The 56,359-nt window shown below is 67.9% G+C and carries 48 protein-coding genes, 2 tRNA genes and 1 pseudogene (2 of these 51 only partly in view); 24 read left to right on the top strand and 27 right to left on the bottom strand.

Annotation, left to right across the window (positions count from 1 at the left end; all coding sequences use genetic code 11):
* Together hsdR and BLU08_RS13225 are read left to right on the top strand one after the other, a co-directional pair.
* Nucleotides 1-844, top strand: a pseudogene (gene hsdR, locus BLU08_RS13230) (EcoAI/FtnUII family type I restriction enzme subunit R) (it extends 1,617 nt beyond the left edge of the window).
* 3 nt (nt 845-847) lie between these two features.
* Nucleotides 848-1,489 (top strand): N-6 DNA methylase, encoded by a 642-nt coding sequence (locus BLU08_RS13225; RefSeq protein ID WP_233995991.1) that lies wholly within the window; start codon nt 848-850, stop codon nt 1,487-1,489.
* A 130-nt stretch (nt 1,490-1,619) separates the two neighbouring features.
* On the opposite strand, the gene BLU08_RS13220 is transcribed toward BLU08_RS13225, so the two are convergent.
* A complete protein-coding gene (locus tag BLU08_RS13220; RefSeq protein ID WP_090193770.1) occupies nt 1,620-2,990 on the bottom strand; it encodes an IS1380 family transposase in 1,371 nt (456 codons plus the stop codon).
* A gap of 120 nt (nt 2,991-3,110) precedes the next feature.
* Here BLU08_RS13220 and BLU08_RS13215 point away from each other — a divergent pair, with 120 nt between their 5' ends.
* From BLU08_RS13215 to BLU08_RS13185, 7 genes are all read left to right on the top strand, one after another.
* On the top strand, nt 3,111-3,968 hold the full coding sequence (locus BLU08_RS13215) for an N-6 DNA methylase (RefSeq protein WP_304456030.1): 858 nt from the start codon (nt 3,111-3,113) through the stop codon (nt 3,966-3,968).
* Entirely contained in the window at nt 3,965-5,641 is a 1,677-nt protein-coding gene (locus BLU08_RS13210; RefSeq protein ID WP_090200167.1) for a restriction endonuclease subunit S, read from the top strand. Before BLU08_RS13215 ends, BLU08_RS13210 begins: the two co-directional genes overlap by 4 nt.
* Nucleotides 5,638-6,828 carry a phospholipase D family protein gene (locus tag BLU08_RS13205; RefSeq protein ID WP_157674561.1) on the top strand — a complete coding sequence of 397 codons (1,191 nt, stop codon included), beginning with the start codon at nt 5,638-5,640 and terminating at the stop codon, nt 6,826-6,828. Before BLU08_RS13210 ends, BLU08_RS13205 begins: the two co-directional genes overlap by 4 nt.
* Before the next feature lie 2 nt (nt 6,829-6,830).
* Nucleotides 6,831-7,736: an HNH endonuclease gene (locus BLU08_RS13200; protein ID WP_197676869.1), complete on the top strand. Its 906-nt coding sequence runs from the start codon at nt 6,831-6,833 to the stop codon at nt 7,734-7,736.
* Between the two features lie 24 nt (nt 7,737-7,760).
* Complete coding sequence (locus BLU08_RS13195) at nt 7,761-9,131, top strand: IS1380 family transposase (protein WP_090193798.1); 1,371 nt, start codon at nt 7,761-7,763, stop codon at nt 9,129-9,131.
* Nucleotides 9,132-9,417: 286 nt separating this feature from the next.
* Nucleotides 9,418-10,287 carry a hypothetical protein gene (locus BLU08_RS13190; protein ID WP_197676868.1) on the top strand — a complete coding sequence of 290 codons (870 nt, stop codon included), beginning with the start codon at nt 9,418-9,420 and terminating at the stop codon, nt 10,285-10,287.
* Nucleotides 10,288-10,292: 5 nt separating this feature from the next.
* Nucleotides 10,293-11,867 carry a recombinase family protein gene (locus BLU08_RS13185; protein ID WP_090200160.1) on the top strand — a complete coding sequence of 525 codons (1,575 nt, stop codon included), beginning with the start codon at nt 10,293-10,295 and terminating at the stop codon, nt 11,865-11,867.
* On the opposite strand, the gene BLU08_RS13180 is transcribed toward BLU08_RS13185, so the two are convergent.
* Nucleotides 11,856-11,931: transfer RNA gene (locus BLU08_RS13180), tRNA-Trp, on the bottom strand. The genes BLU08_RS13185 and BLU08_RS13180 overlap by 12 nt on opposite strands.
* A gap of 159 nt (nt 11,932-12,090) precedes the next feature.
* Between BLU08_RS13180 and aat the strand changes: the two genes are divergently transcribed.
* Nucleotides 12,091-12,831, top strand: a complete 741-nt coding sequence (aat, locus tag BLU08_RS13175) for a leucyl/phenylalanyl-tRNA--protein transferase (protein ID WP_090200158.1) — start codon at nt 12,091-12,093, stop codon at nt 12,829-12,831.
* Here the strand turns inward: aat and BLU08_RS13170 are convergent.
* The 4 genes from BLU08_RS13170 to BLU08_RS13155 are packed head-to-tail and all read right to left on the bottom strand — an operon-like array spanning nt 12,741 to nt 15,010.
* Nucleotides 12,741-13,289, bottom strand: coding sequence for a DUF2155 domain-containing protein (locus tag BLU08_RS13170; RefSeq protein ID WP_090200156.1), 549 nt, complete (start codon nt 13,287-13,289; stop codon nt 12,741-12,743). The genes aat and BLU08_RS13170 overlap by 91 nt on opposite strands.
* Before the next feature lie 11 nt (nt 13,290-13,300).
* Nucleotides 13,301-13,726, bottom strand: a complete 426-nt coding sequence (locus BLU08_RS13165; RefSeq protein WP_090200154.1) for an NADH:ubiquinone oxidoreductase subunit NDUFA12 — start codon at nt 13,724-13,726, stop codon at nt 13,301-13,303.
* A gap of 58 nt (nt 13,727-13,784) precedes the next feature.
* On the bottom strand, nt 13,785-14,324 hold the full coding sequence (locus BLU08_RS13160) for a DUF192 domain-containing protein (RefSeq protein WP_090200152.1): 540 nt from the start codon (nt 14,322-14,324) through the stop codon (nt 13,785-13,787).
* Nucleotides 14,321-15,010 carry a regulatory protein RecX gene (locus tag BLU08_RS13155; RefSeq protein WP_090200149.1) on the bottom strand — a complete coding sequence of 230 codons (690 nt, stop codon included), beginning with the start codon at nt 15,008-15,010 and terminating at the stop codon, nt 14,321-14,323. Before BLU08_RS13155 ends, BLU08_RS13160 begins: the two co-directional genes overlap by 4 nt.
* Nucleotides 15,011-15,142: 132 nt before the next feature.
* Between BLU08_RS13155 and BLU08_RS13150 the strand changes: the two genes are divergently transcribed.
* The 4 genes from BLU08_RS13150 to BLU08_RS13135 all read left to right on the top strand — a co-directional run bounded on the left by BLU08_RS13150 (nt 15,143) and on the right by BLU08_RS13135 (nt 19,582).
* Nucleotides 15,143-16,891 carry a fatty acyl-AMP ligase gene (locus tag BLU08_RS13150; protein WP_090200147.1) on the top strand — a complete coding sequence of 583 codons (1,749 nt, stop codon included), beginning with the start codon at nt 15,143-15,145 and terminating at the stop codon, nt 16,889-16,891.
* 336 nt (nt 16,892-17,227) lie between these two features.
* Nucleotides 17,228-18,460 carry a toxic anion resistance protein gene (locus BLU08_RS13145; RefSeq protein ID WP_090200145.1) on the top strand — a complete coding sequence of 411 codons (1,233 nt, stop codon included), beginning with the start codon at nt 17,228-17,230 and terminating at the stop codon, nt 18,458-18,460.
* Nucleotides 18,460-19,275: a hypothetical protein gene (locus tag BLU08_RS13140; protein ID WP_090200143.1), complete on the top strand. Its 816-nt coding sequence runs from the start codon at nt 18,460-18,462 to the stop codon at nt 19,273-19,275. The genes BLU08_RS13145 and BLU08_RS13140 overlap by 1 nt, the downstream gene beginning before the upstream one ends.
* A gap of 10 nt (nt 19,276-19,285) precedes the next feature.
* Nucleotides 19,286-19,582, top strand: a complete 297-nt coding sequence (locus BLU08_RS13135) for a polyhydroxyalkanoic acid system family protein (RefSeq protein ID WP_090200141.1) — start codon at nt 19,286-19,288, stop codon at nt 19,580-19,582.
* A gap of 4 nt (nt 19,583-19,586) precedes the next feature.
* Here the strand turns inward: BLU08_RS13135 and BLU08_RS13130 are convergent, their stop codons facing one another.
* The 3 genes from BLU08_RS13130 to BLU08_RS13120 form a co-directional block, all read right to left on the bottom strand.
* On the bottom strand, nt 19,587-20,390 hold the full coding sequence (locus BLU08_RS13130; RefSeq protein WP_090200138.1) for a class I mannose-6-phosphate isomerase: 804 nt from the start codon (nt 20,388-20,390) through the stop codon (nt 19,587-19,589).
* Nucleotides 20,391-20,392: 2 nt separating this feature from the next.
* Nucleotides 20,393-21,457, bottom strand: coding sequence for a mannose-1-phosphate guanylyltransferase (locus BLU08_RS13125; RefSeq protein ID WP_090201416.1), 1,065 nt, complete (start codon nt 21,455-21,457; stop codon nt 20,393-20,395).
* A 96-nt stretch (nt 21,458-21,553) separates the two neighbouring features.
* Nucleotides 21,554-22,279, bottom strand: coding sequence for a TonB family protein (locus BLU08_RS13120; RefSeq protein WP_090200136.1), 726 nt, complete (start codon nt 22,277-22,279; stop codon nt 21,554-21,556).
* A gap of 156 nt (nt 22,280-22,435) precedes the next feature.
* Between BLU08_RS13120 and BLU08_RS13115 the strand changes: the two genes are divergently transcribed.
* Entirely contained in the window at nt 22,436-25,348 is a 2,913-nt protein-coding gene (locus BLU08_RS13115; protein WP_172801037.1) for an ATP-binding protein, read from the top strand.
* Between the two features lie 171 nt (nt 25,349-25,519).
* Here the strand turns inward: BLU08_RS13115 and BLU08_RS13110 are convergent, their stop codons facing one another.
* Nucleotides 25,520-28,951, bottom strand: a complete 3,432-nt coding sequence (locus tag BLU08_RS13110; RefSeq protein WP_090200132.1) for a TonB-dependent receptor — start codon at nt 28,949-28,951, stop codon at nt 25,520-25,522.
* Between the two features lie 356 nt (nt 28,952-29,307).
* A complete protein-coding gene (locus tag BLU08_RS13105; protein ID WP_090201414.1) occupies nt 29,308-30,255 on the bottom strand; it encodes an isopenicillin N synthase family oxygenase in 948 nt (315 codons plus the stop codon).
* Between the two features lie 302 nt (nt 30,256-30,557).
* On the opposite strand from BLU08_RS13105, the gene BLU08_RS13100 reads away from it, so the two are divergent.
* Entirely contained in the window at nt 30,558-31,928 is a 1,371-nt protein-coding gene (locus BLU08_RS13100) for an IS1380 family transposase (RefSeq protein WP_090193770.1), read from the top strand.
* Between the two features lie 180 nt (nt 31,929-32,108).
* Here BLU08_RS13100 and BLU08_RS13095 read toward each other — a convergent pair whose 3' ends face one another.
* The gene (locus BLU08_RS13095; RefSeq protein WP_090200130.1) at nt 32,109-33,605 is read right to left on the bottom strand and encodes a NupC/NupG family nucleoside CNT transporter; all 1,497 of its coding nucleotides are present in this window, start codon (nt 33,603-33,605) and stop codon (nt 32,109-32,111) included.
* Between the two features lie 246 nt (nt 33,606-33,851).
* On the opposite strand from BLU08_RS13095, the gene BLU08_RS13090 reads away from it, so the two are divergent.
* A complete protein-coding gene (locus tag BLU08_RS13090) occupies nt 33,852-34,568 on the top strand; it encodes a queuosine precursor transporter (protein ID WP_090200128.1) in 717 nt (238 codons plus the stop codon).
* Between the two features lie 63 nt (nt 34,569-34,631).
* Here BLU08_RS13090 and BLU08_RS13085 read toward each other — a convergent pair.
* The 4 genes from BLU08_RS13085 to BLU08_RS13070 form a co-directional block, all read right to left on the bottom strand.
* Nucleotides 34,632-34,707, bottom strand: a tRNA-Lys gene (locus BLU08_RS13085).
* A gap of 40 nt (nt 34,708-34,747) precedes the next feature.
* Complete coding sequence (folK, locus tag BLU08_RS13080) at nt 34,748-35,236, bottom strand: 2-amino-4-hydroxy-6-hydroxymethyldihydropteridine diphosphokinase (RefSeq protein ID WP_090200126.1); 489 nt, start codon at nt 35,234-35,236, stop codon at nt 34,748-34,750.
* Nucleotides 35,233-36,111 carry an N-carbamoylputrescine amidase gene (gene aguB, locus BLU08_RS13075; RefSeq protein WP_090200124.1) on the bottom strand — a complete coding sequence of 293 codons (879 nt, stop codon included), beginning with the start codon at nt 36,109-36,111 and terminating at the stop codon, nt 35,233-35,235. The genes folK and aguB overlap by 4 nt, the downstream gene beginning before the upstream one ends.
* 32 nt (nt 36,112-36,143) lie before the next feature.
* A complete protein-coding gene (locus tag BLU08_RS13070; protein WP_090200122.1) occupies nt 36,144-36,983 on the bottom strand; it encodes a class I SAM-dependent methyltransferase in 840 nt (279 codons plus the stop codon).
* Between the two features lie 127 nt (nt 36,984-37,110).
* Here BLU08_RS13070 and msrA point away from each other — a divergent pair, with 127 nt between their 5' ends.
* Nucleotides 37,111-37,674: a peptide-methionine (S)-S-oxide reductase MsrA gene (gene msrA, locus BLU08_RS13065; RefSeq protein ID WP_090200120.1), complete on the top strand. Its 564-nt coding sequence runs from the start codon at nt 37,111-37,113 to the stop codon at nt 37,672-37,674.
* Between the two features lie 6 nt (nt 37,675-37,680).
* Here the strand turns inward: msrA and BLU08_RS13060 are convergent, their stop codons facing one another.
* Entirely contained in the window at nt 37,681-38,931 is a 1,251-nt protein-coding gene (locus BLU08_RS13060) for an RsmB/NOP family class I SAM-dependent RNA methyltransferase (RefSeq protein WP_090200118.1), read from the bottom strand.
* Between the two features lie 57 nt (nt 38,932-38,988).
* Here BLU08_RS13060 and BLU08_RS13055 point away from each other — a divergent pair, with 57 nt between their 5' ends.
* Nucleotides 38,989-39,159 carry a DUF1674 domain-containing protein gene (locus tag BLU08_RS13055; protein WP_090200116.1) on the top strand — a complete coding sequence of 57 codons (171 nt, stop codon included), beginning with the start codon at nt 38,989-38,991 and terminating at the stop codon, nt 39,157-39,159.
* A 117-nt stretch (nt 39,160-39,276) separates the two neighbouring features.
* Here BLU08_RS13055 and BLU08_RS13050 read toward each other — a convergent pair whose 3' ends face one another.
* From BLU08_RS13050 to BLU08_RS13035, 4 genes are all read right to left on the bottom strand, one after another.
* A complete protein-coding gene (locus BLU08_RS13050; protein ID WP_090200113.1) occupies nt 39,277-40,683 on the bottom strand; it encodes a cytochrome P450 in 1,407 nt (468 codons plus the stop codon).
* Between the two features lie 68 nt (nt 40,684-40,751).
* Nucleotides 40,752-41,801, bottom strand: a complete 1,050-nt coding sequence (gene hemH, locus BLU08_RS13045) for a ferrochelatase (RefSeq protein ID WP_090200111.1) — start codon at nt 41,799-41,801, stop codon at nt 40,752-40,754.
* A 106-nt stretch (nt 41,802-41,907) separates the two neighbouring features.
* Nucleotides 41,908-44,217, bottom strand: a complete 2,310-nt coding sequence (locus BLU08_RS13040) for a molybdopterin cofactor-binding domain-containing protein (RefSeq protein WP_090200109.1) — start codon at nt 44,215-44,217, stop codon at nt 41,908-41,910.
* Nucleotides 44,218-44,221: 4 nt separating this feature from the next.
* Nucleotides 44,222-45,205, bottom strand: a complete 984-nt coding sequence (locus tag BLU08_RS13035; protein WP_090200107.1) for a P-loop NTPase — start codon at nt 45,203-45,205, stop codon at nt 44,222-44,224.
* 137 nt (nt 45,206-45,342) lie between these two features.
* Here BLU08_RS13035 and hflK point away from each other — a divergent pair, with 137 nt between their 5' ends.
* The 3 genes from hflK to BLU08_RS13020 all read left to right on the top strand — a co-directional run bounded on the left by hflK (nt 45,343) and on the right by BLU08_RS13020 (nt 49,099).
* On the top strand, nt 45,343-46,503 hold the full coding sequence (hflK, locus tag BLU08_RS13030) for a protease modulator HflK (RefSeq protein WP_233995990.1): 1,161 nt from the start codon (nt 45,343-45,345) through the stop codon (nt 46,501-46,503).
* Nucleotides 46,504-46,526: 23 nt separating this feature from the next.
* On the top strand, nt 46,527-47,363 hold the full coding sequence (gene hflC, locus BLU08_RS13025) for a protease modulator HflC (protein ID WP_090200103.1): 837 nt from the start codon (nt 46,527-46,529) through the stop codon (nt 47,361-47,363).
* A gap of 203 nt (nt 47,364-47,566) precedes the next feature.
* Complete coding sequence (locus BLU08_RS13020; RefSeq protein ID WP_090200101.1) at nt 47,567-49,099, top strand: Do family serine endopeptidase; 1,533 nt, start codon at nt 47,567-47,569, stop codon at nt 49,097-49,099.
* 99 nt (nt 49,100-49,198) lie between these two features.
* On the opposite strand, the gene BLU08_RS13015 is transcribed toward BLU08_RS13020, so the two are convergent.
* The 4 genes from BLU08_RS13015 to BLU08_RS13000 all read right to left on the bottom strand — a co-directional run bounded on the left by BLU08_RS13015 (nt 49,199) and on the right by BLU08_RS13000 (nt 53,332).
* Nucleotides 49,199-51,478, bottom strand: a complete 2,280-nt coding sequence (locus tag BLU08_RS13015) for a transglycosylase domain-containing protein (RefSeq protein ID WP_090200098.1) — start codon at nt 51,476-51,478, stop codon at nt 49,199-49,201.
* 146 nt (nt 51,479-51,624) lie between these two features.
* A complete protein-coding gene (gene msrB / locus BLU08_RS13010) occupies nt 51,625-52,041 on the bottom strand; it encodes a peptide-methionine (R)-S-oxide reductase MsrB (protein ID WP_090200095.1) in 417 nt (138 codons plus the stop codon).
* A 105-nt stretch (nt 52,042-52,146) separates the two neighbouring features.
* Nucleotides 52,147-52,818: a glutathione S-transferase family protein gene (locus tag BLU08_RS13005; RefSeq protein WP_090200093.1), complete on the bottom strand. Its 672-nt coding sequence runs from the start codon at nt 52,816-52,818 to the stop codon at nt 52,147-52,149.
* Between the two features lie 124 nt (nt 52,819-52,942).
* Complete coding sequence (locus BLU08_RS13000) at nt 52,943-53,332, bottom strand: hypothetical protein (protein WP_090200090.1); 390 nt, start codon at nt 53,330-53,332, stop codon at nt 52,943-52,945.
* A 130-nt stretch (nt 53,333-53,462) separates the two neighbouring features.
* On the opposite strand from BLU08_RS13000, the gene BLU08_RS12995 reads away from it, so the two are divergent.
* A complete protein-coding gene (locus BLU08_RS12995; protein ID WP_090200088.1) occupies nt 53,463-53,855 on the top strand; it encodes a VOC family protein in 393 nt (130 codons plus the stop codon).
* Between the two features lie 16 nt (nt 53,856-53,871).
* Here the strand turns inward: BLU08_RS12995 and metW are convergent, their stop codons facing one another.
* Nucleotides 53,872-54,483 (bottom strand): methionine biosynthesis protein MetW, encoded by a 612-nt coding sequence (gene metW, locus BLU08_RS12990; RefSeq protein ID WP_090200086.1) that lies wholly within the window; start codon nt 54,481-54,483, stop codon nt 53,872-53,874.
* Nucleotides 54,476-55,594, bottom strand: coding sequence for a homoserine O-acetyltransferase (locus tag BLU08_RS12985; protein WP_090200084.1), 1,119 nt, complete (start codon nt 55,592-55,594; stop codon nt 54,476-54,478). The genes metW and BLU08_RS12985 overlap by 8 nt, the downstream gene beginning before the upstream one ends.
* Nucleotides 55,595-55,703: 109 nt before the next feature.
* On the opposite strand from BLU08_RS12985, the gene hisC reads away from it, so the two are divergent.
* Nucleotides 55,704-56,359 carry the 5' portion of a histidinol-phosphate transaminase gene (gene hisC, locus BLU08_RS12980; protein ID WP_090200082.1) on the top strand. Its footprint extends 445 nt past the window's final position, so the window shows 656 of its 1,101 coding nt (coding positions 1-656); its start codon is at nt 55,704-55,706; the stop codon falls past the right edge of the window.

Here is a 56,359-nt window from a genome sequence, read left to right as displayed (position 1 = left end):
GTTCAAGCAGATCGTCGGACGCGGAACCCGCGTGCACGAGGACACCAGGAAGTTCTATTTCACGCTGATCGATTTCCGTGGCGCGACCGCGCATTTTGCGGACCCGGATTTCGACGGCGACCCGGTGCAGATTTACGCGCCAGGCGCGGATGACCCGATGACGCCGCCCGACGAGGAACCAGCAACGCCCGAGGGCGAGGACGCGATTCCGCCGACGCCGGATGAGGACAAGACCATCGTCGATCAGCCCGGCCTGCCGCTGCCGACGGGCGATCCCGTGCGCAAGATCTACGTCGATGGCGTCGGCGCCCGCATCATCGCCGAGCGGGTGGAATATCTCGACGAGAACGGCAAGCTTGTCACCGAATCCCTGCGCGATTTCACCAAGAACGCCCTGAGGAAACGCTTCGCCAGCCTCGACGAGTTTCTGAAACGCTGGAACGCCGCCGAGCGCAAGCAGGCCATCGTCGAGGAACTGGAGGCCGAAGGTTTAGCCCTCGATGCCATCGCTGACGAGCTTGGAAAAAATCTCGATCCGTTCGACCTGATCTGCCATGTCGCCTTCGACGCCAAGCCCCTCACGCGCCGCGAACGGGCCGAGAACGTGAAGAAGCGCGACGTGTTCACCAAATACGGGCCGCAAGCTCGTGCCGTCCTTGATGCGCTGCTGGAGAAGTACCGCGACGAGGGCGTCCTCAATCTCGACGACGCTAACGTGCTGAAGGTTACTCCCTTCACCGACATGGGCAGCGTCGTTCAACTCATCAACGCGTTCGGCGGCAAGGCGGGCTTCGAAAAGGCCGTCCATGAATTGCAGGACGCGCTCTACCAGGAGACCGCCTGAACCATGATCGTCCGCACCACCGTAAAATCCATTCAGGACATCATGCGCCAGGACGTGGGCGTCGATGGCGATGCCCAGCGCATCAGCCAGCTCACATGGCTGTTCTTCCTCAAAATCATCGACGATCAGGATCAGGAACTCGAAATCACGCGGGACGATTACCGCTCGCCCATCCCCGAGCGTTTCCAGTGGCGGAACTGGGCGGCAGATCCCGAAGGGATCACGGGACAGGCCATGCTCGATTTTGTCAACGACGAGCTGTTTCCGGCCCTAAAGGGCCTCCAGGTCTCGGCTAAGCCGGGCGACCGCCGCCGCGTCGTGCGCGATGTGTTCGAGGATGCCTACAACTACATGAAATCCGGCCAGCTGCTTCGGCAGGTTGTCAACAAGATCAATCAGGTTGATTTCAACAATCTCGACGAACGCCGCCACTTCGGCGAGTTCTACGAGCAGCTGCTCAACGACCTGCAGTCGGCGGGCAATGCGGGGGAATACTATACGCCGCGCGCCGTCACCTCCTTCATGGTCCAGATGATAGACCCGCATCCGGGCGAGACGCTGTTCGACCCCGCCTGCGGCACCGGCGGCTTCCTAACCTCTCTTATTCACGGCGATGCGGTTGGGCGCCTCTCGGCGCGAGCTTGACGCCACTGCTGCGTGCGGCGGCGTAGAGCGGGCGTGCGGCACCGCTGGCGTCTGTTTCACCGCGCTGTGATCGATGGGCTTTTCTGGTTGAAGGACTTGGCTCGGGGTTTCTGCGGCACTGCCGCGCCCGCTACGTCGGCGCAGGCTTGAGCGCGAGAACGATGGCACGCATCAGATCGGCATCGGGGCACGCAGAGGCGAACGCTACGCGGATTCGGGTGGCGCTTTCCATGACGCGGGCAGCAACCTTGAGCAGCCGCAGGCGCAGGGTCGTAAACTCGGCTTTTGCCAGAGCGGTGGTCTTTGGGATCGCCTGCTGAACGCGCCACAGCAGCCAGTAGGCAGCGGTGTGCAGGATCAGGCGCATCTGGTTGGCGTTCGCCGACCGGCACGAGGTGCGGTCACTGGCCAGCTGGGTCTTGTGCAGCTTGATCAAGTTCTCGGCCTGCCCGCGCGCACAGTAGAGCGTGTCATAGATGTATTCAGCCGAGCCTTGGGTTAGCGATGTGACGACATAGCGGATATCCATGCCCAGCGTGCTGGCCTCGATCCTGGCGACGACGCGGCGCTGGCGGTTCCAGCTCTTCGCGCCGTAGCGGGTCTCGGCATAGCTGCGCAGGACCGGGAGTTGGCACTCGGCGCGGCGGACCGCGCAGGCATCGGCGGCAGTGACGATAACCGGATCAGCGCGCAGCGCGGCGTTGGTCGGCAGACCGAACACGTAATCGACATGGGCCGCCTCGCAGAAGGCCATGACCTCGGGCCGTCCATAATGCCCGTCACCGCGGATGGTGATGTGGGTATCAGGCCAGTGGCGGCGAAGATGGCGCACCAGACGCCGGATATGCCCTGCCGCCTCCTTGCCAGAAGGCGTCTTGCCCGTGCGCAGCAGCATCGCCACCGGCCGGCCCGTTGCCGTGTCGTAGACATGGATCGGCAGGAAGCAGCGCTCCCCATGATGTCCGTTCCAGAAGGAGAGTTGCTGATAGCCGTGCACGACGTCGCAGGTGTCATCGATATCCAGCGTCACCGCCGCCGGCGGAGTGGGGTAGCTGGCGCAGTAGATGTCGATCATGATCCCCAGCATCTTTGCCAGCTCGCGCGTGCTCGGCGCATTCTCCCAGCGGCTCATCGTCGGTTGGCTGGCCAACCCCGCACCCGATCCCGGCAGCTTGCCCAGCGCAAGGCGGAAGCCCGGATCATCGCGCAGAGCGTCGAGATCATCGGCATCCTCATAGCCGCAGGCGATCGCGAACATCCGCGCGCGCAGGATATCTTCAAGCCGATGAACCACCCGAGCAGGATCGCGCGGATCGGCAATACACGCCGCAAGCCGCTGGCAGAGCCCCATCATGCGCTCGGCCTGAGCCAGCACCAGGACCCCGCCATCCGAGGTCAGCCTGCCGCCGTCAAACGCAGCTGTGACCTTCTTGCCGCGCACTGCTGGAAACGAAAATACGGACGCGCTATCATCGCATCCGGCGGGTGTGGTCTGTGGCATATTTTGCCCCGTTGCAGGTCTGGCTTAAGCAACCACATTCCTACAACAATGCAAATGCTTACGCCACTCCCGCCAACCCGTCAGACCACCGCCGGTGAATAATCCGGGCTAACCTGCGCCATACGCCACATGGAGGAGAAGTACGTCCGCACGCCTGCGCAGCGCGAGACGATGCAGGCAGGGTTGCTTGCTGTCGAGAAAAAGCAGCTTCCCCATATGCTCTGCGTCACCAACATGCTGCTCCACGGCATCGAGGACCCGTCCTTCGTACGCCACGACAATACGTTGGCCCGGCCGTTGATATCGTGGGGTAAGGACGAGAGGGTGGACATCGTGCTGACCAACCCGCCCTTCGGCGGGCGCGAGGAGGACGGGATCGAGTCCAACTTCCCGCAGCACTTCCGCACCCGCGAAACCGCCGACCTCTTCCTCGCCCTGATCATCCGCCTCCTGAAACCGGGCGGCCGCGCGGCCGTGGTCCTGCCCGACGGCTCGCTCTTCGGCGAGGGCGTCAAGACCCGGCTCAAGGAACACCTGATGGCGGAATGCAACCTCCACACCATCGTGCGCCTGCCGAACTCGGTCTTCCGCCCCTACGCCTCGATCGGCACCAACCTGTTGTTCTTCGAGAAGGGCGCGCCCACGCAGGACATCTGGTTCTGGGAACACCAGGTGCCAGAGGGGCAGAAGGCCTATTCCATGACCCGGCCCATCCGGCTGGAGCATCTGGCCGACTGCGCCGCCTGGTGGGGCGGGCCGCGGCGCGAGGGGCGGGAGGAGAATGACCGCGCCTGGAAGGTCAGCGCCGAGGAGGTGAAGGCCCGCGGCTACAACCTCGACATCAAGAACCCGCACACGGTGGCCGAGGATCACGGCGATCCCGAGACGCTGCTGAAGGACCTGACCAAAGCCGAGGCCGAGGTGGCGGCGCTCCGCGACCAGGTGAAGGCGATCCTGTCCGAGGCGCTCGCAAGATGAATGCGGAAAGGCTGCTCGCCCTCTACGAAAAGGTGGCCGAGGCGCCCGACGCGGTGCCCCGCCTGCGCCGCTTCGTGCTGGACCTCGCCGTGCGAGGCAAGCTGGTGCCGCAGGAGGCGGGCGACGAACCGGCGTCGGAATTGCTGAAGCGGATTGCTGCTGAGAAGGCGCGGCTGGTAAAGGCGGGAGAGATCAGGAAGAAGGCTGCGCAGAACCCGAAGATGGTCGAGCCGCCGCACGAGCTTCCCTCGAACTGGCGCTGGGTCTCGCTCGGAACCGTATTCCTTTACGATGCAGGCGCGAAGCGCGAACCCAAGTCGCTGGACCCTTCGCTCTGGCTCCTTGAACTGGAAGACATTGAGAAGGAGACGGGACGGCTTGTTGCGCGCATCTCCGTCGCTGACCGCGAGTCGAAGAGCACGAAGTCCGAGTTTCAGGTCGGCGACATTCTCTACGGCAAGCTCCGGCCATACCTGACGAAGGTGCTTGTGGCGGATGCCCCCGGCTATTCGACAACGGAAATCGTGGCAATTCGCCCGTTCCTTCCGCTCTGCTCGGAGTATTGCGCGCTTGCGCTAAAGCGTCCGGCTTTCGTGGACTATGTCACCCGCCTCGGCCAAGGCACGAAGATGCCGCGTCTCCGCACGGAGGATGCTGTCGTTTCACCGTTCCCCCTCCCACCCCTCGCCGAGCAGCGGCGGATCGTGGCGAAGGTGGAGGAACTGATGGCGCTGCTGGACCGGCTGGAGGCGGCCCGCACCGCGCGCGAGGCCACCCGCGACCGGCTCACCGCCGCCAGCCTCGCCCGCCTGACCGCACACGACACGGATGCAGCGGACTTCCCGGCCCACGCCCGCTTCGCCCTCGCCGCGCTCCCCGCCCTCACCACCCGCCCCGACCAGATCAAACCCCTCCGCCAGACCATCCTCAACCTGGCCGTCCGCGGCAAACTGGTGGAACAGGACCCGACCGAAGAGCCAATCAAGCTTCCCCAATCCGGCGACGGAGACGGTCCGGAAGCGCTGCCGAGCGGATGGCGCTTCGCACGCCTCGGCCATCTGCTCGCGGAGAACACGCGTAACGGGTTCTCACGACGCCCAGACGATGCCGAGAACGGAGTTCCAATACTGCGCATTAGCGCCGGAACAGTCCGACAAGATGGTATTGTCGCCGAAGAAGAACACAAGCTTATTAGCGGAATTGATGACGCCACTCGCTTTCAATATGGCCTTCAACGCGGTGACCTCCTCGCATGCCGTTTCAACGGCAACAAGGCGTTCGTGGGCCGTCTGACGCTGTTCAATGACTACCTTCGCCTCGATCCGATCTATCCTGACAAGCTGATCCGCATTCGCTTGGATCGACGGCTTGCCTTGCCTGAGTTTATTCGCATGGCTGGCGAAAGCGATCTCGTCCGAGGTTGTATCGAGGTTTTCTGCGCAACCACGGTGGGAAACTGGGGGGTCAGTGCGTCAAACTTGAAGGAAGTGCCGTTTCCCCTCCCGCCCCTCGCCGAACAACACCGCATCGTGGCGAAGGTCGATGCCCTCATGGCCCTCTGCGACCGGCTGGAGGCCACCCTCACCACCACCGACACCACCCGCGCCCGCCTCCTCGAAGCCCTCCTCCACGAGGCGCTGACGTCGGCCGAGGAACGGGAGGCCGCGGCGTGACGGTCCGGCTGGTCGATGCGGGTTGGGGGCGGGAACTGACCGATGCCCTGCGCGCGGACGCCGGCGAGCTTCGGGTGATTTCACCTTTCATCAAGGCGGGCGCGCTCGACCGCCTGCTGTCCCTTAACCCCGGCAAGGTTCGGGTCATCACCCGGTTCAACCTCGCCGACTTCGCCGAGGGCGTCAGCGATGTCGCGGCGCTGAAGATGCTGCTCGACGCTGGCGCGCGGATCCGGGGCATCCGCAAGCTGCACGCCAAGCTCTACCTGTTCGGTGCCAGCCGGGCGGTCATCACCTCGGCCAATCTCACGAAGTCGGCGCTCGACAGCAACCACGAGTTCGGCCTGGTTGCCGAGGATGCGACGGTCATTGCGACCTGCCGCGCCTATTTCGACGATCTTTGGCGGCGCGGGAAAACCGACCTCGTGGCAGATCAGGTCGATACCTGGGCGGAAACCGTCACTCGCCACCGCGCCCTGGGCGGGCGTCCGGGCAACCGCGCGGGCCTTGGGGATTTCGGAGTCGATGCCGGCGTTACGGGGACGCCCCCCGTTCAGGTGCCGACAGCGGTCGCCGACGCGCCGCAGGCCTTTGTGAAATTCCTGGGGGAAAGTGACAATCGCGAGCCGCTGGATTGGCCCACCATAGCGGAGATCGAACGCGCCGGTTGTCACTGGGCCGTCGCGTATCCCGCCGCCAAGCGGCCGAGCGGGGTTCAGGACGATTCCGTCATTTTCATCGCCCGGCTGACCAGCGACCCGAACGACATTCGCATCTTCGGGCGCGCCGTCGGCATGAAACACCGGCCCGGCCGGGACGACGCGACACCCGCCGACATCGCGCACCGGCCGTGGAAGGAGAAATGGCCGCGATACATCCGCGTCCATCACGCCGAGTTCGTTGCGGGGACGATGGCCAACGGCGTTTCCTTGAACGAACTGATGGACACGTTGGGTGCGGACTCGTTCACGCCGACGCAGCGCAATGCGGCGCGCGGTGAAGGGAACACCAATCCGCGCCGGGCGTACCTACAACAGGCGGCCGTCGAGCTTTCAGCGGAGGGATTTTCCTGGCTCGGTGAACGGCTTCAGGCGGCGTTCGACGAGCATGGCATAGTTCCGCAGGAAACGCTCGATCAGCTGGACTGGCCGGTGCTGCCGGATATCGCGCCAGAGGGCGGTGGCTGACCATGGCCATCAATCTCGTCATCGCCGTCACCGACGGAGACTGGTTCGAGATACTGCGGCGTCAGCCGGACCTCGGCGAGGTCAATTTCTGGGCACCGTCGGCGGCGAATTTCCGAGCGCTTCAGCCGGGCGAGCTCTTCCTGTTCAAGCTTCATGCACCGCGCAACGTGATCGTCGGCGGCGGCATCTTCGCCTACGCCAACGCGCTGCCGTGTTCGCTGGCCTGGGAAGCCTTTGGCGGGGCGAACGGCGCTCGATCGGCGCAAGAGATGCGCGCCCGCATTGCGAGATACCGTCGGGCCGATCCGGGCGACCGGAGCGATTTCGAGATCGGCTGCCGTATCCTAACGCAGCCGTTCTTCTTCGCCGAGGCCGACTGGATTCCCGTCCCGCAAAGTTGGGCGCCGAATATTGTGTCATTCAAGACCTACAATACCGGAGACGCGGAGGGGATCGCGCTTTGGGAAGCGGTGAACGAGCGGATGAACCGGCCCGACTTTCCCGGAATGGCCGAATCCCAGGCACGGTTCGGCGAGCCGCAGCTCATACGGCCACGCCTCGGGCAAGGAGCGTTCCGGGTGCTTGTCACTGACACCTACAATCGTCGTTGTGCAATCACACAGGAGCGAACCCTTCCAGCGCTCGAAGCCGCGCATATCCGACCCTACGGCGATGGCGGCGCACACGAGGCGCAAAACGGGCTGTTGCTTCGGCGCGACATCCACAGCCTGTTCGACGCGGGCTATGTGACGGTGACGCCCGACCTGCGCTTCGAAGTGAGCCGCCGTATCAAGGAGGAGTTCGACAACGGTCGGCATTATTATCCCGGATTATTCACCGGCGGTGGTCTGACGGGTTGGCGGGAGTGGCGTAAGCATTTGCATTGTTGTAGGAATGTGGTTGCTTAAGCCAGACCTGCAACGGGGCAAAATATGCCACAGACCACACCCGCCGGATGCGATGATAGCGCGTCCGTATTTTCGTTTCCAGCAGTGCGCGGCAAGAAGGTCACAGCTGCGTTTGACGGCGGCAGGCTGACCTCGGATGGCGGGGTCCTGGTGCTGGCTCAGGCCGAGCGCATGATGGGGCTCTGCCAGCGGCTTGCGGCGTGTATTGCCGATCCGCGCGATCCTGCTCGGGTGGTTCATCGGCTTGAAGATATCCTGCGCGCGCGGATGTTCGCGATCGCCTGCGGCTATGAGGATGCCGATGATCTCGACGCTCTGCGCGATGATCCGGGCTTCCGCCTTGCGCTGGGCAAGCTGCCGGGATCGGGTGCGGGGTTGGCCAGCCAACCGACGATGAGCCGCTGGGAGAATGCGCCGAGCACGCGCGAGCTGGCAAAGATGCTGGGGATCATGATCGACATCTACTGCGCCAGCTACCCCACTCCGCCGGCGGCGGTGACGCTGGATATCGATGACACCTGCGACGTCGTGCACGGCTATCAGCAACTCTCCTTCTGGAACGGACATCATGGGGAGCGCTGCTTCCTGCCGATCCATGTCTACGACACGGCAACGGGCCGGCCGGTGGCGATGCTGCTGCGCACGGGCAAGACGCCTTCTGGCAAGGAGGCGGCAGGGCATATCCGGCGTCTGGTGCGCCATCTTCGCCGCCACTGGCCTGATACCCACATCACCATCCGCGGTGACGGGCATTATGGACGGCCCGAGGTCATGGCCTTCTGCGAGGCGGCCCATGTCGATTACGTGTTCGGTCTGCCGACCAACGCCGCGCTGCGCGCTGATCCGGTTATCGTCACTGCCGCCGATGCCTGCGCGGTCCGCCGCGCCGAGTGCCAACTCCCGGTCCTGCACAGCTATGCCGAGACCCGCTACGGCGCGAAGAGCTGGAACCGCCAGCGCCGCGTCGTCGCCAGGATCGAGGCCAGCACGCTGGGCATGGATATCCGCTATGTCGTCACATCGCTAACCCAAGGCTCGGCTGAATACATCTATGACACGCTCTACTGTGCGCGCGGGCAGGCCGAGAACTTGATCAAGCTGCACAAGACCCAGCTGGCCAGTGACCGCACCTCGTGCCGGTCGGCGAACGCCAACCAGATGCGCCTGATCCTGCACACCGCTGCCTACTGGCTGCTGTGGCGCGTTCAGCAGGCGATCCCAAAGACCACCGCTCTGGCAAAAGCCGAGTTTACGACCCTGCGCCTGCGGCTGCTCAAGGTTGCTGCCCGCGTCATGGAAAGCGCCACCCGAATCCGCGTAGCGTTCGCCTCTGCGTGCCCCGATGCCGATCTGATGCGTGCCATCGTTCTCGCGCTCAAGCCTGCGCCGACGTAGCGGGCGCGGCAGTGCCGCAGAAACCCCGAGCCAAGTCCTTCAACCAGAAAAGCCCATCGATCACAGCGCGGTGAAACAGACGCCAGCGGTGCCGCACGCCCGCTCTACGCCGCCGCACGCAGCAGTGGCGTCAAGCTCGCACCGAGAGGCGCCCAACCGCATCGCCGTGAATAAGAGAGGTTATGAACTGCACGGGCAAACGATCCACGCACCTGAAGATGCCTTGCGCCGCCCAGATGCAGAGGCGCTGCGCTGGCACAACGAACATGCTTATCGGGGGTGAAACTTGAACATGTCACCCACCTTCGCCCGCACTATCGGCATCGACTACTCCGGCGCGGAAACGCCAACCGCAAGCCTGAAGGGCCTGCGCGTCTATCTGGCCGAGGGCGGCGGGCATCCTGTGGAAGTTCTGCCGCCGCCAAGTCCGCGGAAATACTGGAGCCGGAAGGCCATCGCGCAATGGCTTGTCGAGCGACTCGGCGAAGATGTTCCCACGCTGGTCGGCATCGACCACGGCTTTTCCTTCCCGCTGCGCTATTTCGAGGTTTACGGGCTGTTGGCCGACTGGCCCACCTTCCTGGACGATTTCCAGCGCCATTGGCCGACCGATGAGGACCACACCTACGTCGATTTCGTGCGCAATGGTACCGCCGGCAATGGTGCGGCGCGAATGGGAAATGCCCGCTGGCGGCGCTTGACCGAGGAAAGGGCCGGCGGTGCGAAATCGGTCTTTCACTTCGATGTGCAGGGCCAGGTGGCAAAATCTACACACGCCGGGATTCCGTGGCTGCGATTCATTCGCCGTGAACTCGGCGACCGGGTTCATTTCTGGCCGTTCGACGGCTGGGACATTCCGGCCAGCCGATCCTCGATCGCCGAGGTCTATCCCGCGCTGTGGAGCCGCAGCTTCGCCCGCGAGGACCGAACCGGCGACCAGCACGACGCCTTTTCCATCGCCGCCTGGCTTTGGCGCGCTGATCGCGACGGCAGCCTTGCGGCTTTCCTCAACCCCGATCTTTCGCCCGCCGAGCGGGCCGTGGCGCAGGTGGAGGGCTGGATATTGGGCGTTCCAGGCTTGATCCGTTCGGGCGAAGGACGAGATGCTTCCGCCACCCCGAATGCTTGCGCCTCAAATGTGTTTAGGTTACACTAAACAACATGCCGGCCAGAACCCACACGCTCAAACCATCCGCCCCGCCGCCGAGCAAGCGGGCCGTGATCTATGCCCGCGTCTCCTCGAAGGAGCAGGAGAAGGAGGGCTATTCGATCCCGGCGCAGTTGAAGCTGCTCAAGGACTATGCCGCCGCCGAGGGGTTCACGGTCGCGCAGGAATATGTGGATGTGGAGACCGCCAAGCAGACCGGCCGCGGCGCTTTCGGCGAGATGGTCGCCTGGCTGCGGGCGCACCCAGATGTGCGGGTGATCCTCGTCGAGAAGACGGACCGGCTCTATCGCAACCTCAAGGATTGGGTAACGATCGACGAGCTGGACGCCGAGATCCACTTTCCGAAGGAAGGCGTGGTGCTGTCGCGCGAGTCGCGGTCGTCGGAAAAGTTCATGCACGGCATCAAGGTGCTGATGGCGAAGAACTACATCGATAACCTGTCCGAGGAGGCCCGAAAGGGACAGCAGGAGAAGGCCGAGCAAGGCATCTGGCCGACCAAGACACCGCTAGGCTACCTGAACGTCACCGGTCCCGACGGGCGCAAGGTCATCGCCGTCGATCCCGAGGTTGCGCCGATCGTTTCGAAGCTGTTCGAGTGGTACGCGACCGGCGAGTTCGCGTTGAAAGAGGTGGCCAAGAAGGCCCGCGCCGCCGGTCTGGTCTACAAGAAGAGCGGCGCGCCGGTTCCCACCAGCACCGTGCATTCGATCCTGCGCAATCGCCTTTACACCGGCTGGTTCGAGTGGAACGGCAAGCTCTATCAGGGCAAGCATGAGCCGCTGGTCTCGGTCGAGGCATGGGAGCGGGTGCAGGGCGTGATGGACGGCCGGAACGCCAGCAAGCACCGGCGCATGACGCACGACTTCGCCTTCTCTGGCCTGATCGCCTGCGCGCGATGCGGCTGCTCGGTGGTCGGCGAGATCAAGAAGCAGAAATACATCTACTACCACTGCACCGGCTACGCCGACAAACGTCGGGGCGAGCCCGCATCCTGTCGCCGCAAGTATGTGCGCGAGGAGGTTCTGGAGCAGCAGTTCACGGCTATGCTTGGCCAGCTTCGGTTCGATGACGAGGTTCTGGACTGGGTGCGCGAGGCGCTGCACGCCAGCCACGCGGACGAACGCCACGAGCACGAGGAAGCGATCAAGCGGCTCCAGGCCGAGCACAGGCGGCTCGGCGAGCGGATCAGCGCCATGTATGTCGACAAGCTTGACGGCAAGATCGGGGGCGATTTCTTCGACAAGATGGCGGGCGAATGGCGAGAGGAACAGCGGCGCTTGCAGCGCGACATCGACCGCCACGAGGAGGCCGAGCAGTCCTACATGGACGAGGGCGTCCGGATTCTCGAACTTGCCCGCAATGCTCAGGCGCTGTTCGAACGCCAGCCCGCCCGCGAAAAACGCCGCCTGCTCAACTTCGTACTTTCGAACTGCTCTTGGGAGGATGGGGAGGTGGTCGCCACCTTCCGCCAACCCTTTGATCTCTTGGCGGAAACGACGGCCATTGCCGCCCGTTTAAGTGCAGGAAGCGGCGGCAAATCCGCGAAAAACGAGATTTGGCAGGGGTGACAGGATTCGAACCCGTGGCCCTCGGTTTTGGAGACCGATGCTCTACCAGCTGAGCTACACCCCTGCAGGGAAGCCGCGCTCTATCCCAGCCCCGCGCGATAGGCAACACCAATGGCACGGCGCGCCATCGAGATCAGCGGCGGAACGCCCCGCGTCCGGTGCGCGTTATCGCCTCGACGTTACTGGAAGCTTGCCCGCGACCTGCTAGAATGGGTGAAGAATCATGCACTCTCCCTTTCGCGCCCCGATACCGGTCGAAACGCTGCTGCTCGCCTATCGCAGCGGGATCTTCCCGATGGCGGACCGGCGGGACGATCTCGACATCTTCTGGGTCGAACCGCGCGACCGGGCGATCCTGCCGCTCGACGGGCTGCGCGTGTCCAGGAGCATGCGCAAGGTGCTGCGCCGCAACAGCTTCGCGGTGACGGTCAACCGCTGCTTCGAGGATGTCGTGCGCGCCTGCGCGGAACCGCGCCCGGGCCATCCCGAAACCTGGATCAGCGAACGGATCGTGCAGTCCTATTGCCAGCTCCACCGGGCGGGCCATGCCCATTCGATCGAATGCTGGATCGGCGAGGAGGGCGAGGAGCGGCTGGTCGGCGGGCTCTACGGCGTTTCCTTCGACCGGGTGTTTTGCGGCGAAAGCATGTTCAGCCGCACCGACAATGCGAGCAAGGTGGCGCTGTGCTGGCTCGTCGCGCTGATGCGGCAGGCGGGATTCGCGCTGCTCGACTGCCAGTTCATGACCGATCACCTCGCCAGCATGGGCGCGCGCGAGATCACGCAGGCGCTCTACATGCGCCAGGTCGCCGCCGCGCGGGGAGAGCCGCGATCGAGCCTCGGCGCGGCATGGCGGCATTTCACGGGCGCGGATCAGGCCTCGTCGTCGGGCGCGGCGGAGGGGGATTCCGATTCGCCCTCGCCCGGAAAGCGCATCGCGCAGTCCTTGACCCAGACATCGTAGATCGGGTGTTCGACCACGTTGAGGCTGGGCGACTGCTTGAACAGCCAGCCGGAAAAGACGCGGGTGTGATCGCTTGCGCCCCGCTCGAGCACGTCGACCTGCACGAAAGCGCCGGTTTCCTGCGGCATTTCCCAGGGGGGCGTGCGCTCGCAGGCGGCAAGCGTCAGGATCACCGGGCCGATCTCGCGCGATTCGCCAGGCGAAAGCTCGATTTCCTCGGACAGGTTGTTGCGCTTGTTGAGCAGGCCGAGCGTCGCGACCCGCTCCGCCATCGGGGTCGCGTCGTCGAACGCGTCGGGCGCGGCCTCGGCATCGGCGGCCTGCGGCGGGGGCGCGGCGTCCGTTTCGGCCGCTTCGTCGCCAGGGGCAGCCGCTTCCTCGGTGCAGGCGGCGGCCGGAACCAGCAGGGCACCCGCCGCCAGGAACGGCGCGAAGCCGGAAAGGAAGCGCCCGCGCATCGGCCCGGCCCTCAGCCTTCGGGGCTCCACGCTTCGTAATCGCCATCGGCCGGGGCGCGCCGCCCGCCCCGCTCGAGCGCGCCCTGCGGGCGATAGGCCTGCGCGGTGCCGGTCAGGTTCGGGGTGTAATCCGTCTCCCAGATCTTGGGCGGGGGCAGGTGGCTTTCGGGCACATCGTCGAACGCGCCGTGGAGCCAGCCGTGCCATTCGCTCGGCACGCGGCTCGCGTCGTTGTTGCCGGCGTAGATCACCCAGCGCTTCTCCCGGCTGGTATAGGACCCGTCGGTCCGGCCCTCGAGATGCCTGGGCTTCGCGCGGTAATACTTGTTGCCCTCCGCATCGGTGCCGACGTGTTCGGCGCCGACGCGGCTGGCCCAGAAGTGGGTGCCGATCGTCGCGCCGTCCCACCAGGTGAAAATTTTCGAAAGGATGCCCATGGCCCGCGCGGTTACTGCGAAACCGCCCCGCCTTCAAGCGCGACCGTCGCCGCAGGCCTCACCGCGGCCAGTCGTAGATCACCCGGTCCCCCGGCACGATCCCGAGCTCCCTGGAAAGCCCGCCGCGAATCTCGAGCACCGCGATCGCCTCGCCCGCCGAGGTGACCGATTCGAGTTCGTAGGGCACGCCCTTCTCGATATTGCTGATCCGCCCGTCGGTGCCTATGAAAATGATGTCGAGCGCGAGCGGGGTGTTCTTCATCCAGAAGCTGCGCTGCATCGGCCTTTCGGACGGGAACAGCATCGCCTCGTCATCGCCCATGCCGGTGCGGAACATCATGCCGCGGGCCTGCGCCTCGGGCGTGTTCGCCACCTCGGTGGTGAAGGCGATCCGCCGGTCGCCGCGCATCACCGCGACCTCGATCAGGGGCAGTCCCGAGACCGGATCGCGCGCAGGCTCGGTCGCCGCCGCTTCGGTCGCGGCAGCGGGGGCAGGTTGCTCGGCGCTCTGCACCGGGGAACAGGCGCCCGCGATCCCGGCGACGAGCGCGAGGACAGGCCCGGCGAGGGGCACGCGTCCGAAGGGGGCGAAGGTCATGGGCGGTCGTTTTCCTCTTCGGCTTCGGCCTCGGCCAGCCAGTCCTCGAGCACGGAACGCGCCGGCGCATCGAGGACGAAGCGGACGTGGTCGTAATCATGGCCCGCGCGCAGCATTGCCGCAATCCGCTTTTCGCGCATGGCCGGGTCAAGCGGCGGCAAGGGTTCGTCCTGCGCCTCTGCCGTCTCGCTGCGGGCATAGGGGCCGAAACCGCGCTTTTTCGCCATCAGCATGGCCGCGCGGCGCTTCTCCGCCTCGCCGGGGGCGTGCTGGGCTCGGGCATCCTCGGCGACACCGGCGGCCCACAGCGCCTGTTCGACCCGCCGCGCGCCGTAGCCGCGCGCGGTGAGATCGCGCGAGCGGGCGCGGGCATAGGCCTCGTCGTCGACATAACCGAGTTCGACCAGCCGCGCGACGAGCGCGGGCACGTCGAGTTCGACCATGCGCCCGTCATCGTCCCCGGCCACCCCGCGTTCGCGCATCTTGCGGGCGAGATAGGCTTCGAGCTTTGCCCCCGTTGTCGCGAAGCGCGCGGCGTAGGAAAGCGCGAGATCGCGCAGGGACACCTCGTCGAGCGGAGCCTTGCGCGCCGCCTTGCGCGAGGCGGCCGGCCGGGCCGCTCTCCCCTTGCGCTCGGCGGATTTCTCGCTACGGCGCTGTGACGATTGATCGGGAGGTGAAACCATTTCGCCTTATTCGTGCCACAGTCCTTATCAAATGGAAAAGCCGGATCTTATGGGGGAGGCTCCCCGGACCATGAACGGGCACGATATCGCGCACAAGAGGCGCGCCGCAGATAACGGGTATCGCGAGGGATAATGACCGACGCCGTCTTGAAGCCGACGCCGAACGACTGCGACTTGCCGCGCCGGCGCGCGGATTTCGCGACTTTCAGCGAGGCGATCGACTACGCCGCCAGGAGCGAGAAGGGCCTCAATTTCCACGACATGCGCGGCGTGCTCGCAAGGGTCTATCCCTATCGCGAGATGCGCGAGGATGCGCTCGTCATGGCCCGCCGGCTGGTGGCTGCGGGGATCGGCAAGGAAGACCGCGTCGCGCTGATCGCCGAGACCGGACCCGATTTCGCCGCCCTGTTCTGCGCCTGCGTCTATGCCGGGGCCTGGCCGGTTCCGCTGCCGCTGCCCACGACCTTCGGCGGCAAGGAAAACTACATCGAACAGCTCGCGGTGCAGCTGAAATCCTCCGATCCCAGGCTCCTCCTCTACCCGGCGGAGATAACGGAAATGGCCACCGCGGCCGCCACGCGGCAGGGCTGCGACGCGATGAGCTGGCAGGATTTCGCCGCGGTCGAGGCGCCGGCCTGCGACCTGCCGACCGCCGATCCCGAGGATATCTGCTACCTGCAATATTCCTCCGGCTCGACCCGTTTCCCGACCGGCGTCGCAGTCACGCACAAGGCGCTGCTGCACAATCTCTACGGCCATTCGACCACCATGCATCTCGGCGAAAACGACCGCTGCGTGAGCTGGCTGCCGTGGTATCACGACATGGGTCTCGTCGGCTGTTTCCTCTCGCTGGTCGCGAACCAGGTTTCGGGCGATTTCCTCAAGCCCGACGCCTTCGCGCGGCGCCCGCTCGCCTGGCTCGACATGATCAGCCGCAATCCGGGCTACACCCTCTCCTATTCGCCGACCTTCGGCTACGACATCTGCGCCCGGCGCATTTCCTCGCAGTCGAACGTCGCCGAACGCTTCGACCTGTCGCGCTGGCGGGTCGCGGGCAATGGCGCGGACATGATCCGGCCCGACGTGATGCAGAATTTCGTCAACGCGTTCGCCGAGGCGGGCTTTTCCGCTTCGGCCTTCACCCCGTCCTACGGCCTGGCCGAGGCGGTGCTGGCGGTGACGGTGATGCCGCCGGGCGAAGGGATCCGGGTCGAACTGGTCGAGGAAGAACGGCTGTCGGGCGCCCCGCGCGACATTTCGCGCCCGGCCCGCTACCGCGCGATCGTCAATTGCGGCAAGCCGCTTCCCGACATGCAGGTCGAGATCCGCGGCGAGGACGGGCACGCCCGCGGCGATCACCAGATCGGCAAGGTGTGGGCCTGCGGCCCGAGCGTCATGCATTCCTATTTCCGCAACGAGGAAGCGACCACTGCCTGTCTCGTGCGCGATGCGGACGGCAAGGCTTGGCTCGACACCGGCGACATGGGCTACATGGCGAACGGTTACCTGTTCATCGTCGGCCGGGCGAAGGACATGATCATCATCAACGGCAAGAACCACTGGCCGCAGGACATCGAATGGGCGGTGGAACAGCTGCCCGGGTTCAACCACGGCGATATCGCCGCCTTCGCGATCGAGACCGAAACCGGCGAGGAAGCGCCCGCGGTGCTGGTCCATTGCCGCGTGTCCGACCCCGCCGAACGCATCCGCCTGCGCGAACTGATCGCGGACAAGGTGCGCTCGGTCACCGGGATGAGCTGCGTCGTCGAACTGGTCCCCCCGCGCACCCTGCCGCGCACGTCTTCGGGCAAGCTGTCGCGCGCCAAGGCGAAGAAGCTCTACCTCTCGGGCGAGATCGTCCCGCTCAAGCTCGCGGCCTGACGCGGTCCGGAGCGCGGGCGGCTCATTCCCCTGCCGGACAGGCGCCCCATTCGGGCCTCGAGTCCCCGCGCGCATCGCGCAGTTCGACGGTGAAACCGCGTTCCTCGAAAGCCGCGTTCCTCGCGAAACGCCCGCCCGCGCACGCCATCCTCGCCATTGCCGGTCAGCACCACCGGCAGGGGGCGCGCGGCGGGCCGATGCCAAAAGCGTGGACGCGCCCCACGGCTTGACGCTAGTTTGGGCCGGCCTTGAAAGGCGTGTTTTAGGTCACTAATACACAAGGCAAGGCGGGCGCCGCCAGCAGGTGCGGCATCGCAAGGGAGCACGAAGAGCCGCATGAGCACGCAGCAGACGCCGGAGACGAGCCCGCAGACGAGCACCGCGACCAAGACCGGGTTCGCGCTGACCCCGCCCGATCCCGTGCCGCAGATCGCACCGGAACAGGCGGTCGGCCTCGTTCCCGTCACCTCGGAACAGAAATCGAAGCTCGACCACAAGGTCGATGCCTTCGTGGCCGATCTCGTCGCGGCCGATCCCAATTCCCCGGAATTCGGCGCGAAGGTCGACGACATCACCCGCATGGGCCAGGAACAGATCCGCGCCGCGGCGTCGCATTCCAACCGTTTCCTCGACCGGCCGGTGCGCGCGATGGACGGGGACAGTTCGGTCGGCAAGGATCTCGCCGAACTGCGCCGCACGGTCGAGGACCTCGACCCGGGCCGCAAGCAGAACCTGCTCGCCCCGCGCAAGCTGTTCGGCATCATCCCCTTCGGCAACCGGCTGAAGAACTATTTCGACAGCTACACCAGCGCGCAGGGGCACATCCAGGCGATCCTCGAACGGCTCGAAAGCGGCAAGAAGGAACTCCACCTCGACAACGCGGCGATCGATACCGAGCGGGCCAAGCTGTGGGAGGCGATGGGCGAGCTCGAACAGATGATCCACATCGCCAGGACGCTCGGCGCCCGGCTAGAGGCGAAGGCGAACGAGCTCGATTCGAGCGACCCGGCCAAGGCGAAGGCGCTGCGCGAGAGCGCGCTGTTCTACGTCCGCCAGCGCACGCAGGACCTGCTCACGCAGATGGCGGTGACGGTGCAGGGCTATCTCGCGCTCGATCTCGTCAAGAAGAACAACATCGAACTGGTCAAGGGCGTCGACCGCGCCAGCACCACCACGGTCAGCGCGCTGCGGACCGCGGTGACGGTGGCGCAGGCGATGACCAACCAGAAGCTCGTGCTGCAACAGATCACCTCGCTGAACCAGACCACCAGCGACATCATCGATTCGACCGGCACGCTGCTGCGCGAACAGACCGCGCAGATCCACGAACAGGCCGCCTCCAGCACGATCCCGCTCGAGACGCTCCAGCGCGCGTTCCAGAACATCTACGACACCATGGACGAGGTCGACGAATTCAAGGTCCGCGCCCTCTCCTCGATGAAGCAGACCGTCACCGTCCTTTCGGAAGAGGTCGAGAAATCCAAGGGCTACATCGCCCGCGCCGAAGGGCAGGCACAGGCCCAGGCCAAGGTGTCGCGCGACCCCTCGCTGCTCTCGCCGGATAGCTGATGGCCGATACGACCCGCGATTCCGACCGGATCCTGAAGGAGGCCAGAACCTCGCTGGCGGTGCAGCGCGAGGGCGGGACGCACCGCCCCGCGAAAAGCATCGGCAAGGGCTCGGCGCAGGCCAAGATGAAGCACCTGATCCGCCGCGGAGCCTGGCTCGCGGCCGCGCTCGTCGCGATCTTCGTCGCGACCGGCGTCATCGGCGCGATCGTCGGCGGGATCGGGTTCTGGGGGGTGATGGCGCTGGCGCTCGCGGTGATCGTCGCGGTCGGCGTCTTCGCGCTCGCCCCCGCGCCGAAGCCACCCAAGCGCAGCGAGCTGAAACTCGGCAATCCGCAGCAGATGGTGGAGCGGACCGAACTCTGGCTCGAAGCCCAGCGCCCCGCCCTTCCCCCGCCGGCGGTGCGCCTCGTCGATCAGCTCGGCGTGCAGCTCGACGCCCTCGGACTGCAACTCGAAACGATCGACGCCGCGCATCCCGCCATGGCCGAAGTGCGCGAACTCGTCGGCGAATACATTCCCGAGACGATCGAGAACTATCGCAAGATACCCGAGCACCTGCGCGGCGAGGAACACGCCGGCAAGACCGCCGACGAACGCCTGAGCGAAAGCCTCGCGCGCCTTTCGGGCGAAGTCGAGCGGGTGACGCGCCGGCTGGCCGAAGGCGCGCTCGACGACCTTGCGGTCAAGTCACGCTATCTCGATTACCGCTATGGCGGGGACGGCCTGCTCTCCGACATGCGCGGCGATCCCGACACGAACGGCACGCCGCTTCCCGCCCCTTCGATCGCGACCCGCGAAAAATCGAAGTCCTGAAAGAAACCAGATGCGAGTCTCGCTCCCCCATAACCTCGGCCGTGAGGAAGTGCGCCGCCGCCTTCACGAACGGCAAGGCGAGATCGCGCATTTCTTCCCGCCCGGCATGGCGAGCCTCGACACGAGCTGGCAGGGCGAGGATCACATGGACATGGTCATCACCATCGTCGGCCAGCACTTGAGGGGTGCGATCGACATCCACGAGACGAGCGTGACGATCGAGATGGAACTGCCGCTCGCGCTGTCCTTCCTGCGCGGCACGATCGAACGGGCGATGAAGAAGGAAGGCGCGCGGCTCCTGCGCTGACGCGCTATTTCGCCCGCGTCAGCAGGGTGACCCCGGCCGCGGCGAAATCGAGCGCGCCGATACCGGGCGCAAGGAGGCATTCGCCCGCACCGACCCGCGCCCCGCCTTCCCGCGCATGGATCGCACCTTCGAGCGGCAGGGCGAGGAGCGGCGCGTCATAGGCCGCGGCGATCGCTTCCGAAGGAGCCCCCTCGATCCGGTCGAGCCGGAAGAAGCGCCCGTCGATCAGCCGTTCGCCGCGCTCGGCGACGCTGCCCTTGTGCCGTGCGCCGTAAGGCTCGCCCTTCGCCACCGCCATGGCCCGGTCGAGATGGAGTTCGCGCGGACGGCCGTAATCGTAGAGCCGGAAGGTGGTGTCGCTCGCCTGCTGCACCTCGACCAGGGCGAGGCCCGGGCCGATCGCGTGGACCGTCCCGGCCGGAAGGTAGAACAGGTCGCCCGCCTTCGCCTCGTGCCATTCGAGCAGGTCCTCGATCGACCCGTCGCGCGCGGCCGCCTCGATCCGTTCGGGCGAGACCGTCTCGCGGAACCCGATCGCAAGGCTCGCCCCCGGTTCGGCATCGAGAACCAGCCAGCATTCCTCCTTCCCCGCCTCGCCCGGCAGGGCATTCGCATCGGACGGGTGGACCTGGACCGAGAGCTTTTCGGAGGTGAAGAGATACTTGACCAGCACCTGCGGCAGTTCGGGCGGGGGTTCGAACCAGATTTCCCCGATCCGGGTGCCCGCGGGGGCGGCGAAGGGCGGGGGAAGGTGCTCGCGGCCCCAGACCTTCTCCACCATGCGGGTGGGAAGCCGGCGCACGCGCATCGTCACCGGGCGGGTTCCTGGTTGACCGCGCCGGGGAGCTTGCCGACCCGCTGCGCGCCCGCGCGCGTCGTCACCAGCACCTCGCCCTCGCACACGACCACGCAGATGTCCTCCAGCCCGACGACCGAAACGCGCGGCCCGTCGCTGAGCGCGAGGACGCCGCGGCAGGAATCGAGATCGGCAGGCCCGCGCGCGACATTGCGATCGGGATCGGCAAGGCCGGGCTCGGCCGCGAGCGCATCGGCGAGCGCGGCCCAGTTGCCGATGTCGGACCAGCCCATGTCGGCCGGGACCATGGCGGCGCGGTCCGTGTTCTCCATGACGGCGTAATCGACCGAATCGCCTTCGATGGCCGCGAAAGGTTCGGCGGCGGGATGGAAGCGCGTGCCCTCCTCGCGTCCGCCCGCGACCGCTTCGCCGACGAGGCGCGCCATGTCGGGGCGATGGCGGGCGAGTTCGTCGAGGAAATGGCCCGCGCGAAAGGCGAAGATGCCGCCGTTCCAGCTGTATTCGCCGGTGGCGAGATAGCTCTGCGCGGTCGCGAGATCGGGCTTCTCGACGAAGCGCGCGATCCGGTAACCGCCGGGCAGGGGTTCGCCCCGGCGCAGGTAGCCATAGCCGGTTTCGGGATGGTCGGGCGCGATGCCGAAGGAGACGAGCCAGTCCTCCCGCGCAAGGCTTGCCGCGGCCAGCGCGGCGGCGACGAAAGCGGTCTCGTCGGCGATGTGGTGGTCGCTCGGGCAGACCAGCATGACGGCCTCGGCCGGCAGCAGCGCGGCGGCAAGCGCGATGGCGGGTGCGGTGTTCTTCGCCGCGGGCTCGATGACGAGGCGATGCTGCCCACGCGCCTGTGCCTCGATCAGCTCGCAATGCTGCGCCCCGGCGACGATGATCGGCGCGGCGAAGCTCTCGCAGTCGCCCACGCGGTCCTGCGCCGCCTCGAACAGCGTGCGGCTGCCCACCAGCGGGAGGAAGGGCTTGGGCCTCGCCTTGCGGCTGACCGGCCAGAGCCGCGTGCCGCTGCCGCCGCAAAGGATCACCGGGTGGATTCGGGCGGGCGCGCTCATCGGATCCGAGCTATAGCAGCGCGCGCGGTCGATGCCAGCGCCGAGCCTGCCGCGCACGGGAAAATCCCGGCTCCCCGGCCGGGCCGCGCGCCGCGCTCAGAACCAGCGCTGGCGCCAGTAGAACGGGGCGGGCACGGGATCGCCGTTCGCATCGGTTGCCGGGCGGAATCGAAGCCTCTGCTCGACGAGGCGACAGGTGATCGCATCGGCCTGCGGGTCGGGGCTGGGGCGATAGACCGTGCAATCGCGCGCGCGGCCATCGGTGCCAACGATGACGCGCACGATCACCTCGGTCCCGCGACGGGCGGCGCGCCCGCCGGGCGGGAGGGGATAGTCGCGCGCATCGTCGATCCCTCCCGCGACGTGCACCGGCCGCGTCACCGCGACCCCGCCGCGCCCGCCGCCGCGGTTGCCCGAGCCGGTTCCCGGCCCGCTTCCCGCCGCGCCCGTGCCCTCGCCCGCCACGCGCGCGCCCGACCGGTCGGCCGTCCCGGTCGAGGAAGCTCGAGGCAGCGGACTCGGGCGCGGCAGGTCGATCTCGGGCGGCGGGGCGGTGACGGGCCGGGGCACCGGCTCCTCGCCCGGTTCGCCCTGGGCCCCCTCGTCGGGCTCGGGCTCGTTCTCGGGCGGCGGCGGGGCGGGCTCCGGGGCTTCGAGCGTGAAGGCGGCGACCACCTCGCGTTCGATCCCGCCGGCGAGATCGGGCGCGAGGAGTTTGCCGAGGAGGTAGAGCCCGGCGAGATGTCCCAGCGCGATCGCCACGAGGAGCGGCCAGCGAACCCGCCGCGATCCCGCTCCATCCCGGTGTGAAAATGTGGCCATGGCGGCCCAATGGCTCCCGATTGCGTCCGTTCCGGAGCGAACTCCCCCGGTCCCGGCGGAGCGCTTCCTATAGCATGGGGCGATGGATTGCGATCGAACGCGCGGGCGGGCGCGGTGATACCCGCCCGATCCTTCGCCGGGACGGGCTTTCCCGCCATGGGGAAACTCGACCGCGACAGCCTGCTGGGCGCGCTGGCGGGCGCGGCGGCGCTGTTCGCGCTGGGCGCGCCGGGTCTTGCGGGCGCGCATGATGGCACGCTCGCACAGGGCGTTTGGCTGCCCAATGCGCTCGGCGTCGCCTTTCTCCTGCGCGCCCGGCTCGCCAACGAACTTCCCTTCCTGCTCGCCTTCGCCGCGGCGAGCATGGCCGCGAACCTCGCGTTCGGCGTCGAGCCGATGGTCGCAGGCGTCCGCACCTTCGCCCATGTCGCCGATCTCGCGGTGGTGACGTGGCTGACCCGGCGCGGCTGCGGGGACCGGCCCGACATGACGCGGATCGGCCACCTCGCCCGCTTCGTCTGGGCCGGCGGGCTCGTCGGGCCGCTGCTCTCGGCCGCGCTCGCCTCGCCGGTCATGCCGGGGCCTGCGGGGTCCGTGCCGGCCGGGACGCTGGCCTGGTTCCTGGCCCATGCGGTGGGCATGGTGGTGATCGTGCCGACCGCGCTCCTCGCCTGGGACGCGGTCGAGCGGCGCCGCGCGCCCGATCCGGCCGCCTTGGCACAGGCCGCGGGCGTGATCGCGGCGGGCATGGCCTGCGCGCTGGTGGTGTTCGACCAGCCGCGCCATTCGCTCCTGTTCCTGATCCCGCCGATCACCCTGCTGCACGCCTTCCGCCTCGGCAGTCTCGGCACGGCCGTCTATGTCATGGCGGTGGCGGGCATCGCCTGCGGCAGGACCATGGCGGGGGAGGGACCAGTCGGGGCCGCGACCGTCCCGGGCCTCGCGCAGGTCCATCTCGTGCAGGCCTTCGTCGCGGCGAATTTCCTCACCGGCCTGCCGGTCGCGGCGATCCTCGCCGGGCGCCAACGGATTGCGGAAGATCTCGCGGCGGGGCGGGAGCGGCTCGACCTGCTGGCGCGAACCATCACCGATGCGGTGCTGCGCTATGACGAAACCGGGGTATGCACCTATGCCTCGCCCTCGGCGCGCGAGGTGTTGGGCCTGGTGCCGGAGGACCTGCTCGGCGAAAGGGTCGGCGTCTTCCTGCACGCCGAAACGCAAGAGCGCGTGCTGCTCGCGTTCGAACGGCTGATGACGGGGCAATCGCAGCGCGAGCGGGTGACCTATCGCCGCCTGCACGATGCGCCGGACGGGACGCCGGTCTTCATCGAGGCCGATTGCGCGATCGCCTTCGCCCCCGTGAGCGGCGCGCGCGCCGGGATCGTCGTCGCGGCGCGCGACGTGACCGACCGGGTCGAACTCGAGGAGCTGCTCACCCGCGCCCGCTGCAAGGCGGAGGAGGCGGCGCGGGCGAAATCCGAATTCCTCGCGAACATGAGCCATGAGATCCGCACTCCCATGAACGGGGTGCTCGGTTTTGCCGAACTCATGCTGCGGGGGGACCTCGATCCCGAACAGCGCCGGCAGGCCAATCTCATCGTCGAATCCGGGCGGTCGATGATGCTGCTCCTCAACGACATTCTCGACCTTTCCAGGATAGAGGCGGGCGAAATCGCGATCGACCAGGCCCCGGTCGACCTTCACGCGACCCTTTCGGATTGCGCCGCGCTGCACCGGCCGAGCGCCGAGAAGAAAGGCCTCGAGCTCACCTTCCGGCGCCGCTGCGGGGACCATTCGCAATCCCGCTTCGAAGAGGACGCGCGGCCCTGGATCATGACCGACGCCCTGCGCCTGCGCCAGATCGCGCTCAACCTCATCGGCAATGCGGTCAAGTTCACCGAAAGGGGGCGCATCGACGTGAGCTGGTCGGTCGAGCGCGGGATGGCCCGTATCCGGGTCGAGGACAGCGGCATCGGCATCAGCGAGGCCCGGCTCGAGGCGATCTTCCGCCCCTTCGCGCAAGGATCGGCCGACACCGCGCGGCGCTATGGCGGGACCGGCCTCGGCCTGTCCGTCAGCCGCCAGCTCGCCGGGCTGCTCGGCGGGCGGATCGAGGTCGAAAGCGCGCCGGGCCGGGGGTCGTGCTTCACGCTCGTCCTGCCTGCGCCGCGCGCCGAACCGCAGGCCCGGCCGGAGCGCGCGCCCGCCGCGGTCCTCGCCGAAGACCTGCCGCAATCTGCGCGCATCCTGCTGGCCGAGGATCACGACATCAGCCGCCAGCTGGTGAGCGAGATGCTCGATCGCTGCGGGCAGGACGTCGCGCTCGCCCATGACGGGAACGAGGCGATTGCGATGGTGATCGATGCGCTGATGCGCGGGCGGCCCTTCGACCTCGTGCTGATGGACGTGCAGATGCCGGGCTGCGACGGCTATGAAGCGACCCGCGCGATCCGGGCGGAGGGGATCGGGCCGGACCGGCTGCCGATCATCGCGCTCACGGCGAACGCCTTTTCGCAAGACGTCGCCCAGGCGCGCGCGGCGGGGATGCAGGCGCATCTTGCGAAACCGGTCGATCTCTCCGCGCTGGCGCAGGCGCTGCAACGCTGGCTGCCGACCCGCATCGTCGAGGCCGCACCCAGCGTGATCGAGGCGCGCGCGGGCGGGGATGCCCGGCGGGCCGAGGCGCAGATCGCTGCGCCGGGCGCCGAACCGGTCCGTTCCCGCGGGTCGGGCGGCGAGAGGGCCGGCGCGCTGCGCCAGCGCTGGGAGGCGCGCCGGGCCGAGGCGGTGGGCGCGGTGCGCGAGGCGATCGAACACGGCTGGCTGGACCGGGAGGGCGCGGGCCGCAGCCCGGCAGGGGCCGCGCTCGCGCGCAAGCTGCACCGGCTTGCCGGGACCGCGGCAATGTTTTCCGAGGCCCGGCTCGGCGACCAGGCGGCGGCGCTCGAACGGGCACTGGCAGGCGAACAGGCGGGCGCGCTTCGGGAGGAAATGGCGCGCGAATTGCTGGCGCTCGCCGAGGAGGCCGCAACGCCGCCGCAGGAGCGCGCCGGCAGTCGCGGGGCGTGAGCGCCTGCGGGGCGCGTACGGCGGGGCGGGTCGGGCGGACGGGCCGCGACCGCGCGCCCTGCCGCGGCGGGCCGACGCACGGCGCGGCGCCCCCTCACCGCCCGCAAACGAAAGCGGCGGAGCCCATGGGGCCCCGCCGCTGTTCTGTTGCCTTGTCCGGGCGGCTGCGAGTTAGAACTCGTAACGCGCACCGATCTGGATCCGCCAGGCCGACGGAAGGATCGCCACGTTGTTCTGATCGTCCGGGTTGAAGCCCGAGATGATGTAACGGCCCTCATCGTCCACGCCGCCATCGACGAGGTCGACGAACTGTCTGCGTTGACGCAGGACGTTCCAGCTGCCGTCGATCAGGTTGAGGAAGTTGGCGAAGTCGGCGAACACCTCGATCCGGTCATCGGCGATGCCCGTCAGGCTGCCGAGGAACGGCAGTTCCTGGCTGAAGCGCAGGTCCATGTCGAAGTGCCAGTCGTTGTTGCAGGTGTTGCGCGCGACCGATTCGCCCCGGTTGAAGCCGCACTCCTCGCCGACTTCGCTCGTGTCGAGATAGTCGAGCAGAGCCGTCACCGCAGCCGGATCCGACGAAGGCGAGATGTTCGGATCGTCCACGCCGCTCGGGATGTAGAGCAGCGCGTTGTCCGAACCCGACGCGGAGTCGTTGAAGACGCTGCCGCCGTCGAACGTCAGGCTGTAGGGCAGGCCCGAACGCGCGCGGAAGAAGATCCCGATACTGGTGTCGTAACCGTCGAAGAATTCCTCGCGGAAGTTCATCGTCGCGGTGATGTTGTGACGGGTCTCGAAGTTCGAGGTCGACACCGCCGGGTTCTGCCGATCGAAGGCCGCGGTCGAGTCGTAGGACGAAGTCGCGGTCGAAGAACTGGCGTTCCGGTTGTTGCTCGCATCGGTGAAGGCGTAGCCGAAGTTGAGCTGCGTGCTGCCGCCTTCGGTGAACAGGCCGCTGGCGAAGGTCTTCGACAGGATCGCCGAGAAGACGTGGCTCTCGAAGCTCGGCCCGTTGGTCAGCTGGATCTCGTCATCGCGGCGCGCGCCGAAGCAGTCGGCCGTGAGGTTGCTCCAGACGGGCGGCGTGCCGCCCGTTCCCTGCAGCTGCGCGTCGCAGCCCGGGTTGGTCGGGTCGAGCGCGTCGTAGATCGGACGCCCGTCGACGGTGAAGCCGTTGAGACCCGCGGTCGGATTGGGCGCCTGGGCAAGATCGACCCAGTTCAGCGTGTCGTTGAACCGCGAATAGATGTAGTCGAGGTTCAGGCGCCAGTTGCTGAAGAAGCCGGTCTCGGTGCCGAAATCGGTGACGAAGCCGACATTGGCACGCACCACGCTCGGCACGTCGATTTCGGGATCGATCGACTGGGTATCGGCAAGACCCGCGGCGGCCTGCGCCGAACCGGCGTCGATCGCGCACTGCGGGAAGCCCTGGAAGGACCCGCCGTTGAGGACATTGAACGAACCGTCCGGGTTGGTGAACCCGTCGCATTCCGAACTGAAGGTGTTGCCGCTGCCGACATTGAACCCGTTGTTCGAGAACGCGTTCGAGAACCACACCACCGGGTCGCCGCCCGAGAAGATGCCGACACCGCCGGTCAGGCGCGAGTTCGAGAAGAACCCGGCATTGTCGAACTCGTATGAGGCCGAGACACGCGGCAGGAGCAGCGTGTCGAGACGACCGAACGAGGTCGCGTTGCTGAAGCCGTAACGCTCGAGGAAGTTCGGGTTCGCGGGCGGGGCATCGCCGTCGTACATCTGCACGCGGATGCCGGCATTGATCGACAGCTGGTCGGTCGCCTGCCATTCGTCCTGGGCGTAGATCGAGTAGATCCGACGGCTGAACAGCGCCGCGGCCTCGTTGATGTCGCCCGACGGCGAGGCGTTGATCGTGCCGCCGCCGAGATTGCCGGCCGCCAGTTCGTCGGCGAGATCGCCGAACACGCTCGAGAACCTGCCGCCCGCCACGACGCCGTTGCGGAAATCGTCGAGGTTGCGGAAGAACAGCGTGCCGGTCGCGTTGATGGCGAACAGGTTGAACACTTCCAGGTCGTTGATTTCGGCACCGAACTTCAGGAAGTGGCCGTTACCGGCATCGACGTTCATCTGGAAACGGGCCTGGTCGATCTTGGTGTCGAGCTGGTTGGCCGAACGGAAGATGCCCGGGCCGGTGGTCAGAAGGCCGTTTTCGCTGGTGACGCCGGGGACCGGCTCCACACCGACGGCAAGACGCACGGTCGGGTTGTCCGACTGCGCTTCGCCGAAGCCGACCGGACCTTGCACGTCGCCGACTTCGGCGCGGCTGACGCGCAGTTCGGTCGAGATCGTGTCGCTCCATTCGGAATAGAGACGCAGCGAGTAGTAGTCGGAGATCGTGCCTTCGTCCTCGAAGCTGTTCAGGCCGCCGAGCTGCTGACCGCCGAAATCGGGTTCGACATTGGTTTCCTCGAGCCGCTGATAGGTGCCTTCGAGGCGGTGACCATCGGCGATCTGCCAGTCGAGACGGCCGAAATAGCGCACCGAGCTTTCCGCCAGCGTGGTCGGATAGCCGCCCGTGTCCTGGCCGTAGACGTCGCGCGCGATCTGCGCGAATTCGTCGAACTGTTCCTGCGTGGCGAAGATCGCCTCGTTGGCGAAGCCGCCGCCGGTGGGGCCGAAATCGTTGCCGTCGCCAAGATCGGTCTCTTCATAACCGAACGAGAAGAACAGCTTGTCCTTGAAGATCGGACCATTGATGGTTGCACCCCAGCGCTTTTCGCTGCCGGCCTGGAGCGGACGACCAGCGACTTCGTTGGCGAGCAGGCCCTGGTCGAAATAGGTGATGAAGGCCGAACCGTGGAATTCGTTCGAACCGGCCTTGGTCACGACGTTCACGAGACAGCCGGTGAATTCGGAATATTCGACGTCGAACGGCGCGAATTCGACCGAGACCTGGTCGACCACGTCGAACGGCAGCGGCAGCGCGTTGCGAGCGGCGAAGGGCGTGCCGTTCAGGCCGAAGGTGTCGGCCTGGACGATGCCGTCGACGGTGAAGGTGTTCGAACGGTCGTTGCCGCCAAGGCAGGAAATGCGGTCGACATCGTTCTGGGTGTCGATGGCGACACGCGGGTCGATGCGGATGATGTCGCGGATGTCGCGGGTGATCGACGGAAAGGCTTCGAGCGTCTGGGTGTCGAATGCCGAGCCCGGGCCGACCGCGAGCTGGGTCGCGCCGGCACGTGCGCCGGTCACGATGATGGTTTCGGCCGTGCCGTCGGCATCGCTGGTCAGCGCGAAGGTGAAGCTGCGGCGGCCGCCGATGCTGGTGAAGATGTCTTCGACCGTCTGGCCTTCAAAGCCCGGCGCGGTCACGGTCACGGTGTAGGGGCCGCCCGGCGGCAGGTTGACGACGCGGAAGGAACCGCCCGAGCCCGAGGTGGAGGAACGCGAGGCGCCGGTGCGCTCGTCGGTGACGACAACGGTCGCCCCGGGAATGGCATTGCCCGCATCGTCGGTCACCCGACCCTCGACACCCGAGGTGATCTGCTGGGCGACTGCCGGAGTCGCGACGAAAGTGGCGGCAGAGAGGCTTACGACGCTCGCTGCAAGGAGATATTTGATCTTCATGGATTGACCCCTGGCGACATTGTTGGCGGGAAAGACGGGCCGCTCCTAGGTTCGTTGCGCTGCACAAAATTGACGGATACGTGACAATTTTGTGAAACTCGCCGCAGGGGCCGCCGAGTGCCTTCCGATGGCGCCTCGCGCGTGCCCCGTATCCCGCGGATCTCGGGGGTTTTCCGGGGATGTGTTGCATGAGGGCAACGAGGCTCGCCTTTTTCCGCGGGGCCGCGTTTTCAGGTCTTGAGGTGGGCGTTTTCGTCGAGCCGCCGCAACAATTGTGTCACAATCGCGCCCGCGCGCCCGCGCGCCCGCCCGGGGCGGGGCGGGGCGCGCGGCAAGGGTCGCGGCGGCGGGAAGGGTCAGGCGAGATTGATCTCGCGCAGGCGCTGCTGCAGGAAATCGTGGCTGCTGATCGGCTCGGGCGCGTCCTCCCCTTCGGCGATGCAGCACCCGAGCGGCTCGATCATGTAGTCGGGCCGGAAGTGGAGGAAGAAGGGCATCGAATAGCGCGAACGCCGCGCCGCTTCCCCGCGCGGGTTGACCACCCGGTGCGTGGTCGAGCGCAGGCGGCCGTTGGTGAGGCGTTCCAGCATGTCCCCGATATTGATGACGAGGGCGCCCTCGGGCACGTCGACCGCGCGCCATTCGCCCTGTTTCGTGAGGAGTTCGAGGCCGGCCTCCTCCGCGCCGAGGAGCAGCGTGATCGTGTTGATGTCGCCATGCGCCGCCGCGCGGATCGCGCCTTCGGGCGCGTCGGGGCCGAGCGGCGGGTAGTGGAGCAGGCGCATCACCGAATTGCCGTCCTCGACCGTCGGGGCGAAGAAATCGCGCTCCAGCCCGAGATGGAGCGCGATCGCCTCGAGCACGCGCAGCCCGGCGGTCTCGAACGCGGCGAAGAGGTCGGAGAACACCTCCTCGAATCCCGCGACTTCCTTCGGCCAGATGTTGGGCGCCATGAACTCGGCGAGCTGGTGGCCCTCGGGCAGGGTGCGCCCGACGTGCCAGAATTCCTTGAGATCGAAGACTTCCGCATCCTTCGCCCGCTCGGTGCCGAAGGGGGTGTAGCCGCGCGCCCCGCCCCCGCCTTCGAGCCTGTAGGCGCGCTTGACGCCTTCGGGCAGGGCGAAGAATTCGCGGCTCTTCGCCTCGGCCCGCGCGATCAGGTCCTGCGGGATGCCGTGGTCGCGGATCACCGCGAAGCCGTATTCGGCGAAGCTGCGGCCGAGCTCGTCGGCGATCGTCTCGAGCGGCTGGGCGATCGAGACGACGGCGATGTCGGCCTGGTGCTGCGAAATCGTGTCGGTCATGGCATTGATCCCGGAATTGTCCGCGCCGGACATAAGGCGCGAGAATGGCTATTCAATCGCGCGCGGAGAGGAGGCGACGAGGGGTGAGGCGACGAGGGGGGGAGACGGCAAGGGGCGAGACGGCCCCCTATGACCGCTGCCGGCAGCGGAGCGGCAATCGCCGGGCAGCTGGGACCACGTGCGTGCCACCCTAGCCCGGATTATTCACCGGCAGTGGTCTGACGGGTTGGCGGGAGTGGCGTAAGCATTTGCATTGTTGTAGGAATGTGGTTGCTTAAGCCAGACCTGCAACGGGGCAAAATATGCCACAGACCACACCCGCCGGATGCGATGATAGCGCGTCCGTATTTTCGTTTCCAGCAGTGCGCGGCAAGAAGGTCACAGCTGCGTTTGACGGCGGCAGGCTGACCTCGGATGGCGGGGTCCTGGTGCTGGCTCAGGCCGAGCGCATGATGGGGCTCTGCCAGCGGCTTGCGGCGTGTATTGCCGATCCGCGCGATCCTGCTCGGGTGGTTCATCGGCTTGAAGATATCCTGCGCGCGCGGATGTTCGCGATCGCCTGCGGCTATGAGGATGCCGATGATCTCGACGCTCTGCGCGATGATCCGGGCTTCCGCCTTGCGCTGGGCAAGCTGCCGGGATCGGGTGCGGGGTTGGCCAGCCAACCGACGATGAGCCGCTGGGAGAATGCGCCGAGCACGCGCGAGCTGGCAAAGATGCTGGGGATCATGATCGACATCTACTGCGCCAGCTACCCCACTCCGCCGGCGGCGGTGACGCTGGATATCGATGACACCTGCGACGTCGTGCACGGCTATCAGCAACTCTCCTTCTGGAACGGACATCATGGGGAGCGCTGCTTCCTGCCGATCCATGTCTACGACACGGCAACGGGCCGGCCGGTGGCGATGCTGCTGCGCACGGGCAAGACGCCTTCTGGCAAGGAGGCGGCAGGGCATATCCGGCGTCTGGTGCGCCATCTTCGCCGCCACTGGCCTGATACCCACATCACCATCCGCGGTGACGGGCATTATGGACGGCCCGAGGTCATGGCCTTCTGCGAGGCGGCCCATGTCGATTACGTGTTCGGTCTGCCGACCAACGCCGCGCTGCGCGCTGATCCGGTTATCGTCACTGCCGCCGATGCCTGCGCGGTCCGCCGCGCCGAGTGCCAACTCCCGGTCCTGCGCAGCTATGCCGAGACCCGCTACGGCGCGAAGAGCTGGAACCGCCAGCGCCGCGTCGTCGCCAGGATCGAGGCCAGCACGCTGGGCATGGATATCCGCTATGTCGTCACATCGCTAACCCAAGGCTCGGCTGAATACATCTATGACACGCTCTACTGTGCGCGCGGGCAGGCCGAGAACCTGATCAAGCTGCACAAGACCCAGCTGGCCAGTGACCGCACCTCGTGCCGGTCGGCGAACGCCAACCAGATGCGCCTGATCCTGCACACCGCTGCCTACTGGCTGCTGTGGCGCGTTCAGCAGGCGATCCCAAAGACCACCGCTCTGGCAAAAGCCGAGTTTACGACCCTGCGCCTGCGGCTGCTCAAGGTTGCTGCCCGCGTCATGGAAAGCGCCACCCGAATCCGCGTAGCGTTCGCCTCTGCGTGCCCCGATGCCGATCTGATGCGTGCCATCGTTCTCGCGCTCAAGCCTGCGCCGACGTAGCGGGCGCGGCAGTGCCGCAGAAACCCCGAGCCAAGTCCTTCAACCAGAAAAGCCCATCGATCACAGCGCGGTGAAACAGACGCCAGCGGTGCCGCACGCCCGCTCTACGCCGCCGCACGCAGCAGTGGCGTCAAGCTCGCGCCGAGAGGCGCCCAACCGCATCGCCGTGAATAAGAGAGGCTAGAGCGGCAGGAACAGGCTGGCCAGCGCCGCGCTCATCAGGTTGGCGAGGCTGCCCGCGGCGAGCGCCTTGAGGCCCAGCCGCGCGATCACCGGCCGCTGGTTCGGGGCAAGGCCCCCGGTTACCGCCATCTGGATCGCGATCGAAGAGAAATTGGCGAACCCGCACAGCGCGAAGGTGATGATCGCCCGGCTGCGCTCGGTCAGCTGGTCGCCCGTCATCGCGCCGAGATCGATGAAGGCGACGAATTCGTTGAGGACGATCTTGGTCCCGAACAATCCGCCCGCGATCCGCGCCTGTTCCCAGTCGGAAATGCCGATCAGGAACATGACCGGCGCGAACGCCGTGCCGAGCAGGTCCTGGAAGCTCAGCGCCTCGAGCCAGGCGGCGGTGTCCGCGGCGAACGGCTGGCCGATCCCGGCGGCGAGCGCGACCACGCCCGCACCGATCCCGCCGAGGATCCCGTTGGCGAGCGCGACCAGCGCGACGAAGACCATCACCATGGCCCCCACCGCGACCGCGAGCTTGACCCCGGTCTGCGTGCCCTGCGCCGCGGCCTCGATGATGTTGGCAGGGCGCTGGCCCTCCTCGAAGGTCTCGGCGAGTTCGATCTCCTCGTCGGGTTCGTAGATGCCGTCCGCGCCCGGCCCGCTCGCCATGGCGGCGCGGTCCGGTCCGCCGGAGGGCTGGGGAAGCTCGATCTCCTCCCCGTTCGCGCCGACCATGACGACCCGCGTGCCCTCGCCCGGAGGGGGCGCGTGGTCCCGCAGCCGCACCCCCGCCATCGCCGCGACATTGGGCGGCGCGCGGTGGGGGGCGACCGGCTCGTCGGGCATGATGATCTTCGCCATCAGGATACCGCCCGGTGCCGACATGAACGCGGCGGCGAGCAGGAATGGCACCGCCTCCTCGCCTATGAAGCTGGCATAGGCGGCAAGGATCGTGCCCGCAACGCCGGCCATGCCGACCGCCATCAGCGTGAACAGCTGCGCCGGCGGCAGCGCGGCGAGATAGGGCCGCACGACCAGCGGGCTTTCCGACTGGCCGACGAAGATGTTGGCCGCGCTTCCCAGCGCTTCGACCCGGCTGACCCCGGTGATCCAGCCGATCGCCCCGCCGACCCAGCGCACCAGCCGCTGCATGATGCCGAGATGGTAGAGGATCGCGACGATCGCGGCGAAGAACACGATCACCGGCAGCGCGGCGATCACGAAGCTGGTGGCGAAGGGATTGTCGTCCATCGGCCCGAACACGCTTTCGATCCCGACGACCGAATAGTCGAGCAGCGCGATCACCCCCTGCGACAGCCCCTCGATCAGTTCCTGCCCGAAAGGCACGCGCAGGACCAGCACCGCCATCGCCGCCTGCAATCCGAACGCCGCGCCGACCACGCGCAGCCGGATATGCGACCGGCCCGAGGACAGCGCGAAGGCAATGCCGAGGATGGCAAGGATGCCGAGCAGGCTGAAGAGGATGGAGGTGGCGCTCTCGTTCACGATGGAAGCGTGCTCTTGATGGGCGCGCGGCGGGCTCGGGTGAGCCGCGGGCGCTGTTCGTCTAAGTGAATGTTCGTCTCGGTGAATGACCCCGGGAGCGCCGCTCCGCGTGCCCTCGTCCGATCGCGTGGCACTTTGCGCGCGATAGCGCAATAGGTTAACGCCAGCGCCGCCCCGCCCCCGCAGCGCGGCCGCGACCGGCTTGGCGCTTTCCTTTTGGCCCGCGCCCGACTAGCGCATGCCGCCATGCACAAGACCGCCACCGCCTCCGGCGATGCCGCCTCCCGTGGGATGCCGATGCCGCTGGGCCTGTTCGTCTTCACGCTGATCTACGGCGGCATGACCGTGCTGGCGGGATTCCTCGCCTACAAGCAGTCGCGCCTCTGGCCGACCGACCTCGCGGTCGAAAGCGGGATCTTCGCGTTTCTCCTGCTTGTGGTGATTACGAGCACCATCGCGCAGCTTTATGGACGGGAAATGGCCAACCGGATCGTGTGGTGGGGCTTCCTGCCGCTCGCCCTTTCGATCGGGCTGATGACGCTGGTCCTCGCGCTTCCCGCCTCGCCCGAAATGATCGCGGGAAGGCCGGGCGCGCTCGAGGCGTTCGAGATGGTTCACGGCCAGTTCTGGCGTGTGGTCGCGTCAGGGCCGGTCGCCTATCTCGTCTCGCTGCTGCTCAACATCTGGATCTTCGACCGGCTGCGCGCGGGCGGCGGGGGCGGCTCGACGCTCGGCCTGATGGCGCGCGGGGCGATCGCGTCCGCGCTGAGCCAGGCGGTGGATTCGGTGATCTTCGTGACGCTCGCCTTCTACGGGGAATTCGACATCACCAGCCTGCTCGTGGGCCAGGTCATCGCCAAGGTGACGCTCAGCCTCGTGCTGGTGCCGTTCCTCATCACCTTCGGCGTGCGCGCGGCGCGATGGCTCGACACGCCGGCGGATCGGGCCGAATCCGCCGGGTGACAGGGACCGGGGCGGAGAAGGGACGCTTCGGGAGAGGCCATGGGATGCGAGCCGTCCGAGGGTTGGTGAGCCCTGCTGGGTTCGAACCAGCGACCTACTGATTAAAAGTCAGTTGCTCTACCGACTGAGCTAAGGGCCCCCGGAAGGGTCGCGCGCCGCGCCTGTGCGCGGCGGACCGCTCACCTAGGCAGCGCCTCCCGCCGGGTCAAGCGGCGAGTGAGCTGGGCGATGGTGAGCCCGCTCGCCGGATCGCGCCAGCCGGGTGCGATCTCCCGCGCCGGGCCGAGGACGAAGCCGCGTTCGCCGAGACGGGGGTGGGGGATGGCGAGCGTCCCGTCCTCCCACCGCCCTTCGCTCCACAGCACGATGTCGAGATCGAGCACCCGGTCGCCCCAGCGCCGCCCCGGACGCCGGCCGAATTCGCGCTCCATCCGCTTGAGCGCGGCGAGGAGCGCGGGCGGGTCGTATTCGCTCGCCAGCACGCTCGCGGCGTTGGCGAACCGGCGCTGCGCCGCGCCCAGCGGGGCCGAACCGACCACGCGCGAGCGCGCCAGGACCGTGCCGAGCGCGGCGAGTTCCTCCATCGCGGCGTGCACCACCGCGCGCGGGAGACCGTAAAGATGATGCCGCCGGTTCGATCCGATCGCGACGAGGTAGAGGCTGCTCAAATGTCCTGCGCCAGCCGATCGTAGAGGTTGGGGCGGCGGTCGCGGAAGAAGCCCATGCCCGCCCGGTGCATGGCCGCCCGATCGAGGTCGAGGGTCGCGACCAGCACGCCTTCCTGATCGCGGCCGAATTCGGCGACGAGATCACCCCATTCGTCGGTGATGAAGGAGTGGCCATAGAAGACCTGCTCCGCATCCCGTGGCCCCTCCGCCCCGATCCGGTTGACCGCGACCACCGGCATGCAGTTCGACACCGCGTGGCCCTGCATCGCGCGGCGCCACATGCGGCTCGTGTCGAGATCGGGATCATAGGGCTCGGACCCGATCGCCGTGGGGTAGAACAGCACCTCCGCGCCCTTCAGCGCCATCACCCGCGCGCATTCGGGATACCACTGGTCCCAGCACACGCCGACCCCGATCCGCACCGGGGTCCCGTCGTCGCCGGGCACCTCCCACACCTTGAACCCGTCATTGCCGGGGCGGAAGTAGTACTTCTCCTGGTAGCCCGGCCCGTCGGGGATGTGGCTCTTTCGGTATGTCCCCATGATGTCGCCATCCGGCCCGATCATGGCGAGCGTGTTGTAATAGTGGTGGCCGTCGCGCTCGAAGAAGCTGGTCGGGATCGCGACCTTAAGCCTTTCGGCCAGCCGCTGCATCGCGACGACGCTCGGATGCTCGGCGGTTGGCTTCGCGAGCGCGAAGAGCACCTCCTCCTCCTCGCGGCAGAAATAGGGGGTCGAGAACAGCTCGGGCGGCTGGATCACCCGGGCGCCCTGCCCCGCGGCCTCGCCGACGAGTTCGGCGACGGCATCGATATTGGCCTGCTCGCTCCCGCGGTCGAGCGCAAGCTGGAGGGCGGCGACGGTGATGCTGCGCATGGACTACGGATTTCCTCGCCGCCCTCGGGCGGTCAATAGGCCTTCTTGAACAGCAGCGTCATCCGGTCGCTTTCGCCGATTTCCAGATATTCGCTGCGCTTGGGATCTCCCTCGCCGGTGGCGAGGGTCGGCGGCAGGGTCCACACGCCGTGCTCCCAATCGGCCGGGTCCTTGGGATTGGCGTTGATCTCGGACTTTTCGACCAGTTCGAAACCGGCCGCCTCGAAGATGTTCACCACGTCCGCCTCGCGCATGTAGCCGCGCTGGCGGGCGCCGTAATCGTCGTAGCTCGCCCCGTCGGGCGCGCGGTGCTGGACGACGCCGACCATGCCGTCGTCCTTGAGCATCCGGCGCGCGGTCTTGAGCACGCTGTCGGCCATGTCGGCGGCGTTGAGCCCGTGCATCGAACGGAAGATCAGCACGCGATCGACCGTGCCGGCCATGTCCTCGGGCATCTCGCCGACCTCGAAGGCGTTGATCTTGCCTTCCGGCGCGCCGAGCATCTGCGCTGTCCTGGCGGCGAAGGTGTCGGCCCAGCCTTCGCCCTCGGCCGGCTGGCGCGCTGGGGTGTTGAAGGCGACATACCTGCCCTGTTCCATCACGTAGGGCGCGAGCACGCGGGTGTACCAGCCGCCGCCTGGGGCGAATTCGGCGATCGTCATGTCGGGTTCGACCCCGAAGAAGGCCAGCGTCCCGGCCGGATTGCGATACTGGTCGCGCGCCCGGTCGCCATCGCGGCGGCTGTCGGCGAGGACCCGCTCGAGTTCGGGCGCCGAGGCTTCCATGTGGGTGTCGGCCACGGCGGGTGCGGTGGCAAGCGTCGCGCCCGCGGCGGCGAGCACGGCGAGACTGGCAAAGGCAAGGCGGTTCATGAACGATCTCCTCTCTTCGGGGATGCCGGTTCACCAATAGTCATGGCCCCAATGGAAACAAGCGGTGACATTGCCGCGTTGCATTCCTAAGTCCGGCTCGGGGCCGGGAAGGTGCAGAGGAGACGGCATGGAACAGGCGATCGTGGCAGGCGGGTGCTTCTGGTGCACCGAGGCGGTGTTTCGCGACGTGGTGGGCGTCGCCGAGGTCGAAAGCGGCTATATCGGCGGCGACACGGCGGACCCGACCTACAAGGACGTGTGCTCGGGCCGGACCGGCCATGCCGAAGCGATCCGCGTCACCTATGATCCGGACGTGATCAGCCTTGGCGAAATCTACGACATCTTCATGGGCACGCACGACCCGACCCAGCTCAATCGCCAGGGCAACGACGTCGGCTCGCAATACCGCAGCGCCATCTTCCCCCTTTCCCCCGCCCAGTTCGAGGAGGCGAAAGCCGCGATCGGGCGCTGGAACACCGAGCACGGCAAGATGGCGGTGACCACGATCGAAGGCTTCGACGCCGACGCGGGAGAAGGTGGCGAGCAGGTCAAGCCGTGGTACCCGGCCGAAGATTACCACCAGGAATACTGGCAGGGCGAAGGCCAGCGCAGCCCCTATTGCCTCGCGGTGATCCCGCCCAAGCTGATGAAGCTCAGGAAGAGCTTCCAGGACAAGGTGAAACAGGGCTGAGACGGCTCAGGGCTTGCGCCAGCGGCTGACGAAGAAGCCGTCGAGCCCGCCCGCCTCGGCCAGCATCCCCGGATGGGTTCGCAGCCAGCCCTCGGGCGTGGGGGCAAGCCCGGCGGGGAGTTCCTCCGCCGCGATCGGGGCGGGGGCGAGGCCGAGCGTGCGGCCGATCCACGCCGCCTGTTCCTCGCCTTCCTCGACCTCGAGCGAGCAGACCGCATGGACCAGCACCCCGCCGGGGTCGAGCCAGTCGGCGGCGCGGGTCAGCAGGGCGCGTTGCAGTTCGCCCATCTCGGCGACCTGGCCCTGCCCGATCCGGTGGAGCACGTCCGGGTGGCGGCGGCAGGTGCCGGTCGCGGTGCAGGGCGCATCGAGCAGGATCGCCTCGAAGCGGTGCCTGGGTTCCCAGCTCAAGGCATCGGCGCGCACCGGCGAAGCTGCAAGGCCGGTGCGTTTCAGGTTCGCCTTGAGCAGGTCGAGCCGCCGCTTGCTGATGTCGAGCGCGGTGACTTTCCACCCGGCCGCGGCGAGCGCCAGCGTCTTGCCCCCCGGCGCGGCGCACAGGTCGAGCGCGTGGCGCCCTTCGCCTGGGCCGAGGAGGCGCGCCGGGATCTGCGCCGCGAGGTCCTGCACCCACCATTCGCCCGCGGCGAAACCCTCCAGCGCCTCGATCGCGGTGCCGCGCGCAAGCCGGACATGGCCGGGGGCCAGGCTGACCCCGCCCATGGCGGCCGCGCGCGCCGCCGTGGTCGCGGCGTCCTTCAGCGCAAGGTCGAGTTCGGGCGGATCGGCGAGGCCCGGCGCGATCGCCTGCGCCCGCTCGCTCCCCCAGCGCGCCCGCACCCGTTCGGGCAGGCTCGGCGCGGACGGCAGCGCGGCTTCGCGCTTCATCAGGGTCGAGAACACCCCGTGCGCGAGCCGCCGCGGCCCGCCCGCCAGCAGCGGCAGCCCGGTCGCCACCACCGCGTGCGGCGGCGTGCCGAGCCGCAGCGCCTGGGCGAGCATGATCCGCAGCACGCTGCGCGCCTTGGCATCCTCGGGCAGGCGCTGCCGCGTGGCGCCGTCGATCAGGGCATCGAGATCGACGAGCCAGCGCAGCGCCTCGCCAGCAATGGCCCGGGCGAGAGCGCGGTCCTCGCCCGCGTGGACCCCAGACAGCGCCGCGCCTTCGGCCTGTTCGAGCGTTTCCCCCCGGCGCAGGACGGCATCGATAAGCTTGAGCGCGGCGCGGCGCGCGGGAAGTCCCGGGATCTTCGGCATGGCCCGGCCCTAGACCCGCTTGAAACCGAGCGCCAGCGCGCGCATCTGGAAAGGGCCATGACCAAGCAGAAATCCCAAGCCGCCAAGGCCTTCAGGAAGCCCGCCCACTGGACCAATGATCCCGTGCCCGAGCCGAAGGCCGTCGATCCGCTCAAGGACGAACCGCGCGAGCTTTCCCCGACCCGCTACGGCGACTGGGAGAAGAACGGAATCGCCTGGGATTTCTGACTCAAGACCCCTCCTCCCCGAGGAAGGGGTTGGGGGCTGTGCCTTCCTGATCGGCGCGAGGCTTCGCCCCGCAACCACCCCTCAATCCCCTACCCCGAAAAGGAGGGGAGGTTTCGGTCACAGCTTCACGAATTCCACCCTCAACCCGTCCTTGGGCTGCGGGATCGGCCATTCCTGCCATTGCGGCGCATAGCCCGGCGCCGCCTCGATCCGGTAGCGCTGGAGCAATTGAGCGACGAGGATCTTCACCTGCATGTAGGCGAAGTGGAGGCCGAGGCACATATGCGCGCCCCCGCCGAAGGGCACCCAGGCATATTTGTGCCGCGCCTTCACCTTGTCGGGGGTGAAGCGCATCGGATCGAAGGTGAAGGGCGAATCCCAGTATTCCTCCGAATGGTGGGTCCAGTAGATGTTGATCCCCACCATCGTGCCGGCCGGGATGCGGTAGCCGCCATACTCGAACTCGCGCAGCGCACGGCGCGGCATGGAGGGCACCGGCGGGATCATCCGCAGCGCTTCCTTGAAGGCCATTTCAGTCAGTTCGAGCCTGCCGAGATCGTCGTAATCGAGCGCGCGCGCCTTGCCCGAACCGTCCGGGCCTCCGGTGACCGCGAAAACCTCCTCGCGCAGCTTCTCCTGCCAGTCGGGATTCGTCGCGAGGTAGTAGATCAGCGAGGTCGCGGACGAGGTGATCGTGTCGTGCGCGGCCATCATCAGGAAGTTCATGTGGTCGACCACTTCGTCGACCGGCAGCAGGCTGCCATCCTCGCGGGTGGCGGTGGCGAACTGGCTGAACATGTCCTGCCCGCCGCCCTCGGCCCGGCGCTTGTGGGTTTCGCGGGTGAAATAGTCGATCAGGTAGGCCCGCCCGTCGACGCCCTTCTTCATCCTGGTGAAGGGCAGCGGCTTGCGCACCGGCGCGACCGAGGCCTGCACCATGTCGACGAAGGCGGCGTTGATCCGGTCGGCTTCCGGCCCCCACGGCAGGCCGATGAAGCTGTCGGCGGCAAGGTCGAGCGTCAGTTTCTTGATCGCCGGGTAGAAGGTCATCGCCCCTTCCCAGCCTTCGACCTCGCGCGAAATGCCCGCATTGAGCGCGCCCGAATAATGCCGCATGGGCTCGGGCTTGAACGCGATGGAAAGCGCGCGCCGGTCGACCCGGTGATGTTCGAAATCGATCAGCATCAGCCCGCGCGGGAACAGCTGGTCGAGAATCGGACCCCAGCCCTGCTCGGAAGAGAACATCTTGTTCCGGTCGAACAGCAGGAGCTCGTTCGCCTCCGCCCCGATCAGCGCGACCTGCCAGCCGCCGAAGGCGCGGTTCCTGTAGACCTTGCCGTAGGTGTCGATCATCCGCCGGGCGAAGCCGTGCGGGTCGGCGAGCATCCGGAAGGTGTTGCCGACCACCGGCCAGCCGCCCTCGCCCGGAATGTGGGAGAGATCGGATTCGTCAATGCGCCCTTCGCTCCAGTGACCGAAGGAAGGCGCGTTCGCGCCGGTGTGGGGTTGTGCAAGAGTGGCCATGGCTTGGTCCTTACCACAGAAAAGAGGTTCGGGTTTGCAACTGACCTTGGTGTAAATAAGTGTAAGGATCAAATCCAGCCGGAAAGCTCGCGCCGCAGCATCCGCTCCAGCATGGCGAGCCCGGCATCGGACGTGTTGAGGCAGTCGAGCACGGCATAGTGCTCGCCCCCCGCCTCGAGGAATTCGTCGCGGCCCTCGATCGCGAGTTCCTCCAGCGTCTCAACGCAATCGACCGCGAAGCCGGGCGCGGCGACGACGAGGCGTTTCGTGCCCTTCTCGCCCTCCTTGATCAGCGTGTCGTCGGTCGCCGGTTCGAGCCATTTTGCCGGGCCGAAGCGCGACTGGAACGTCGTCTCGAACCGGGTGCCCGCGAATTCCGGACGCTCGCGCAGCTTTTCCTGCAACAGGCGCGAGGTCTTGCAGCACTGGCAGTGATAGGGATCGCCCTGTTCCAGCGTCCTCAGCGGCATTCCGTGGAAACTGAGCAGCATCACCTCAGGCGCGAAATCGAGCGCGGCGACCTGCCGGGAAAGGTCGTCGGCGAGCGCGGCGATGTAATTGTCATCGTCGTGATAGGGCGGGACGAAGCGCAGCGCGGGCTGCCAGCGCATCTCGCCGAGCACGCGGGCGATCTCGTCGAACACGGTCGCGGTCGTCGCGGCGCAATATTGCGGATACATCGGCGCGATCAATATCCGGTCGCACCCCTCCCGCATGAGCAGGGTGAGCCTGTCCTCGATCGAGGGATTGCCGTAGCGCATGGCGTAATCGACACGGAGCCCCCCTTGCCCGTGGGCATCGCCCAGGGTCGCGGCCATCGCCTCGGCCTGGCTCGCGGTGAGATCGGCCAGCGGCGAGCCGCGCGGAGTCCAGATCTTGGCATAGGCCTCGGCGCTCTTCTGCGGCCGCGTGTTGAGGATCACGCCGCGCAGGATCGGCTGCCAGGCGATCGGCGGAATCTCGATCACCCGGCGGTCGGACAGGAACTGCTTGAGATATCGCTTGACCGAAACCGGATCGGGCGCATCGGGCGTGCCGAGATTGACCAGCAGCACGCCGATACGCCCGCTCCTGACCGGCGGATGATCGGGGGGAAGCTGTTGGCCGCGCCAGGTCATGAGCGGTCAAACGCCTTCGCAAACGCCGGTTTCCGGCTGCGCGAGGGGGACGTGGCGATACCGGGCGAAAAGACGGCCCGGACCGGGTGGGGCAGGAATGTCCGGGTCATATTCCGTCAGAAAGTAGGGGCAGACGCCGCAGGCGCAAGCCCGTAGCCGAAAACAGGGCGTTGGCGATCGCCGGCGCGGCGACGACCGCGCCGATCTCGCCCGGATCGGCCGGAGGCGCCTCGCTGGCGATGAAATCGATCTTGATCTCGGGGCAGTCGGCAAGGGTGGGAAGTTCGAGATCGGCATAGGCCTCGCTCGCCGGGAGTCCCGCCCGCCAGCGCGGCGCGCGGCCCAGCGCCATGCCGAGCCCGAATACGAGCCCGCCCTCGACCTGCTGGCGCGCGATGTCGAGATTGACGATCCGCCCGATATCGACCGCGGCCGACAGGCGCGTAACCCGCACCCCGCTTTCGCCCCCGCTGGCGGTGGCGATGCAGGCGATGCGGGGCGCGTCGGGGCCATCCCCGATCCGGTGGCAGGCAAGGCCCTGCCCGCTCCCGGCCGCGCCGCCGTCCCATCCGCCCAACTGCGCCGCGCGCTGGAGGCAGGCGGCAAGGCGAATGTCGCTGCCCAGCATCGCCATGCGGAAGGACAGCGGCTCGCGCCCGTGCCTGCGCGCGATCTCGTCGATGAAGCTTTCGATCGCGAAGGCGGTGCAGCCATCCGCATTGCCCCGCACCCGCCCGACCGGCAGGCCGATCTCGACCGGGACGTGCTCGACCACCAGGCTCGGCAATCGATAGGGCGGGACCGCCCCGCTGCAGGCGAGCGGGTCCTTCCTGCCCTCGGTCTCGCGGATCGCCGCCCAGGGGGTAAGCCCGCCGAACAGGCGCCGCCCGAATTCGAGCGCGGCGGGCGGGCAGGCGATCCGCACGCGCAGGGCGTCGATCGCCCCTCCGGTGCCGGGGCTGCCGGGGGCTCCCTGCTGCACCTGCGCGCCGAGCAGCAGCCAGGCAGGCGGGCGCGGGCGGGCGTGGGCGAGTTCGGACGCGCGCGGCCAGGTCAGCTGCACCGGGCGCGGCGCCGCCTCGCGCGCGAGCAGCGCGACCTCGATCGCGTGGTCGTGCTCGAGCCGCGCATCGAAACTGCCGCCGGCGGGCACGGGGTAGAGCGCGACGTCCTCAACCGCGAGCCCGATCGCCCGCGCCGCCGCCGCTCGGGCGCTTTCGGGCGCCTGGCTCGCGATCCACAATTCGAGCCGCCCGCCCGACAGCCGCGCGGTCGCGCTCGCCGTTTCGAGCGGAGCGGCGAGATGAGGCTCGACCTCGTAGCGCCGGGCGATGTCGACGCGCGTCATCCCCTCGGCCCCGAACCCGGTCTCGGCGATGCGGAAGGAGGGGCCGCTTTCGAGCATCAGGCCGAGCCGCGTGGCGACCTCCACGCTGCTCGCAGGGAAGGCGGCGGTAAAGCGGGGGTCCATCGCCTCGAGCGCGCGCTCGGCGCTCCACCACGTTTCGGCCAGCGCGGCGAGCCAGCGCCTGCCCGCCACCACCTGCACCACGCCCGGCATGCGGTACCCGGCCGCCTCGTCGAAGCCGGTGAGCTCGGCCCCCGCATTGGGACCGTGCCGGATCGAGGCGTGGAGCATTCGCGGCAGCCGCACGTCGCCTGCGAATTGCAGCGAGCCGTCGACCTTGGCGGGCAGGTCGATCCGCGGGAACGGCGGCGCGGCATCGGCGAAGCGGCCGAGCGGGTCCTCGTGCGGGTCCTCGCGCGGGGCCTCGGGCCGGAGCGGGGCGGGATCGGGCACCGCCCGCACCGCCGCGCCCGCCGCGAGTTCGCCGAAGGTCGCGCTGCGCCCGTCGCCGCCGCGCACGATCCCGCCTTCGACCCGCAGCGCCTCCCACGCCGTGCCCCAGCGCTCCGCCGCCTCCTGCGCGAGCATCGCCCGCGCCGCCGCGCCCGCCGCGCGCGCGGCGGCTTCGTAGGCGGAGAGCGTCGTGCCCTCGGCGGTGGCGCAGAACCGTTCGGCATTGGCGAAGCGCGCGGCGAGGAGCGCGTCGGTCGGCTCGGACAGCCCGGCGGCGAGCGGGTCCCACAGGGGCGCCCATTTCTCGGCCAGGGGGAGATTGGCATAGGCGCCCGAAGGCGGTGCGGGCTCGATCGCGACCTGCCGCCAGTCCGCGCCCAGCTCCATCGCGACGAGCTGCGGCAGGATCGTCGTCACCCCCTGCCCCATTTCGAGCTGCGGGACCGCGACCGTCACCACCGAATCCTCGCCGATCCTGAGCCACGCCCCGAAGACGTGTTCGCCCGGGCCGGGCGTCAGCGGGTTGTGATGGGCACGCGGCAGCAGCCACCAGGCAACGAGCAGGCCGCCGCCCGCGGCCGCGCCCGCCAGGATGCCGCGCCGCGACAGGTTCATGCGTCTAGACTTTCCCGGTGTCGAGCCAGCGCGCGAGCTTTTCGCCGATCGCGCGGAAAGGCTTGCCGGCCTCGCCGTCGCCCGCGGCGGGGGGATGACCCGCATCCCCGCTGACCCGCGTGTCCGCGTCGAGCGGGATGCGCCCGAGGAAGGGAATGTCGAGCGCGTGGGCGAATTTCTCGACCCCGCCGGAGCCGAAGATCTCGCCCGCCATGTTCTCGACGAGGCCGATGATCGCGACCTCGCCCTGGTCGAACAGCTGCCCCGCGCGCGCCGCGTCGATCAGGGCGAGGTCCTGCGGGGTGGAGACCAGCACCACCCCGTCGGGCTTGTGATCGGCCATCATCGAAAGCTGCACGTCGCCGGTGCCCGGCGGCATGTCGATCAGGAGGAGTTCGGTTTCGCCCCAGTTCGCCTCGACCAGCTGGCCCAGCGCCTTGCCCGCCATCGGCCCGCGCCACGCCAGCGCCTTGCCCGGCGCGACGAGGTGCCCCATCGAGAGCACCTTGACGCCGTGCGGGCTGTCGAGCGGGACCAGCTTTTCATCCTCGACCGTGGGCTTGGTCCCCTCGGTCGCGAGCAGCTTGGGCTGGGACGGGCCGTAGATGTCGCCGTCGATCACGCCGACCCTGCGCCCCAGCCGCGCCAGCGCGACCGCGAGATTGGCGGTCAGCGTCGACTTGCCGACGCCGCCCTTGCCCGATCCGACCGCGATGATCCGCCGCCGCCGCCGCTCCCCGGTGAGCGCGACGCGCACCTCCTCGACGCCGGCCAGCGGCGACAGCAGGCGGGCGATCTCGGCTTCGAGCTCCTCGCGCTTCGCCGGGGAAAGGTCGCCCGCCTCGGCGACGACGATCGCGCGGCCATTGAGGATGCGCGCCGAGCGCACGCGGTGGTCGATCTCGGGCGGGAGCGCGGCGCGCAGCCGCCGCTCCTCGCCGGCGGGTTCGCGGGCCGGACCCGCTCCGGAAGTGTCGTCCTCGCTCATGGGCAGCGCCCTCTATCATCAAACGGGCCATGTTGAATTGGGTTTTTGATCGCGTGCAGCCTTTTCAATTCGCAATACCCCTGTTTTTCCCCGTTTCGCCTTCCTATAAGGGTTTCATGCAAATGTTCGACGGTTGGATGAAGCGGCTCGGTATGGCCGGATCGGGCGCGGGAAACGGCCTTGCCATGGTCGGCGGGAAGAACCCCTGGGGCAATGCCGGCCAGGGCGACGACGGCGATTCCGACGGCGACCGGGGCGATGACTCGCCTTCGGGCGACCGGGGCAGCGGCCCGCGCAACCCTTGGCTGCCCGGCGGCGGCGACGGCGGCAATGGCAGGCGCCGCTCCGCCAGCATCGAGGACATCTTCAAGAACCGCGGCCCCGAAGGCCCGCGCCGGCGCGGCGGCGGACCCGGCGGGCCGAATTTCCGGATGCCCCAGCGCCCCGGCGGGAAGAGCTGGACGCCGGTCATCGTGGTGGTCGTGCTCGCCGTGTTCGTGCTGTTCTCCTCGTTCCACCTCGTCGGGCCGAAGGAACAGGCCGTGGTCAAGACGCTCGGCAGCTACAGCCGCACGCTCGGCCCGGGCCTGCAGGTCACCGCGCCCTGGCCGATCGAATCGATCGAGATAGAAGACGTGAGCGGCGTGCGCGCGGTCAATATCCCGGCCTCGAACCAGCGCGACAAGCTGATCCTGACCGGCGACCAGAACCTCGTCGATCTCAGCTACACCGTGCGCTGGAACATCAAGGACCTGCGCAATTTCAGGTTCGAACTGGCCGATCCGAACGAGACCGTGAACGAAGTCGCCGAAGCGGCAATGCGCGCCTCGGTCGCGGAAAAGACGCTCAATGAAACCTTCACCGGGCAGGGCCGTGCGGAAATCCAGCAGCGCGTCCGCACGCGGATGCAGGCGACCCTCGATACCTATGGCGCGGGGATCAACGTGCTCGGCGTGGAAATCGCCAAGGCCGACCCGCCGGGCGAGGTGGTCGATGCCTTCCGCGACGTCTCGGTCGCCGAACAGAACGCCGACGCCGCCCGCAACGAGGCGCGCGGCTATGCCCAGCAGACCCTCTCGCGCGCCGAGGGCGAGGCCGAGGCGTTCACCAAGGTCTACGAACAATACCGCCTAGCGCCCGAAGTGACGCGCCAGCGGCTCTATTACGAAACGATGGAGCGTGTGCTCGCCCAGACCGACAAGACCGTGGTCGAATCGGACAACGTGACGCCCTATCTCCCGCTGCCCGAACTGCAGCGCCGCGCCCGGCAGGCGGCCCCCGCGCCGACCGGCCAGTAAGCACTCAGCCATTGCAGGAAATTATGGAATCGATCTGGAACAAGTATCGCTGGGCGCTCGTCGCGATCGGAATCGCGGTGGTCGGCCTGTTCCTGTCGGCCTATGTCGTGAACGAGGAAGAGCAGGTCGTCGTCGTCCAGGCCGGTAAGCCGGTCAGGACCGTCAACACGCCCGAAGGCGGCGCCGGCCCCGGCCTCTATTTCCGCATCCCGATCCTCGAAAGCCTGCGCCGGGTCGATCGCCGCGTGCTCGCTCTCGACATGCGCGACGAGGAAGTGCTCTCGGCCGACCAGCAGCGCCTGCTCGTCAACGCCTATGCCCGGTTCCGCGTGGTCGATCCGGTGACGATGGTCGAACGCGCCAACAACACCGACGGCGTGCGGGCCGCGCTCGATCCGATCCTCAACTCGGCCCTGCGGCAGGAGCTCGGGCGGCGGACCTTCCAGGCGATGCTGACCGCCGAGCGCGGCACGGCGCTGGCGAACGTGCGCGCCAATCTCGACCGCGAGGCGCGGCAATATGGCGCGGAGGTGATCGACGTGCAGATCAAGCGCACCGACCTTCCCGAAGGCGCGCCGCTGCAATCGGCCTTCCGCCGGATGGAAAGCGACCGCGAACGCGAGGCACGCACGATCCGCGCGGAGGGTACGCGCGATGCGCGCATCATCCGCGCCGAAGCCGACGCCGAGGCCGCGCGGATCTACGCCGAGGCTTTCGGCAGGGACGAGAACTTCTACGATTTCTACCGCGCGATGCAGAGCTACGAACAGAGCTTCGCGCGCGGCGAAGGGCGCGGGGACAGCTCCTTCATCCTCTCGCCCGACAACGAATACCTGCGACAGTTCCGGGGCGAGCGCTGAGATCGCGCGCGCATCGCTCGCTCGCACCCGCGCGGCTCCCCGGACCTGGCGATGAAGCGTTGACCCGCGCCGACGGAGGTCGAGCCGTGTTCAAACGGCATTCAGTGCATATTCGCTGAAATCCTCCTCGCATTTCGGATGAACCGGCCCGGAACCGCAGGCTTCGCCCTCGCGTTCCGGACCAAGGACAAGGAAAAGAGGACGTGAACACCGTGCGTTATGTATATGGTCTTTCGAGCGCGCTGCTGGTGGGCGGCGCGGCCATCTCGCTGATGACGGGGATCCCCGCCGGGGCGCAGGTGGCGCAGAACGACGACCAGGTGATGAACCGCATGGTCCCGCGTGAGGGCGCCCCCGCGAGCTTCGCCGACCTGACCGAGCAGTTGCAGCCCGCCGTGGTCAACATCGCCACGCGCCAGCGGGTCGAAGTGTCGCGCAACCCCTTCGCCGGCACCCCCTTCGCCGAGCTCTTCAACCGCCGCCGCGGCGGCAACCAGCCCCAGACGCGCGAGGCGCAATCGCTGGGTTCAGGCTTCATCATCTCGGCCGACGGCTTCGTGGTGACGAACAACCACGTGATCTCGCCCCCGAACAGCAACGCGACGCTCGAGGAAATCACCGTCACCATGCCCGACGGGACCGAATACGAGGCGGAACTCGTCGGCTCCGACGCGGCGAGCGACCTCGCCGTGCTCAAGATCAACGCCGACCGGACCTTCCCCTTCGTCACCTTCGGCGATTCGAGCGCGGCGCGGGTGGGCGACTGGGTGGTCGCGATCGGCAACCCTTTCGGCCTCGGCGGCACCGTGACGAGCGGGATCGTCTCGGCGATCCAGCGCACCACCGGCCAGGGCGGCGCCTATGACCGCTACATCCAGACCGACGCCAGCATCAACCGCGGCAATTCGGGCGGTCCGCTGTTCGACATGCGCGGCAATGTCATCGGCATCAACAACGCGATCTTCTCGCCCTCGGGCGGGAGCGTCGGGATCGGCTTCGCCATTCCGGCCGAAACCGCTGCCCCGATCGTGCGCCAGCTGATGGCGGGCGAGGAGATCGAGCGGGGCTTCCTCGGCGTCGGGCTCCAGCCGATGGATGACGATCTCGCGGATTCGCTCGGCATCCAGCGCAATCGCGGCGAACTGGTGCAGAACGTGCAGGACGACAGCGCCGCCGCCAGGGCGGGCCTCAGGCCCGGCGACATCATCGTCGAGATCAACGACCGCGAAGTGACCTCGGACCGGACCGTCTCGATCATCGTCGGCAATCTCGACCCGGGCACGCGCGTCCCGATCACGATCCTGCGCGACGGGCAGGAGCTCGACCTCGTCGCCACGCTCGGCAAGCGCCCGAGCGAGGAGGAACTGCTCCGCTCGCAGCAGGTGTTCGATCCCGACGACGAAACTCCGATGGATCCCGAGGCTTCCGACGGCACGATCGAGGAAAAGCTGGGCCTGCAGGTCATCACCATGACGCCGCAGATCAGGAACAGCCTCGGCGTGGACGAGAGCACGACCGGCCTCGTCATCGCCGCGGTCGATCCCAATTCCGACGCGGGCCGCAAGGGCCTGCGCCGGGGCGACATCATCCTTTCGGCCAATTACGAGAGCGTCGATACGATCGAAGGGCTGAACGCGCAGATTGCCGCGGCCGAGGAAGCGGGCCGCGACGCGGTGCTCCTGCGGATCAAGCGGCGCGGCCAGCCCGCGCGCTTCCTGCCGGTGCGCCTGCGCTGATCGCCGCCGCACAGGGCCGACTGGAAAAGGGCGCCCGCGGCCATGCCGCGGGCGCCCTTCGCTTTTCCCGGACCGCAGCGGCGCGGAACGCGCGCGCCCTCAGGGCTCGTCCCGGGGGCGCGGAAGCGGCGGGGCGACGGTGGGGGCCGCATCCGGCCCGCGCTGCTGCTGCTGCTGCTCCCGCCGCTGCTGCTCCTGCTGCTGCCGCTGGCGCTGCTCCTGCTGGGCATTGCCGCGCCGCACCTCGGGCAGTTCCCGGCCGATCGCGCGTTCGAGCACGTCCTCGTCGAGCGCCGCCGGCGGCTCGTCCAGCACATCGGCCTCGGGCTCGCGCCCGTCCTCGGTCCCGAAGGGCGAATCCTCGTCCCCGCGCCGCCCGGGCTCGATCAGGTTGCCCTGCTCGTCGATGAAGTAATAGTCGTCCGGGTCGCCGAACAGGTATTCGTCGTCGGGCTCCAGCTGCCATTCGGGCAGGTCGAGCTCCGTGTCGAATTCCTCGACCGGGCGGTCCTTCACGGCATAGCGCATGTAGGCGGCGAAAGCCTGCGCCGGCGCGCGCCCGCCCTGCAGGCCCGGGACGGCCCGCGCATCGTCGCGCCCCATCCACACCCCGGTGGTGATGCCGGAGGAGAAGCCGACGAACCAGCCGTCCTTGTTCGAACTGGTCGTGCCCGTCTTGCCCGCCACCGGCCGGCCGATGTTCGCCGCGCGGCCGGTGCCTGTCTGGATGGCGGCCTGCAACAGGTCGGTCATCCCCGCCGCGACATAGCCGGGGACCAGCTGCGTCTCGCGCGGGCGCTCGCGTTCGTAGAGCAGTTCGCCGCCGGCGGTCACGACGCGCGTGATGCCGTAGGGCTCGACCGACACGCCGCCCGCCGCCACGGCCGCGAAGGCGCGCGTCATCTCGATCAGGCGGACCTCGGACGAGCCGAGCACCATCGAGGGGAAGGTCGAGACCGGCGAGGAAATCCCGAACCGCCGCGCCATCGAGGCGACCGTGCCGAACCCGACCTCGTTGCCGAGCTGCGCCGCGACCGTGTTGATCGAATAGGCGAAGGCGGTCCTAAGGTCCGTTTCGCCGATGTTGCGCCCGTTGGCGTTGCGCGGGCTCCACCCGTCGATCGTCACCGGCGTATCGACCACGACGTCCTCGGGCCGGTAGCCCGCCTCGAGCGCGGCGAGAAAGACGAACAGTTTCCACGAGGAACCCGGCTGGCGCATCGCCCTGGTCGCGCGGTTGAAATTGGTCTCGACGTAATCGGTCCCGCCGACCAGCGCGAGGATCGCCCCGTCGCGATCGAGGCTCACCAACGCGCCCTGCGACCCGCCGGGCGTGTTCGCGGCGATCGCCGCCGTCGCGGCGCGCTGCTTGCCGACGTCGATCGTCGTCCACACCTCGATCGGGGCGAGGGTTTCGGGCAGCAGGATGTCGAGCTGCGGCAGCGCCCAGTCGGTGAAATAGCGCACCGAGTTCTGACCGGCCGGCTCCTTGAGCTTCACCGCTTCGACATCGACCGATGCTTCCTGCGGCGTGATGTAGCCCTGTTCGCGCATCAGGCGCAGAACGACCTGCGCCCGGTCGACCGCGGCCTGCACGTCGGCGGTGGGGGAATAGCGGCTCGGCGCCTTGACCAGCCCGGCGATGATCGCCGCCTCGGCCACCGACAGTTCGGTCGCGGGGTGGCTGAAGAACTTGCGGCTCGCCGAATCGATGCCGTAGGCGCCGCCGCCGAAATAGACCTTGTTCAGATAGAGCTCGAGGATCTCCTCCTTCGAGAACTTCCATTCGAGCGCCATCGCCAGCACCGCCTCGCGCGCCTTGCGGTCGAAGGTGCGGTTGGTGTTGAGGAACAGGTTGCGCGCCAGCTGCTGCGTGATCGTCGAGGTCCCGCCGACCCGCTCGCGCGTGCCCGTCAGCCCCTCGACCACGGCGCCCGCAGTGCGAACCGGGTCGATCCCGTAATGCGAACGGAAACGCTTGTCCTCCACCGCGATCATCGCGTTGGTCATGGTCTCGGGAATTTCCTCGAAGTCGAGCCATTCGCCGAAGCTCGGGCCGAGTTCGACGATCTCGCTCCCGTCGCTCGCCCGCACGAGGATGGTCTGGCCGGCCTGCTGCGCCTTGAGCTGGTAATAGCTCGGGATCGAGCGCGCGGCGAAACCGACCGCGACGGTCAGGAACAGGACCGCCAGGAGCGCGAGCGCGATGCCGCCGGCCGCGATCCGTTTCGTCCAGCGCCAGACCGGCGAGGGACGGGCGGATTTCGCCGCCCTGCTGCTGGTGCCGGCGCGACCGCTGCCGCTACGCGAGCGCGCGGCGGCAGCCCGGCGCGCGCCGCGCCTGTCCTTGTTCGAGAGGTTCCTGCCCCGTTTCGACATTGATTGCGTTCAGTCCGTCCGCCTCTTGCCGGACAGTCCGATGCCCGAACGGCCGCCCTGCACGGGCGAAGTGTAACCCGGCGTGAACGTCGCGCCGCGGCGGCCGGCCGGCCCGGACCCCGCCCCCGGCGCGAATGAAGCGCGGCTCATTCCCCCTCGGCGGGCACGAATTCGAGCGCGGCCGAATTGATGCAGTAGCGCAGCCCCCCTTCGGACGGCGGTCCGTCGGGGAAGACATGGCCGAGGTGGCTCCCGCACTTGCCGCACAGCACCTCGGTGCGGATCATGCCGAAGCTGGTGTCGCGGCGCTCCTCGATCGTTTCCTGGTCGAAGGGGCGCGTGAAGGCGGGCCAGCCGCAGCCGCTGTTGTACTTCGCCGCGCTGATGAAAAGCCGCGTGCCACAGGCGGCGCAAACGTATTCGCCGTCCTCGTAGAACTTGTCGTACTTGCCGCTGAAGGCGCGTTCCGTCCCCGCTTCGCGCAGGATATGGAACTGTTCGGCGGAAAGCCGCTCGCGCCATTCGGCTTCGGTCAGGCTCTTCGGATCTTCGGGGGCGTTCATGACAGACGGTCCTCTTGTCGCATGGCCCGCTATATCGGGGCCGCACCCGGCGAGGCAAGGGTCGCTCCCGGCAGCGGCTCCCGGCAGCGGCTCCCGGCGCGGGCGCTACAGGTCGACGAGCGCGTAGTGCGCGGGCGGCTTGATGACGTCCATCCGTTCGGTCAACAGCGGGCGAAAGCTCGGTCGGCTCTTGAAGACGGCGTACCAGCCGCGGGTCTGTTCGTGCCCGTTCCAGTCGATCCCGCCGAGATAGTCCGCGACCGAGATCTGCGCCGCCGCGGCAAGATCGGCGAGGCTCATCGTCGAACCCGCCAGCCACGGGCGGTTGTCGATCAGCCAGTCCATGTAGTCGAGATGCCCGTGCGCCATCTTCATCGCCTCGCGCAGCGCCCTGCTGTCGGGCGGCTGCCTCAGGACGAGGCGCTTCTTCATCCGCTCGGACAGGAGTGGGGCGGTGACGTCGGCGAAGAAGTTCTCGTCGAACAGCGCAACCAGCCGGCGGATTTCCGCCCGCATCACCGCCGGGCCGTTGATCATCGGCGCCTTGTCGACCGTCTCCTCGAGATATTCGCAGATCGCCCGGCTGTCGGCGAGCGTGATGCCGCGCGCTTCGTCGACCAGCACCGGGGTGCGGCCCGCCGGGTTGAGGTTCCAGAAGGCATCGGATGCCGCCCAGGGATCCTCGCGCACCATGTCGTAGGCGACGTGCTTTTCGCCCATGAGCAGGCGGACCTTGCGGCTGAAGGGACAGAGCGGAAACTGGTAAAGACGCCACATCGAACGGCCCTGATGCCTCAAACCCGGCCGCGAATCCAGCCGCGCGTGCCTGCGCCGCGGCGAAACCGGCCGGAAATGGGAGGGATCACAGCGCCGCGCTCGCGGCCCGGCTCGGCGGCAGGCCTCAAAGGCCGGCGGCGCGCTGCATCAGCAGGCAGGCGGGCATGATCTCCTCGAGCGTCGCGGGGCGCGCGGCGAAGCGCTCCTGCTGGAGCGCGACGAGATCGAGCACCCCGGCGCGGTCGAGGGCGCGCTCGTCCATCAGCCGCGCCATCGTGCGCACGAAGAATTCGCGCGCCCCCTCCTCCCCCACCGCCGGGAAGTCCGCGCCGCGTTCGTCGCCGTCCGTCTGCCACGCGCTCACCAGCGCGAAACCGACCGCGCAGCGCAGCGCGGCCGCCTGCTCGAGCGACAGCTCCTCGAGCGTGACGGGCGCGCCTGCCGCGGGCGGCTCGGCGGCGGGGGCGGCCTCGACGGCGAGAAGGAACGGGGCGAACAGCAGGGTCATGGTCATGGCCCTGCCCTATAGCCGCGCGCCTGAACCGCTGGCTACAGCCGCGGCCCGCCGCGAAAACCCGGCTTGCCGCGCGGCGGCGGGCGGCCTAGTCATCGAACGCGGTCGCAGCATGAGGAGAGAGACGACAATGATCAACCACGTGATGATCGGTTCCAACGACATCGAGAAATCGAAAACCTTCTACAACGCCGTGCTCGGCGTGCTGGGCGCGGGCGAACCGATCGTCAACGTCGCCGACAGCGGCCACACGCGGCTGTTCTACATGCATGGCGGGGCGACCTTCGCCGTGTCCGAGCCGATCAACAACCAGCCCGCGACCTGCGCCAACGGGGCGACCATCGGGTTCAAGTGCGACAGCGCGGAACAGGTCAAGGAACTGCACGACGTGGCGGTCGCCAATGGCGGGACCAGCATCGAGGATCCCCCCGGTCCGCGCAACAACGCCATGGGCACGATGCACCTGTGCTATTTCACCGATCCCGACGGCAACAAGATCTGCGGCATCCACCGTCCCGGCTGATCCGGCCCGGGGAACCCTAGCGGCTCAGCTGGAACACCGCGAATTCGGCGCGCCAGTTCGCTCCCATGGGCGAAATGGCGCGCTCGCCCGCGAAAAACCACGAATGCTCGATCCGCGCGCCGCGCGCGCGGGCGAGATCGCGGAAATCCTCGACGGTGACGTGGTGGATGTTCTGCGTCTCGTACCAGCTCACCGGCAGCGCGCTCGTCACGGGCATCCGCCCGCCGAACATCAGCGCGGTGCGGGTGCGCCAATGCGCGAAGTTGGGAAAGCTGACGAAGGCCCGGCGTCCGACCCGCAGCAGCTCGTCGAGCATCAGGTCGGGCCGCGAGGCGGTCTGCAGGGTCTGGCTGAGCACGGCGTAATCGAACGCCTTGTCGGGATATTCGGCAAGGTCGGTGTCGGCATCGCCCTGCACCACCGACAGCCCGCGCGCGACGCAGCGTTCGACCAGGCGCGCGTCGATCTCGATCCCGCGCGCGTCGCACCCGGCATCCCGCTCGAGCGCGGCCATCAGCGCCCCGTCCCCGCAGCCGATGTCGAGCACCAGCGCACCGGGATGCGCCGCCCGGATCGCGGCGGCGATCGCGGCAAGGTCGAAACGCAGCGCGGGCGGCGCCTCAGCCATTGGCGTCTGAGCCATTGAGGAAGCCCTCGACCACCCGGTCGAGCTGTTCGTGGGGCAAGAGGAAGCTGTCGTGCCCGTTCGGGGCCGAGAGTTCGACGAAGCTCACCCGGTTGCCCGTCGCGTTGAGGGCATGGACGATGTGGCGGCTTTCGGCGGTGGGATAGAGCCAGTCGGTATCGAAGCTGACGATGCAGAAACGCGCGTCCTTCGACCCGGCGAAGGCGTTGGCGAGCTTGCCGCCATGCTCTTCGGCGAGGTCGAAATAATCCATCGCGCGGGTGATGTAGAGGTAGGAATTGGCATCGAATCGCTGGGTGAAGCCGCTGCCCTGGTAACGCAGGTAGGATTCGACCTGGAAATCGGCGTCGAAGCCGAAGCTCTTGGCCTCGCGGTCCTGCAACCGGCGCCCGAACTTGGCAGTGAGGCCTTCCTCGGAAAGATAGGTGATGTGCGCCGCCATGCGCGCCACGGCGAGCCCGTTGTCGGGCCGGGCCTCGCGTCCGTAGTAATCGCCTTCGGCCCAGGCGGGGTCGGCCATGATCGCCTGCCGCCCGACTTCGTGAAAGGCGATGTTCTGCGCCGAATGGCGCGCGGTCGAGGCGATCACCAGCACGCGCGCCGCGCGGCTGGGCCAGTTCGCGGCGAGGCTCAGCGCCTGCATCCCGCCCATCGAACCGCCGACGACCGCGTGGAGCCGCTCGATCCCGAGCCCGTCGAGCAGGGCGACGAGCCCGCGCACCATGTCGCGGATGGTGATGACGGGAAATCGCATCGCGTAAGGGGCGCCGTCGGGCGCCTGGCTCGCCGGGCCGGTCGAGCCCATGCACGATCCGATGACATTGGCGCAGATGACGTGGAACCGGGCCGTGTCGATCGGCTTGCCCGGCCCCACCATGCGTTCCCACCAGCCGGGCTTGCCGGTGACGGGATGGGTGCTCGCGACATACTGGTCGCCGGTCAGCGCGTGGCACACCAGCACCGCGTTCGATCGGTCCGCGGCAAGCTTGCCATAGGTCTCGTACGCGATCCGCGCGCCCGGGAGCGCCTTGCCGCTGTCGAGCGGCAGGTCATCGGACAGCGCATGGGTGTTCGCGGGAGGGGCGGCGTTCATGGGCGAAGGCGATTGGGCGAGCCGCGCGCGCGAGTCAATCCGGGCGGGAAGCGGCGCGCGACGAGAGGGCTGGTCGCAAGCGAGGGAAGCGGTTATCGCCGCGCTCCAGATGACCACCCGGCCCGAACCCAAAGAGTGGATCCGCAACATCCACGCCTACACCCCCGGCAAGTCCAAGGCGAGCGACGGACGCGCGCTCGTCAAGCTGTCGGCGAACGAGAACCCCCTGGGCTCGAGCCCGGCGGCGCTCGCCGCGCTCGGCGAGCCCCACGTCCTCGCCGACTATCCCGACCCCGACGCGCGCGCGCTGCGCCAGGCGATCGCAGAGGTCCACGGGCTCGAGGCGGACCGGATCGTGTGCGGCACGGGTTCGGGCGAAGTGCTGAACTGCATCGTGCAGGCCCTCGCCGGGCCAGGGGACGAGGTGCTCGCCTCGCGCTATTCCTTCTCGCTCTACCCGATCATCGCGCACAAGGTCGGCGCGGTGCCGGTCTTCGCCGAGGATGATGCCTGCGCTGCCTCGGTCGCCAACCTCCTTGCCGCGGTCACCGAGCGCACGAAGGTCGTCCTGCTCGACAACCCGAACAATCCGGTCGGAAGCTGGCTGCCCCCCGCCGAGATCGCGCGGCTCCACGCCGGCCTCCCCCCGCACGTGCTGCTGGTGCTGGACGAGGCCTATGGCGAATACGTCGATCCCGCCCACCAGCGTTTCGGCTTCGAACTGGCTGCGGCGCATGAAAACGTGCTGGTCAGCCGGACCTTCTC

The sequence above is a fragment of the Erythrobacter sp. HL-111 genome, from assembly GCF_900105095.1.
In the GTDB taxonomy this organism is placed as follows: Bacteria; Pseudomonadota; Alphaproteobacteria; order Sphingomonadales; family Sphingomonadaceae; genus Erythrobacter.
Note: the sequence above shows the minus strand (reverse complement) of the source record. Positions and strands in the feature narration are given on the sequence as shown.

What these genes read in the sequence shown, in the direction of transcription:
- BLU08_RS12995 (WP_090200088.1), top strand. Translation starts at nt 53,463, where the DNA reads ATGATCAACCACGTGATGATCGGTTCCAACGACATCGAGAAATCGAAA.
- aat (WP_090200158.1), top strand. Translation starts at nt 12,091, where the DNA reads ATGCACTCTCCCTTTCGCGCCCCGATACCGGTCGAAACGCTGCTGCTC.
- BLU08_RS13015 (WP_090200098.1), bottom strand. Translation starts at nt 51,478, where the DNA reads ATGTCGAAACGGGGCAGGAACCTCTCGAACAAGGACAGGCGCGGCGCG.
- BLU08_RS13040 (WP_090200109.1), bottom strand. Translation starts at nt 44,217, where the DNA reads ATGAACCTGTCGCGGCGCGGCATCCTGGCGGGCGCGGCCGCGGGCGGC.
- hflK (WP_233995990.1), top strand. Translation starts at nt 45,343, where the DNA reads ATGAAGCGGCTCGGTATGGCCGGATCGGGCGCGGGAAACGGCCTTGCC.
- BLU08_RS13150 (WP_090200147.1), top strand. Translation starts at nt 15,143, where the DNA reads ATGACCGACGCCGTCTTGAAGCCGACGCCGAACGACTGCGACTTGCCG.
- BLU08_RS13110 (WP_090200132.1), bottom strand. Translation starts at nt 28,951, where the DNA reads ATGAAGATCAAATATCTCCTTGCAGCGAGCGTCGTAAGCCTCTCTGCC.
- BLU08_RS13165 (WP_090200154.1), bottom strand. Translation starts at nt 13,726, where the DNA reads ATGGGCATCCTTTCGAAAATTTTCACCTGGTGGGACGGCGCGACGATC.
- metW (WP_090200086.1), bottom strand. Translation starts at nt 54,483, where the DNA reads ATGGCTGAGGCGCCGCCCGCGCTGCGTTTCGACCTTGCCGCGATCGCC.
- aguB (WP_090200124.1), bottom strand. Translation starts at nt 36,111, where the DNA reads ATGCGCAGCATCACCGTCGCCGCCCTCCAGCTTGCGCTCGACCGCGGG.
- BLU08_RS13160 (WP_090200152.1), bottom strand. Translation starts at nt 14,324, where the DNA reads ATGACCTTCGCCCCCTTCGGACGCGTGCCCCTCGCCGGGCCTGTCCTC.
- BLU08_RS13225 (WP_233995991.1), top strand. Translation starts at nt 848, where the DNA reads ATGATCGTCCGCACCACCGTAAAATCCATTCAGGACATCATGCGCCAG.
- BLU08_RS13135 (WP_090200141.1), top strand. Translation starts at nt 19,286, where the DNA reads ATGCGAGTCTCGCTCCCCCATAACCTCGGCCGTGAGGAAGTGCGCCGC.
- BLU08_RS13120 (WP_090200136.1), bottom strand. Translation starts at nt 22,279, where the DNA reads ATGGCCACATTTTCACACCGGGATGGAGCGGGATCGCGGCGGGTTCGC.
- BLU08_RS13155 (WP_090200149.1), bottom strand. Translation starts at nt 15,010, where the DNA reads ATGGTTTCACCTCCCGATCAATCGTCACAGCGCCGTAGCGAGAAATCC.
- BLU08_RS13000 (WP_090200090.1), bottom strand. Translation starts at nt 53,332, where the DNA reads ATGACCATGACCCTGCTGTTCGCCCCGTTCCTTCTCGCCGTCGAGGCC.
- hflC (WP_090200103.1), top strand. Translation starts at nt 46,527, where the DNA reads ATGGAATCGATCTGGAACAAGTATCGCTGGGCGCTCGTCGCGATCGGA.
- BLU08_RS13130 (WP_090200138.1), bottom strand. Translation starts at nt 20,390, where the DNA reads ATGCGCGTGCGCCGGCTTCCCACCCGCATGGTGGAGAAGGTCTGGGGC.
- msrA (WP_090200120.1), top strand. Translation starts at nt 37,111, where the DNA reads ATGGAACAGGCGATCGTGGCAGGCGGGTGCTTCTGGTGCACCGAGGCG.
- BLU08_RS13140 (WP_090200143.1), top strand. Translation starts at nt 18,460, where the DNA reads ATGGCCGATACGACCCGCGATTCCGACCGGATCCTGAAGGAGGCCAGA.
- BLU08_RS13220 (WP_090193770.1), bottom strand. Translation starts at nt 2,990, where the DNA reads ATGCCACAGACCACACCCGCCGGATGCGATGATAGCGCGTCCGTATTT.
- BLU08_RS13050 (WP_090200113.1), bottom strand. Translation starts at nt 40,683, where the DNA reads ATGGCCACTCTTGCACAACCCCACACCGGCGCGAACGCGCCTTCCTTC.
- BLU08_RS13035 (WP_090200107.1), bottom strand. Translation starts at nt 45,205, where the DNA reads ATGAGCGAGGACGACACTTCCGGAGCGGGTCCGGCCCGCGAACCCGCC.
- msrB (WP_090200095.1), bottom strand. Translation starts at nt 52,041, where the DNA reads ATGAACGCCCCCGAAGATCCGAAGAGCCTGACCGAAGCCGAATGGCGC.
- BLU08_RS13005 (WP_090200093.1), bottom strand. Translation starts at nt 52,818, where the DNA reads ATGTGGCGTCTTTACCAGTTTCCGCTCTGTCCCTTCAGCCGCAAGGTC.
- BLU08_RS13125 (WP_090201416.1), bottom strand. Translation starts at nt 21,457, where the DNA reads ATGAGCGCGCCCGCCCGAATCCACCCGGTGATCCTTTGCGGCGGCAGC.
- BLU08_RS13055 (WP_090200116.1), top strand. Translation starts at nt 38,989, where the DNA reads ATGACCAAGCAGAAATCCCAAGCCGCCAAGGCCTTCAGGAAGCCCGCC.
- BLU08_RS13100 (WP_090193770.1), top strand. Translation starts at nt 30,558, where the DNA reads ATGCCACAGACCACACCCGCCGGATGCGATGATAGCGCGTCCGTATTT.
- BLU08_RS13145 (WP_090200145.1), top strand. Translation starts at nt 17,228, where the DNA reads ATGAGCACGCAGCAGACGCCGGAGACGAGCCCGCAGACGAGCACCGCG.
- BLU08_RS13210 (WP_090200167.1), top strand. Translation starts at nt 3,965, where the DNA reads ATGAATGCGGAAAGGCTGCTCGCCCTCTACGAAAAGGTGGCCGAGGCG.
- BLU08_RS13060 (WP_090200118.1), bottom strand. Translation starts at nt 38,931, where the DNA reads ATGCCGAAGATCCCGGGACTTCCCGCGCGCCGCGCCGCGCTCAAGCTT.
- BLU08_RS13200 (WP_197676869.1), top strand. Translation starts at nt 6,831, where the DNA reads ATGGCCATCAATCTCGTCATCGCCGTCACCGACGGAGACTGGTTCGAG.
- BLU08_RS13115 (WP_172801037.1), top strand. Translation starts at nt 22,436, where the DNA reads ATGGGGAAACTCGACCGCGACAGCCTGCTGGGCGCGCTGGCGGGCGCG.
- BLU08_RS13185 (WP_090200160.1), top strand. Translation starts at nt 10,293, where the DNA reads ATGCCGGCCAGAACCCACACGCTCAAACCATCCGCCCCGCCGCCGAGC.
- hemH (WP_090200111.1), bottom strand. Translation starts at nt 41,801, where the DNA reads ATGACCTGGCGCGGCCAACAGCTTCCCCCCGATCATCCGCCGGTCAGG.
- BLU08_RS13170 (WP_090200156.1), bottom strand. Translation starts at nt 13,289, where the DNA reads ATGCGCGGGCGCTTCCTTTCCGGCTTCGCGCCGTTCCTGGCGGCGGGT.
- BLU08_RS13090 (WP_090200128.1), top strand. Translation starts at nt 33,852, where the DNA reads ATGCACAAGACCGCCACCGCCTCCGGCGATGCCGCCTCCCGTGGGATG.
- BLU08_RS13070 (WP_090200122.1), bottom strand. Translation starts at nt 36,983, where the DNA reads ATGAACCGCCTTGCCTTTGCCAGTCTCGCCGTGCTCGCCGCCGCGGGC.
- BLU08_RS13105 (WP_090201414.1), bottom strand. Translation starts at nt 30,255, where the DNA reads ATGACCGACACGATTTCGCAGCACCAGGCCGACATCGCCGTCGTCTCG.
- BLU08_RS12985 (WP_090200084.1), bottom strand. Translation starts at nt 55,594, where the DNA reads ATGAACGCCGCCCCTCCCGCGAACACCCATGCGCTGTCCGATGACCTG.
- BLU08_RS13195 (WP_090193798.1), top strand. Translation starts at nt 7,761, where the DNA reads ATGCCACAGACCACACCCGCCGGATGCGATGATAGCGCGTCCGTATTT.